At 62.4% G+C, this 47,855-nt stretch carries 38 protein-coding genes, 3 pseudogenes and 1 riboswitch; of the genes and pseudogenes, 24 read left to right on the top strand and 17 right to left on the bottom strand.

Annotated elements, in window-relative coordinates; genetic code table 11:
* From IEY49_RS18505 to IEY49_RS21965, 6 genes are all read right to left on the bottom strand, one after another.
* Window positions 1-851, bottom strand: an 851-nt coding sequence (locus IEY49_RS18505; RefSeq protein WP_189011494.1) for a carboxypeptidase-like regulatory domain-containing protein, incomplete at its 3' end; no start/stop codon positions are given.
* 687 nt (window positions 852-1,538) lie between these two features.
* Window positions 1,539-3,584 (bottom strand): ATP-binding protein, encoded by a 2,046-nt coding sequence (locus tag IEY49_RS18500; protein ID WP_189011492.1) that lies wholly within the window; start codon window positions 3,582-3,584, stop codon window positions 1,539-1,541.
* Between the two features lie 18 nt (window positions 3,585-3,602).
* On the bottom strand, window positions 3,603-6,935 hold the full coding sequence (locus tag IEY49_RS18495) for an ATP-binding protein (RefSeq protein ID WP_189011490.1): 3,333 nt from the start codon (window positions 6,933-6,935) through the stop codon (window positions 3,603-3,605).
* Window positions 6,936-7,071: 136 nt separating this feature from the next.
* Window positions 7,072-7,542, bottom strand: coding sequence for a hypothetical protein (locus tag IEY49_RS18490; protein WP_189011488.1), 471 nt, complete (start codon window positions 7,540-7,542; stop codon window positions 7,072-7,074).
* Between the two features lie 396 nt (window positions 7,543-7,938).
* The gene (locus IEY49_RS18485) at window positions 7,939-8,442 is read right to left on the bottom strand and encodes a PsbP-related protein (RefSeq protein ID WP_189011486.1); all 504 of its coding nucleotides are present in this window, start codon (window positions 8,440-8,442) and stop codon (window positions 7,939-7,941) included.
* A gap of 696 nt (window positions 8,443-9,138) precedes the next feature.
* On the bottom strand, window positions 9,139-9,450 hold the full coding sequence (locus IEY49_RS21965) for a DUF3592 domain-containing protein (protein WP_373291949.1): 312 nt from the start codon (window positions 9,448-9,450) through the stop codon (window positions 9,139-9,141).
* 276 nt (window positions 9,451-9,726) lie between these two features.
* Between IEY49_RS21965 and IEY49_RS18475 the strand changes: the two genes are divergently transcribed.
* The 3 genes from IEY49_RS18475 to IEY49_RS18465 are packed head-to-tail and all read left to right on the top strand — an operon-like array spanning window position 9,727 to window position 11,692.
* Complete coding sequence (locus IEY49_RS18475) at window positions 9,727-10,038, top strand: hypothetical protein (RefSeq protein ID WP_189011483.1); 312 nt, start codon at window positions 9,727-9,729, stop codon at window positions 10,036-10,038.
* A complete protein-coding gene (locus IEY49_RS18470; protein WP_189011481.1) occupies window positions 10,035-11,243 on the top strand; it encodes a TolB-like translocation protein in 1,209 nt (402 codons plus the stop codon). The genes IEY49_RS18475 and IEY49_RS18470 overlap by 4 nt, the downstream gene beginning before the upstream one ends.
* On the top strand, window positions 11,240-11,692 hold the full coding sequence (locus IEY49_RS18465; protein ID WP_189011479.1) for a hypothetical protein: 453 nt from the start codon (window positions 11,240-11,242) through the stop codon (window positions 11,690-11,692). The genes IEY49_RS18470 and IEY49_RS18465 overlap by 4 nt, the downstream gene beginning before the upstream one ends.
* A gap of 219 nt (window positions 11,693-11,911) precedes the next feature.
* On the opposite strand, the gene IEY49_RS18460 is transcribed toward IEY49_RS18465, so the two are convergent.
* Complete coding sequence (locus IEY49_RS18460) at window positions 11,912-12,979, bottom strand: hypothetical protein (RefSeq protein ID WP_189011477.1); 1,068 nt, start codon at window positions 12,977-12,979, stop codon at window positions 11,912-11,914.
* Window positions 12,980-13,086: 107 nt separating this feature from the next.
* Between IEY49_RS18460 and IEY49_RS18455 the strand changes: the two genes are divergently transcribed.
* The 3 genes and pseudogenes from IEY49_RS18455 (at window position 13,087) to IEY49_RS18450 (ending at window position 15,501) form a co-directional block, all read left to right on the top strand.
* The gene (locus IEY49_RS18455; RefSeq protein ID WP_189011475.1) at window positions 13,087-13,590 is read left to right on the top strand and encodes a hypothetical protein; all 504 of its coding nucleotides are present in this window, start codon (window positions 13,087-13,089) and stop codon (window positions 13,588-13,590) included.
* A 605-nt stretch (window positions 13,591-14,195) separates the two neighbouring features.
* Window positions 14,196-14,354 (top strand): annotated as a pseudogene (locus tag IEY49_RS21960) (winged helix-turn-helix domain-containing protein); the annotation flags it as partial.
* A 94-nt stretch (window positions 14,355-14,448) separates the two neighbouring features.
* Window positions 14,449-15,501: an aldo/keto reductase gene (locus IEY49_RS18450; protein WP_189011473.1), complete on the top strand. Its 1,053-nt coding sequence runs from the start codon at window positions 14,449-14,451 to the stop codon at window positions 15,499-15,501.
* Here IEY49_RS18450 and IEY49_RS18445 read toward each other — a convergent pair.
* Entirely contained in the window at window positions 15,460-15,834 is a 375-nt protein-coding gene (locus tag IEY49_RS18445) for a GNAT family N-acetyltransferase (RefSeq protein WP_189011471.1), read from the bottom strand. The genes IEY49_RS18450 and IEY49_RS18445 overlap by 42 nt on opposite strands.
* 272 nt (window positions 15,835-16,106) lie before the next feature.
* On the opposite strand from IEY49_RS18445, the gene IEY49_RS18440 reads away from it, so the two are divergent.
* On the top strand, window positions 16,107-16,355 hold the full coding sequence (locus tag IEY49_RS18440) for an OB-fold nucleic acid binding domain-containing protein (RefSeq protein WP_189011469.1): 249 nt from the start codon (window positions 16,107-16,109) through the stop codon (window positions 16,353-16,355).
* 42 nt (window positions 16,356-16,397) lie between these two features.
* Here the strand turns inward: IEY49_RS18440 and IEY49_RS18435 are convergent, their stop codons facing one another.
* Window positions 16,398-17,024 carry an SGNH/GDSL hydrolase family protein gene (locus IEY49_RS18435; protein ID WP_229780904.1) on the bottom strand — a complete coding sequence of 209 codons (627 nt, stop codon included), beginning with the start codon at window positions 17,022-17,024 and terminating at the stop codon, window positions 16,398-16,400.
* Window positions 17,025-17,469: 445 nt separating this feature from the next.
* Entirely contained in the window at window positions 17,470-18,537 is a 1,068-nt protein-coding gene (locus tag IEY49_RS18430; RefSeq protein WP_189011465.1) for an HD domain-containing phosphohydrolase, read from the bottom strand.
* Window positions 18,538-18,692: 155 nt separating this feature from the next.
* Here IEY49_RS18430 and IEY49_RS18425 point away from each other — a divergent pair, with 155 nt between their 5' ends.
* Entirely contained in the window at window positions 18,693-18,857 is a 165-nt protein-coding gene (locus IEY49_RS18425) for a hypothetical protein (RefSeq protein WP_189011463.1), read from the top strand.
* A gap of 256 nt (window positions 18,858-19,113) precedes the next feature.
* Here IEY49_RS18425 and IEY49_RS18420 read toward each other — a convergent pair.
* Both IEY49_RS18420 and IEY49_RS18415 read right to left on the bottom strand, forming a co-directional pair.
* Window positions 19,114-19,479, bottom strand: a pseudogene (locus IEY49_RS18420) (nucleotidyltransferase family protein); the annotation flags it as partial.
* A 72-nt stretch (window positions 19,480-19,551) separates the two neighbouring features.
* On the bottom strand, window positions 19,552-20,973 hold the full coding sequence (locus IEY49_RS18415) for a phosphoglucomutase/phosphomannomutase family protein (protein WP_189011459.1): 1,422 nt from the start codon (window positions 20,971-20,973) through the stop codon (window positions 19,552-19,554).
* A 620-nt stretch (window positions 20,974-21,593) separates the two neighbouring features.
* Here IEY49_RS18415 and IEY49_RS18410 point away from each other — a divergent pair.
* The 10 genes from IEY49_RS18410 to IEY49_RS18365 all read left to right on the top strand — a co-directional run bounded on the left by IEY49_RS18410 (window position 21,594) and on the right by IEY49_RS18365 (window position 31,019).
* The gene (locus IEY49_RS18410) at window positions 21,594-22,355 is read left to right on the top strand and encodes a dolichyl-phosphate beta-glucosyltransferase (RefSeq protein WP_189011457.1); all 762 of its coding nucleotides are present in this window, start codon (window positions 21,594-21,596) and stop codon (window positions 22,353-22,355) included.
* Window positions 22,356-23,516 (top strand): glycosyltransferase, encoded by a 1,161-nt coding sequence (locus IEY49_RS18405; protein ID WP_189011455.1) that lies wholly within the window; start codon window positions 22,356-22,358, stop codon window positions 23,514-23,516.
* A gap of 42 nt (window positions 23,517-23,558) precedes the next feature.
* A complete protein-coding gene (locus IEY49_RS18400; protein ID WP_189011453.1) occupies window positions 23,559-23,858 on the top strand; it encodes an STAS domain-containing protein in 300 nt (99 codons plus the stop codon).
* A 31-nt stretch (window positions 23,859-23,889) separates the two neighbouring features.
* On the top strand, window positions 23,890-25,002 hold the full coding sequence (locus IEY49_RS18395) for a PP2C family protein-serine/threonine phosphatase (RefSeq protein WP_189011451.1): 1,113 nt from the start codon (window positions 23,890-23,892) through the stop codon (window positions 25,000-25,002).
* Window positions 24,999-25,379: an ATP-binding protein gene (locus IEY49_RS18390; RefSeq protein WP_189011449.1), complete on the top strand. Its 381-nt coding sequence runs from the start codon at window positions 24,999-25,001 to the stop codon at window positions 25,377-25,379. The genes IEY49_RS18395 and IEY49_RS18390 overlap by 4 nt, the downstream gene beginning before the upstream one ends.
* On the top strand, window positions 25,376-25,711 hold the full coding sequence (locus IEY49_RS18385; RefSeq protein WP_189011447.1) for an STAS domain-containing protein: 336 nt from the start codon (window positions 25,376-25,378) through the stop codon (window positions 25,709-25,711). Before IEY49_RS18390 ends, IEY49_RS18385 begins: the two co-directional genes overlap by 4 nt.
* A 22-nt stretch (window positions 25,712-25,733) precedes the next feature.
* On the top strand, window positions 25,734-26,075 hold the full coding sequence (locus tag IEY49_RS18380) for a response regulator (protein WP_189011445.1): 342 nt from the start codon (window positions 25,734-25,736) through the stop codon (window positions 26,073-26,075).
* Between the two features lie 59 nt (window positions 26,076-26,134).
* Window positions 26,135-29,179: a putative glycosyltransferase family protein gene (locus IEY49_RS18375; protein WP_189011443.1), complete on the top strand. Its 3,045-nt coding sequence runs from the start codon at window positions 26,135-26,137 to the stop codon at window positions 29,177-29,179.
* Between the two features lie 461 nt (window positions 29,180-29,640).
* Complete coding sequence (locus IEY49_RS18370; protein WP_189011441.1) at window positions 29,641-30,384, top strand: hypothetical protein; 744 nt, start codon at window positions 29,641-29,643, stop codon at window positions 30,382-30,384.
* Window positions 30,381-31,019, top strand: coding sequence for a hypothetical protein (locus tag IEY49_RS18365; RefSeq protein ID WP_189011439.1), 639 nt, complete (start codon window positions 30,381-30,383; stop codon window positions 31,017-31,019). The genes IEY49_RS18370 and IEY49_RS18365 overlap by 4 nt, the downstream gene beginning before the upstream one ends.
* 7 nt (window positions 31,020-31,026) lie before the next feature.
* Here the strand turns inward: IEY49_RS18365 and IEY49_RS18360 are convergent, their stop codons facing one another.
* Window positions 31,027-32,085 carry a mannose-1-phosphate guanylyltransferase gene (locus IEY49_RS18360; protein WP_189011437.1) on the bottom strand — a complete coding sequence of 353 codons (1,059 nt, stop codon included), beginning with the start codon at window positions 32,083-32,085 and terminating at the stop codon, window positions 31,027-31,029.
* A 238-nt stretch (window positions 32,086-32,323) separates the two neighbouring features.
* Here IEY49_RS18360 and IEY49_RS18355 point away from each other — a divergent pair, with 238 nt between their 5' ends.
* The 3 genes from IEY49_RS18355 (at window position 32,324) to IEY49_RS18345 (ending at window position 37,255) form a co-directional block, all read left to right on the top strand.
* Complete coding sequence (locus IEY49_RS18355; protein WP_189011435.1) at window positions 32,324-35,059, top strand: response regulator; 2,736 nt, start codon at window positions 32,324-32,326, stop codon at window positions 35,057-35,059.
* The gene (locus IEY49_RS18350) at window positions 35,052-35,789 is read left to right on the top strand and encodes a response regulator (RefSeq protein ID WP_189011433.1); all 738 of its coding nucleotides are present in this window, start codon (window positions 35,052-35,054) and stop codon (window positions 35,787-35,789) included. The genes IEY49_RS18355 and IEY49_RS18350 overlap by 8 nt, the downstream gene beginning before the upstream one ends.
* Before the next feature lie 266 nt (window positions 35,790-36,055).
* Window positions 36,056-37,255 carry a lipopolysaccharide biosynthesis protein gene (locus IEY49_RS18345; RefSeq protein ID WP_189011431.1) on the top strand — a complete coding sequence of 400 codons (1,200 nt, stop codon included), beginning with the start codon at window positions 36,056-36,058 and terminating at the stop codon, window positions 37,253-37,255.
* A 180-nt stretch (window positions 37,256-37,435) separates the two neighbouring features.
* Here the strand turns inward: IEY49_RS18345 and IEY49_RS18340 are convergent, their stop codons facing one another.
* From IEY49_RS18340 to IEY49_RS18330, 3 genes are all read right to left on the bottom strand, one after another.
* Window positions 37,436-39,910, bottom strand: a complete 2,475-nt coding sequence (locus IEY49_RS18340) for an acyltransferase family protein (protein WP_189011429.1) — start codon at window positions 39,908-39,910, stop codon at window positions 37,436-37,438.
* Window positions 39,907-40,284, bottom strand: a complete 378-nt coding sequence (locus IEY49_RS18335; protein ID WP_189011427.1) for a hypothetical protein — start codon at window positions 40,282-40,284, stop codon at window positions 39,907-39,909. Before IEY49_RS18335 ends, IEY49_RS18340 begins: the two co-directional genes overlap by 4 nt.
* A 151-nt stretch (window positions 40,285-40,435) precedes the next feature.
* The gene (locus tag IEY49_RS18330; RefSeq protein ID WP_189011425.1) at window positions 40,436-41,941 is read right to left on the bottom strand and encodes a hypothetical protein; all 1,506 of its coding nucleotides are present in this window, start codon (window positions 41,939-41,941) and stop codon (window positions 40,436-40,438) included.
* A 392-nt stretch (window positions 41,942-42,333) separates the two neighbouring features.
* Window positions 42,334-42,409: riboswitch (cyclic di-GMP riboswitch) on the bottom strand.
* A gap of 305 nt (window positions 42,410-42,714) precedes the next feature.
* Here IEY49_RS18330 and IEY49_RS18325 point away from each other — a divergent pair.
* Window positions 42,715-44,262: a sensor domain-containing diguanylate cyclase gene (locus IEY49_RS18325; protein ID WP_189011423.1), complete on the top strand. Its 1,548-nt coding sequence runs from the start codon at window positions 42,715-42,717 to the stop codon at window positions 44,260-44,262.
* A 284-nt stretch (window positions 44,263-44,546) separates the two neighbouring features.
* Here the strand turns inward: IEY49_RS18325 and IEY49_RS18320 are convergent, their stop codons facing one another.
* Window positions 44,547-46,877, bottom strand: a complete 2,331-nt coding sequence (locus IEY49_RS18320) for an ATP-binding protein (RefSeq protein WP_189011421.1) — start codon at window positions 46,875-46,877, stop codon at window positions 44,547-44,549.
* A gap of 204 nt (window positions 46,878-47,081) precedes the next feature.
* Between IEY49_RS18320 and IEY49_RS21570 the strand changes: the two are divergent.
* Window positions 47,082-47,237, top strand: a pseudogene (locus IEY49_RS21570) (IS3 family transposase); the annotation flags it as partial.
* Between the two features lie 43 nt (window positions 47,238-47,280).
* Complete coding sequence (locus tag IEY49_RS18310) at window positions 47,281-47,757, top strand: alpha/beta fold hydrolase (RefSeq protein ID WP_189011419.1); 477 nt, start codon at window positions 47,281-47,283, stop codon at window positions 47,755-47,757.
* Window positions 47,758-47,855 lie beyond the last annotated feature (98 nt).

Below are 47,855 nucleotides of genomic sequence, written 5' to 3'. Positions count from 1 at the left end.
TCGACGCTGAAGTTGCCCGGTTCACGCTCGACAAACACACACGCGAGGTTGCCGTAGGGGTCCGCCTGCGAGAGGGGTTTGGGCTTGAAGGTGAAGTTGCGCACGCCTCCCACACCGCCTGGGACTGTCTCGGTGTTGTCAGGCACCAGGTTGACGCCGATCGAGTGGCCCTCGTACCTGATCGTCATGGTGGCGCTCATGTTGAAGGTGACCGGCGCGTTGCGGACGTCGATCTTGTAGCGTCCCTGGGCATCGGTCCGGGCGATGAGGTTGCTGTTGTACGCGGCGGTATTGTCTGCCACGACCTCCACCCCAGGCAGCGGCACCCCCTGCTCGTTTACCACCGTCCCGGTAATAAAGCCCCGCTGTGCGGTGGCGCCTGGCCCGGCTTTGGCGGTGGTGTTCGGCGCTGCCTGGGGAGTGGTGGCTTTCGGTGCAGCGGCCGCCTTCTTCACTTCGACAAGTTCAAGCTTTACGTTGGCGGTGCCCGGCTTGACCAACGCGGCGGGCTTTTCCGCCGCCAGATTGCGGTCCACCCAGTCCCCGACGCTGACATCCTCGTCGCCGTCATTGTCCTGCACGGCGTAGATGGCATAGGACACGTTGCCCAGGCCGCTGATGGTAAAGTCCGCCTTGGATTTTGAGCTCTCGATTACGACACCTTTTACGTCGTCAGAGTCGCAGTCTCCTTTCGGACAGGCAATAACGACCGTGTCCTTGAGGGCGTGCCCACCGCCTGCCGTGACGGTTCCTTTAATGGTGCGCGAAGTGGTGGCGGCGGGGAGCGCCTGGGCCACCAGCGAGAGGGTGAGGCCGAGCATGACTGTCAGGGTAGGGATGTTGTGGTTCATGGGTTCCTCCGATGCCTTCCGGCTTGATCGGAGCGTACGGGGGGCCGGATGGCTGGAGAATGTTTTGAAGCCCATGCGAGTGCCGACAGAACGGGTCGACGTCGGCATACGTCGAAAATGCCAGAGGTGCAAACGCTGTGGAGGCTGCCCTCAAGGAACGCCTCGCCCCCGCCACCCAATGTGAAGCGTCATTGTTTTTCAATTTTGACCGCTGGCGGAATATAACCTTCAAGGTCTCTCGCCCTCGTGGGGTCGGGGAGTCATCACGTGGTCCAACACCATACGACCCGAAAGATTCTTATGAAGGCTAGACCGAAACGCGGGTTTCTGGAACTGTTCGGTGGCGGATACAGGCACTGCTTCACCTGCCCTCAGTCATTAAGCTGTCCGTCGGCCTTCGTCCGCGTTGCGGCCACGCAGGCTTTGACAGCCGCTGATGCCTTCGATGGTGACCTCACCACCTGGGGGCAGGAGGTGTGGCTATGCGAATATTCACGGCTTTGACAGACATTCTTAGTCCAAGGAAGGTTACTTGTGGTTTAGTGCAGCCGTTGCGGCCGGCAGCGAGCTCAAAACGGCTGGCAATCGGGGCCAGATGGTGCAGACTCTCACCCCGGACCTGGGTGCCCTGAAGTCATGGCCATCCCACGATGGTGGGTCGTGGGATGACCATGGCATGGTTGCGCGTCAGGAAGCCGCCTTGGCGGCGCGGTCCGCCAGAACCTCCAGCGACTGGCGCACGCCTGCGGCTCCACTCAAGTCACCCGCGTGCGTGAGGGCAAATTCGGCACGGGAGTAGAACTCGCGCGCTTCCGAAAAACGGAGATTGTTCGACGCCGCCTCACCTGCCTTGACCAGCCATGGCGCCGCCTGACGCAGGTCGTCGCCGTCCTCCCAATGGGCCGCCACACGGGCAGGGTGTCCGCCCGCCGCTGCGAGGACGCGCGCCGCGCTCCGGTGAAGTACGCGGCGTACCGTGGGCGGCGTCTGCACAAGAACGGTTTCGAGCACGAGGTCATGGCTAAACGCCTCGCCTGAGACGATCTGGGCCTCCTCTAGCTCTTCCCAGGCAGTAACTGTATCGAGCAGGCTGGTGCCTAGCGTTTGCGTCACGAGTTCCAGCGTGAAGTCCCGCCTCAGGACCGCGGCTGCTCGCGCTGCCTGCAGCGCATTCGGCGAGAGTCGCGCGAGGCGCTCCTCAATCAACGAGGCTATGCCCGAGTCCGCCTCGACCGGAGGCTTGACTTCGCTGCTGCCACGCTCGTACATGTTCTTGACCGTCTCAAGCACGAACTGTACGTTTCCCCGGGTCATGCGCGCAACCTGGTCAGCCACTGGGGCACCTCCCGGCACATCAAGGTCTGCCAGGAGGCGGGTGACGGCGCTGGGGCCGAGAGGCGGAAGATGAATGGGCACGACCACGCCCGCTGCGTACATGGAATCAAGCAGAGCTGCCGAGTAGGGCGGGAGCGCCCCGGTGCGGTGACAGTACAGGCAGCGCAGCATGGTGTTGGTGTCACCCCAGAAGCGCGATCCGACGTACGCGCCCGCCTCGATGCTGGATTCGTCCATGAACTGCACGTCGTCGGTGCAGATAATGACCGGACCGCGCTCGGCGACAAGCCGCACCACTTCATACTTCGCTTCGTAAAAGCGGCGTTTGTCTGCCTCTGTCGTCATTGGCGGCGGCGCCTCCCCAAGCTCGGGCAACATCCGGGCGAGTTCGCGTACCACCCACTGAGGCAGATCGAGGTCCGGGTTGGCCGCGAGCGTCTGCCGGTAGTTCCGGGTATGCGTAGCGTACGGGATGCCCGCGTCACCGGGACGGCCCTGGAAAAACAGGATCTGATGGTCCTGGCGCGACCGCAGGAAGTCCTGCGCGAGCCGCGATTTGCCTGACCCCGGGTCGCCCTCGATCATGATGCCCAGGCGCTGCTCCCAGGCCTCTTCCATCTGGGCCCACACGTCCTCACGGCCTACCAGGGTCGGGGGCCGCAGGACACTCAAAGGAATTCGCGCAGGCTGCGAGGGTGCACTCCTCTTCACCGTACCCTGATCGATTTCCCGGGCAAGACGCTGCGTTTCTGGCGAGGGGTCGGCTCCGATTTCGTGGCGCAGCCCCTGTTTGTAGCGGTGATAGGCCCGCAGCGCTGCGGGCCGGTCGCCCTGCTCGTAACAGGCGCGCATCAGGACCTGACAGGCCTCCTCAGACATGGGATCAAGTTCAGTCCAGCGCTCAGCAAGCGCCGCCGCCTCGGTCGCGTCACCCTCCTGCAGCATGCGTGCGATGTTCTCGCGGTACCAGCCTGCCTTCGCCGCTGCGAGTCGCTCGCTCTGCGCGAGGATCCATTCACTGACGTCGGGCAGGTCGTCGAAGTCCGTTCCGTCCAGCAGGTCTCTGCCCGCCTCCGGTTTTCCAGTGGTGAGGACCTCCAGTGCGTCCACCGCAAGTTCAGGTCGCAGGGTGAGCGACTCGCCGGCGTCCACAAGGTCCGCGCCGCTCGCTTCCCGAAGGCGTCTCAGCAGATGCACGAGATTATTTCTGGCTGAGCTGGTGGGAGTCTCGGGCCACAGCAGGTCGGCGATCTGCCCGCGCGGCATGGTCCCTTCCAGCGCGAGGTAGGCCAGGAGCGCCGCTGTTTTGCGCTCAAGGCTCACTGCTCGACCCGCAGGCGAAACCAGACGGGGCGGCCCCATGACCTCCAGGCGCCAGGATGTCTGAGAATCAGGCATTCCCCAGTGTAATAATTTTTACCCTCCAGAGCCCGGCATTCCCCTTGCCGTGAGTATTCGGCGCGCGACCGAGCTCCGGGTCAGAAAGGTGTCTTTCAGTTCGGCTGGAACCTGCTCTCCAGCCGTCCGCATCAACCACGCTTTCGCCTGGTCCAGGGTCAGTTCCGCCGCCGGGTCGGCGGCCGCGCTTTGGGCCTCGAACAGGGTGAGCAGCACTTCGCCCCGGGACAGGTCGGCGGGTTCGCGCGTTTCCAGGAGATGGCCGGCGCGTGTGGCGCTGGCGAGCGCCTCCTGCAGCTCGCCGCCGTGGAGCAGGGTCCTGGCAAGGCGTGTGTGTGCGCTGAGTTCGAGGCCGCCGAGGTCGTGACGGCAGGCGATATCCAGAGCTTCCCGCGCCGCGGCGCAGGCGGCTGTGGGGTCCCCCATCAGGGCCTGCACGAGCCGCACCCGCCCGAGCGCCAGGGGGCGCGGCGACTCGCCAAGCAGCGCCTCAGCGCACTTCAGTGCAGCCTGAGCATCCTTCCCTCGCTCGAAGGCGAGCCGGGCGAGGGCGAGGTGGGTGCGCACCGCGAATGTGCCTGGGATGGAAGACGCGTTCGCCTGCAGCAGCAGGTCCTGCGCCCGCTCGAAGTCTCCCAGAAACACCAGAACCTCTCCGAGGCAGCTGCGGGCATAGTCATGCAGCCAGCCGCTGGGGTCAAGTTCGGACGTCAGAACATGCTCGAAGTGCCGCACGGCGGCCGCGTACTCCCCCAGGTCCGTGTGGGCGACCCCGAGCAGGAGGTGGCTTGTGGCCGAGGCATCGTGCGTGCCGGGGTCATGAAGAGCGACGGAGCGCTTCAGGGCGTCCAGGCCTCCGCGCACGTCGCCGAGTTCGCTCAGGCAGACCGAGAGGTTGCGCAGAATGACCGCGAGGTGACCCCGGTCGCCCAGTCCCTCCAGCATCTGTGCGGCGCGCAGGTGCAGGTCCCGTGCCTCGCGATGGCGGTCCTGATGATCCAGAACGACAGCGAGGTTGCTCAGCCCGGTGGCCAGGCTGCTGGAGGGCCCAAGCCGGTCAAGGACCATGACCGCCTCCTTGAGGGCCGATTCCGCGTCCGCCAGCCTGCCCTGGGCCCACAGGGCCGTGCCGAGGTCAGCCAGCAGCCTGGACCGCAGATCCGGCTCGTCCTGGTCCGCCAGTGCCAGGGCGGCCAGGCCGCGCCGCACGGCACCTTCCGCGCGCACACCCTCGTTCCTCGCGGAAAAAAGACCGGCCTGAAGCAGCCAGGCCTGCGCGGTCTGCGAGGGAGTCACTGCGCGCTCCAGCACATCGTTGACCGAATTCTGCCGGGCTTCCAGGTCATCCCCCAGGCTCAGGACCTCTGCCCGGCTCCGCCACGCGCCGAAGGTGCGCTCATCCTCCTGTGCCTCAAAGATGCGGGCCGCTTCCTCGAAATAATTTCCCGCCTCCCGCAGACGCAGGGATGCACGCGCCATTTCGCCGGCCTGCAGGAGCCATGGAGCTGCCTCCAGGTCCTGCTCGCCCTGCCGCCAGTGCCACGCCACACGGGCAGGCTCGGCGCTCTCACCCGACAAGGCGCGGGCCGCGGCGCGGTGCAGCAGCCGGCGCACCGACGCAGGAATCCCCTCCAGCACCGCTTCCGCCACCAGATCGTGATGGAAGCGTTCCCCTGAAAGAATTTCTGCCGATTCCAGTTCGTCCCATGCCGCGATCACGTCGAACAGCGGCGCCGAGAGCATGGTCGCCACGAGCTCGGGCGTGAAGTCACGGCCCAGCACGGCGCTCGCCCGGGCTGCGTGCAAGCCCATCTTCGTGAGCCGGGCGAGGCGGTCACCGATCAGCTGGCTGAGCTTCGGGGGTACGCCTCCGGCGTGGCCGAAAGCCACGCCGCTTGCCAGTGCCTTCACGCCTTCGAGCACGAAAAGAGGATGCCCGCCAGAGGCGCGGGCGAGCCCTTCGATGTCCCCGGGAGGGACGTTCAGGCTGGAGAGCAGTTGTCGCGTGGCCGGCCCGGTCAGCGGCGGCAAGGTGAACCAATCTGCCTGACCAGCGTTCACCAGGCGCTCGAAGATCCCGTGGGTGTAGGGGGGCAGCTCGTTCTCCCGGTGCACCGCGATGAAGTGGGGCAGGCCGCCCGGCTGACCCATCGGAAAGGCCGAGTCGATGAAGTCGAAGCCAGTCTCGATGCTCGCCTGATCTGCAAACTGCATGTCATCAAAAACACAGACTTCGATTCCGGTTAGGCACATCCCGAACACAGCCTGAAGCGCGCTATGGAGTTTCGAATCGGTGGTTGTCGCTGGCGCCTCTCCTGGAGGAGCGAGTTCAGGCAGGAGAAAACTCGCCGCCCGGCGCAGGTCGAGCGGCACTTCGGCGCCAGAGAGACTCAGCGCCCGGCGCAGGCTTCGAATCGTCGTGGTGTAGGGCACCAGGTTGTCCCCCGGGCGGGCCTCAATCCAGAGCACCTGTCCCTTACTCGACGCAAAATCCGCAACGACTCGCGACTTTCCCATGCCGGGCGCACCGGCCACAATGATGAACTGCCCTTTGGCCCATGCATCTTCCATCCGCGCGAACTCGCGCTCACGGCCGGTGAGGGCGGGTGCCGGCAGGGGGGCGGGCAGGAGGGGGGTCACGGGTCTGACCGCAGCAGGTGCGCCGCCCCGCTCGATCAGGGCGGCGAGCTCACGGGTTTCGGGCATGGGCTCAGTCCGCAATTCGTCACGGAGACGTTCCTGCAGCCCCACATACACGTCCAGCGCTTTGGAGGCCTCACCAGCGAGATACAACAGGCGCATCAGCCGCCGGTGGCTCTCCTCGGACTGTGGGTCAAGATCAAGTGCCCGCCGGGCGAGCCGGGTGGCGCCCGGCAGGTCACCGGCTTCCTCGGCCAGGGTCGCCGCACGAGCGGTCACCCTCGATCGCCGTGCGTCAACCCGGTCACGTTGCACGACCAACCAGTCCGCCAGGTCGAGGTGGCCGTCAAAGACGACTCCCTCCAGAAAAGGAGCTCCCGGCAGCTCTGCAGCCGAACCGCCGTTCAGTACGTCCCACACATCAACCTGAACCTGAGGCGCGAGCGCAAGCGTCTCCTGACCCACAACGAGGTCCTCGCCGTACGCGCCGCGCATCCGGCGCAGAAGCTGAACGAGATTGTTGCGCGCTGCGGTCTCGGCGCGCTCCGGCCAAAGCAACCCGGCGAGGCGAGGGCGCGGTATGGACCCCTCCAGCGCGAGGTATGCCAGTAAGGCGAGCGACTTACCCTCCGGACGAAACTCCCGGCCGTCGGGCGCTGCGAGCTTAGGTCCGCCGAGCAGAAACAGGCGCCATACCGACGTGATGTCCATCGTACGTTTATGTTATCAGGCATCTCCCGCCGCCTGGACTCTCCTGGACGGCACTGCCGGGCATTGGCAGGGAATGATCTGAGGGTCAGTCTATAACGATGGGCCCGCCTCCTGTCGGGCCCATCGACCGCAGCGTTCACCCACGCAGGAAAATTCCGAACGCGGTGCCAGTGAGCACAAGACCGAGTGCGGCGGTGAGCAACCCCAACAGCCACGCGGGCTCCTCGTGCGATCCGCGTAGGTTCTGCAAGCCAGCTCCGAATGAAGTCACGATAGCTACGACAAACAGCACAGGATTGAAGACAACGTTGATCAGGAACACTCCCGTTTCATCGGCAAAGTGGCCGCGCCAAAGCGGCAACTCCGGCAGCAGCAACACCACTGAAAGCGTGCCCGCGACGATCGGAGCCCACTTCCAGCCGCTGGCGACGACCAGGGCAAGCACAGCGAAGATTGGAATGGTCAGCATGACGGGCGTGAACCCGTTCCCAAAAACGAGAAAGAGCACATTGTACGACAGGCTGAGCCCCAGTAGGGCGAGCGCGGCAACGCGCGACAGGAGAGGAAGCGTCTGACGGGCAGAAGGTGAGCCATAGATACTTTGCATAGCTTCTCCAAAGTGAAACGAGGACGGGTTCGGGTAGCGAATCGGACGACCGAGCGGACCATCTGAAAATGACGGTCAATACTTCTCGCAGTCACCTCCTTTCAGTGGAGGCAAAGGTATCGAAGGTGGGATGGCTGGCCGGTGACACCCCCGGGGAAAGCTCAGCTTCAACATCCGGCATGCCATGGAGTTGCCCTCAGGAACAGGACGCAGAAAGCGGCCCCAAGTCTGGCGAGTTCAGGGGTGGACAGCAATGTGAGATCGATCATGCGTTGATTCGGGCGCGGGCGGAAGCCGGGCGGGGCTTAGCGCGTTGGGTCAGCGGACGCATCGGGGGATGGTCCGCCCATGACGCCGAATCGTAAGGCCGGGCCAGCCGGGCTCTACCGCCTAAGCTCACTTGGTCAGCTTGAAGCTCGTCAGCACCCGGTCAATGGTTTCCTTGGCCGCAGCGTTGGCAGGCAGCTCTCCCAGGTAGCTCAGGGTGTACCCGACGTCGCCCCGAACGAGCAGCACGATATTGCCGTACATGGTGTTGCCACCCCGCGTACCGGTAAACACCAGTTTCCGCCCCGCGACGCCTCCCACCTTCACGGTCTTGTTCGTGTCGAGCTTGTAGTTTCCCAGCATCTGCGGCAACGACTCGGTCGTCGCCTGCGTGTAGGCCGCAAGGTTCATGCCCTGAGGCAGCTTCTGCGTCACGACCGTGATCATGCTGGTCGCCCCGGGTGTGCCCGGCACCGAGATGGCGACGTCGGTGCCTGCAAGGTTTGCCTTCGCAGTCCAGGCGTCGGGGTAGGTGAGGCTGTAGCCGTTGGTGGCATGCCTGAAGGTTTTGGCCTGCGCGCCGCCCACGATCACGAGGAGGGCCAGGACTGCCATCTGGGTTTTCTTGAACATGGATTACCGCCTTTCGGCGAACACCGCGTTCGCCTGGCAGGAAGGCTACGTGCAAGAGGATGATTCAAAGATGACACCCTTGGCCCCCGCATCATCCCCGCGCCGTGCCCGGCCCTCTAGCGTGGGCGCACCGCATGAAAGGGAGGAGATCATGAAATAGAAGACGACAGCACAACAGATCCGGATGGACGGGCGCATGTACGTGCTGCGGGTGCCTCGCGGCCCTGGCCGCGCACCAAAGGTGTTGCTGGCTGTCCTCGGACTGGTGGCGATCGAAGCCAGCCTCACGCGAGACGATGGGTAGGGCTGTGGCTGGCGCAGGCGAGCTCACAACGAGATGCAAGGGGTTGACCCGGCGAGGGCAAGACGTCAAGCTGCAGTTTCCTTCACCGCTCCATGACAGCCTGCCGGAGCGGAGAGAGGAAATGTCGGTGAGCCGCGTCCCCTCCTGCCACAATGGCCGTTTTGAACATGGCATTGGGGAACTGTCGCCCCAAATCGCCGGAGCCGCGGAACTGCAGGAACCCGGGCGGACTCAGGGTAGACCGGCTGCCGGAGACGGCGGACCTGGCCCCCGAGGTCAAACGCGGTGAGCTCAAGTCGTCCACCCCTTGCAGCAGTCGGTGCTGCGCTTTTTTCATTGGATGAGGCAGCCGAAAATTCCCCGGTCGGCGCCCCCGGACCAGGTCCGCTGCCTTAAGAAAAACTGACCCTTACCGTGTTCCGGTCTTTAGGCCCCCGCGTGAGCAGTAGGGCCGCGCCCACAAGCATGGCTGCGCCTGGCAGCAGGAGCCAGGCCCACAGGCTCGACTCCACGCCGGGCACGAGCACAGCGTTTTCCCCGTCTGGCGAGTGGTACACCTTCACGGCACTTCCCACCGGGTAACGTCTGCTCTCCCGTCGCGCCCATCCCTCATTTGAGGAAGACCCCTCGAAGAGCGAGAGTTGGTGCCCCACCCGGTGAGCGCCGTCCACCTCATAGCGGTAGGTGACGCGCGGCGTGAACAGCCAGCCCTCGAACCTTCGCCTGGAAGTTTACCCTGATCTGCACCGCTGGTGCCCCTCATTCGTCCTGCGGGGGGCTCACCGCCCCCCGGTACCACTGTGGCGCGCGGACCGGTTACACTCTCTTTTCAGGCTGCTTTTTACGGTCCGCTGTCCCCCGCGCCCCCGCAGAAGTCCAGGGACAGAATGGCGGGCACCCATACGCCACGGCTGACCTCGTTGCGGCCACTACCCCAGGGCGTCATGCTGCAATCATCCTGCCCCGACTACCCTGACGCCATGACACGGACTCTCCCGCGGAACGACCATCTGACGCCGATCGAACCCGGGCCCGTGACGCCAAGCGCGGCGCCCATGGATATTTACGAGGAGCTGTGCCACCGCGCCCGGGCGCTTGAGCACGACGCCGCCTTCCTGGCTCTGCTGCGCCGCCCGGGACTGGATTCCAGGGGCGCCGTGCGGCTGGCGCTCGACGCCGTGCCCGACCTGGAACTGCTGCCCTTGCCCGTGCTGGTTCAGGAGCTCGGGGCCGTCCTGGGCCGGGCCCGCCCCTGGGTCCGCGCCCCGGAGACGCGCGTGTGGCTGGCATGACGGGCCGCCTGTGCTCCCTGATCATCGCCGCGCTCACGGCAACATCGGCGGCAGCGGCGCCCACCGGTCGGCTCGCCTACCTGAAGGGCGGGGCGGCGTGGGTGGAGAGCACCCCCGGCCAGGCCGCCCGGCAGGTGCCGGAATCACGCGGCGCGGTGCTGCTGGCCCTTTCCCCCACGGATGGCGCACTCGCCTTCCTGACCGGTCCCCAGGGAACGAATATCCATGCCGAGAAGGTTCCGCCCCTGCGGCCCTGGCTGAGCAGGCCGCCGTACACGAAGAGCGTACTCTTGAATTCCCTGGTGCCCGGCCCAACCTTCACCACCGTGCGGGCCCGCTGGATGACCTGGGACGGCCACGCCCTGATCGTGGGCACGGATGGGGAGAATGCGGGCTGGAACCTCGTCAAGCGCAAGACGTTTCTTCCCAGCCAGTCGGCCCTGTACCAGAGCACCTCGCGCAATGGCGAGGTGACGGCGACGCTAGGCTCGGTCCAGTCCCCGGACGACGTGGGCGTACTCCTGTACGGTCCCGGGGGCCGGCCCGGCACCGAGGTCTTCACCCGCCGCCTGCCGGAGAACCTGCTGGGGACATTGAAGACGGCGCCGCAGCCCGCCATCCGCAGGTTCCTGGCGGACATCGACCCCCGCGCGCAGGCAGATGACGTGAGCTGGACCGTCACATCCCCGCGGGTCACCCGCGACGGGCGCCAGGTGTACTTCGCCTCCAACGCCGGGTACGGGGTGGGCAGTGCAGGCACCACGACTTCCGCCATCTTTGCGGTGGACGTGCGCGAGGTGCGGCTGCGGGTGCTGGGATGGATGGGAACGTTCGAGGGCAGCGTGCTTGATGTCGTGCCCTCACCCGACGGTGGGAAACTTCTTATCCTGCTGGCGCGTCATGACAGCAACGCGCACGTCAATACCTACGCCTACGTGGCCGATCTGGGCCGGAAGACCATGCGCGAGCTGATCGTGGGAAGCGCCCCGAAGGGCACTCTCACGGTGCTGAACAGCTCCTGCTGGCTGGCCGACTCGCGGCACGTCGCCCTGAGCGTGGCCTATCCCCGACCGGAGGCCCTGACCCGCGTGAATGACTTCACTCCTCCACCCGGGGCCCATGCCCTGGTCGTCAAGGAATCCGCGAGCGGCAGAGCGGTGTCCCGGGTGGCAGGCGCCACCGGCGTGGCGTGTGGACCGCAATGACCCGTGGCCCCGGACCGACGGCCATCATGCGCGCCCTGACAACTGCGCTGACGACTTCCCTTCGCCGCTTGGGGCTGGCCCTGCTGGCTGCCGTGCTGGTGTCGTTCGTCACAGCCACGGTTCTGGTCGTGGCGTCACTGGTGATTGATGGGGCTGATGCCTGGCGGAACGCGCCGTATGCCTGGACTGGCGTCTTCGCTCTGGCTCTAGCCTTCGGACTGCCTGCCGCCTTGATGTTCGGGGTGCTGGTCGCTCCTGTGGCGGCCCTGGCCGGGCGACTTCACCGTGGCTGGTCGGTGCTGACCAGTGCGCTGGGCGGAGGTGCGCTGGTGCTGATCACCACAAGCCTTTCCTTTGCAGTTCTGGGTGTTCTGGGTGGCCTGACTTATGCCAAGTTGGAGGAGCAGGTACTGCATCGGCGCAGGACGCAATTGGTAGCCGACCTGTAGGGCGCCCCGCCAATTGTTTAAGGTTCCATGCAGGTAAGCCAGGGGCGTGCTCTGGGATGATTCTTCGCCGTGCGTGTTCATACCGTGCAGACCTGTAAGCCCCTTCATTCGTGTCCCAAAAACGCTTAGTCATCCTGTGCTTCACAACTCCACGAGTCTTTTCGGCCTCGGTCGGGGCCAGAAAGCCACAGGCTTCAGGGGAAAAACTGGAGAAATCCCTCAGACGGCGGGCGGGGGAGGGAGCTCGCCCTGAAGCGCTCCCGGCATGTTCAGGTTGGCCTGAAGAATCTGAACGCGCTGCGCGCCCTCCTGGTCTCCCGTAGCTATCAGGGCCGAGACCGCGAGGCTGTACAGGTCGTCCGCCTCGCGGAGCCGGCCGGTTGCCGCAGCATCGGCAGCCGCTTCCAGAAGCAGCGGCGCCGCGCGGCCCGGATCACCACCGCTGAGCCAGTGGCGGGCCACACGCCCAGGAGGTGCCCGGTGGCCCGAGAGCACCCGCGCGGCGCGGCGGTGAAGGAGGCGCTGCACGGCTGCGGGCATGCCGGCCTCAACTGCCTCATACACGAGGTCGTGGCTGCAGCGCTCCTCGTGCATGATATGGGCGGCTTCAAGCTCGGCCCAGGCATTCGCAGCGGCCAGCAACGGCGCGCCCAGCACTTCGGCCACCAGATCAAACGAGTAGTCGCTCTGCAGGACTGCCGCCGCCCGCGCCGCTTGCAGGGCGCTCGGCGACAGGCCCTGCAGGCGGCGCGTCAGCACCTCCCCGACCCTGGGTGGCAGCGGCAGCCGACCAGTAGCAGTGTGCAGCCCGTCTTTTTCTATAAGGTGCCGGATGGTCTCCAGCAAAAACTGCGGGTTGCCGCCTGTGAACTGAGCCAGGCGAGGCGAGAGTGCAGCCAGCTCCGGCACGTCGAGATCCCCCACCAGGCGCCGCACGAAGCTTTCGTCTAAGGCCTCGAGCTCGATCAGGACCGCCTTGCCCTCCGCCACCTGCTGGCGGATGAACGCCTCGCCGCCGGGCGTCATCTCGCCGCTGCGGTGGGCGCAGATCACGTGCGGAATGCCGCTGCTTCCTCCCAGGGGGAAGGCAGACCCGAAAAGCAGAAAGCCGGCCTCGATGGTGGCGAGGTCGCAGTACCGCATGTCGTCCACCGTCAGCACATCCACGTCACGCAGGCCCAGCCCGAAGACATGGCCGACCGCTTCGAGCAGCCGCCCGTCAAGCTGGGTGCGTGGGGCGTGGGCCTCGCCCAGTTCGGGCACCAGAGGACTCAGGACCTCGCACACAGTACGGTCGAGCTCCAGCCCCGGGCTCGCCTTGAGAATCCGGCGGATGTTGCGGGCCGTGGCCGAGAACGTTCCTGAGTACCCTCGAACCGGTATCAGACATCGCCGTGCATAAGTACCCCGCGAATGCGCGGCGACACTACGAGCGGCTCAAGCGCTTTCCGGAGGGCCTGCTGGTTATGGGTGACGCCCTGTGTAGTTTCAACCCCACCTATGCCCAGGGCATGACGGTCGCGTCGCTTGAAGGCCTCGCTCTGCGCGACGCCCTGAGAGCTCCGGCCACCTCAACGCCTTTGTGGCGGCGATACTTCCGCGCGGCGGCCCGTGCGGTGGACCTGCCGTGGAGTCTGGTGACGGGTGGCGACAGCAGTTACCCGGAGTCCAACTGGTCTCAGCCGCTGGCTGCGCGGCTGACGGGGCGGTACTTCACGATGGTGCAGCGTACGGCGGTGCACGACGGCGCCGTCTTCGCAATGTTCATCAAAGTTCAGAACCTGGTTGAGCCGCCCGCCGCATTCTTCAAGCCGGCATTCGTCCTGCGGGTGCTGCGTGTTGCTCGCCAGCAGCTGCCGCAGCCTCCCCCCGCTGGGGCCGTGGCGCGCGCGACCTGAGGGCGCTCCCAAGCTACTCCGGCCAGGGTCCCAATGTGGGGACCCTGGCCGGACCTTTTATTGGTAGTCCGTTGGCTTGCCAACCCTGTGCTTCGAAGTGCTGTCTTCATGGGCAGAGGCAGTACTGGTGAGTCCAAATCGAGATAGGTAAAATGTCGTGTTCAGCGCACAACCTTTCTACGCAACTGACTACCAATAAGCCGCGACGGCTGCAACCTCATAAACCGGCTGGACCAGGGCTGCCCAATGGGACTGGGTCAAGGCTCGTGCTCGCCTGTCCTCATGGCGTTCGCTTCTTGGTGTGCAGCGCCGAGCAGCAGCACGGCCGCGAGAAGCGGCGCTACGCGGCGCTTGGGGTTGGTATGGGTCATCTCGTCCTCCGTCCGGGCTGACGTGGGCCGGACAGTTCAGGGAAGGTGGTGGCCCGTGACGGGTCCGGTCTCAGTGCAGCGGAGTCAGCGTCACGATGGACGACAGATTCATGGGCTTGCCAGCCGGTAGGTCCAGACGGCACCGAACACGTTCGCGCTCAGTTCCCTTACGAGTACCACTGATTCTTCTTCAAGGCAGATTCACGTGGCTCGTAGCGTGCGCAGACGCCAGGCCTGTCATTCCTGAACGCAGCCGTGAGGGTCCTCGAAAAGTTCGCAAACCCGCAACCAATGCATTACCGCGCGGTCACGGAGGTGGCCGTGCGGGAAGGCTGGGTGCAGTCCAGAGGACAGACCCCGGAAGCGACGCTGTACGCGCAGGTCCTGCAGGACATCAGCCGGCACGAGCGGCGCAACACGCCGGATAGGTCGAAGGGTGAACTGAAGAATAGGCCCCGTTGCTTCTGGAAGGTGTACAACCATGTGCATGACTTCCCCTGCTTCTCACCCCCGGTTGCGCCGCGCCGGGCTGTCGCTGCCCCGGCTCGGATTCGGTACGGCCCCTGTAGGCGGTCTTTATACACCCGTGCCGGACGAACAAGCACACACGGTCCTGACCACCGCCTGGGACGTGGGCCTCCGGTACTTCGATACTGCACCGTGGTACGGCTTCGGGTCTGCTGAGGAACACCTCGGTCAGGCACTGGCCGGCCGGCCCGGCCTGATTCTGTCGAGCAAGGTGGGACGGGTCCTGCGGGCCGATATCCCGCCGCATCCCACGCAACTCACGGCTGACGGCACCCCCGGGTTTCACACGTCCTCTGGGCTGAATGTGGAGTACGACTACTCGTATGACGGCGTGATGCGGTCCTTCGAGGACAGCCTGCGGCGTCTCCGGGTCGACCGTCTGGACATGCTGTTGATTCACGATCCGGACGTCGTTGGAGTCACGGTGAGTGACATCATGATGCGGGGCGGCTACCGCGCTCTGGATGAACTCCGCGCTCAAGGCGTCGTTGGGGCCATTGGAGCTGGGATGAATCAGTGGGAGATGCCGGCGGAGTTCATCCGAGAAGGGGACTTCGATGTGTTCCTGCTGGCAGGGCGCTATACGTTGCTGGAACAGACCTCTTTGGAAGAATTCCTGCCCCTCTGTGAAGCGCGGGGCGTGAGCATCGTGATCGGCGGGGTGTACAACAGCGGCGTGCTCGCCGAACCCCGGGCCGGGGCCAGGTACAACTACTCGCCGGCGTCATCGGAGGTGCTGAGCCGGGCCCAGGCGATCGCGGCGGTGTGCACGCGGCACGGTATTCCGCTCAAGGCGGCTGCCCTGCAGTTCCCGCTGGCGCATCCGGCGGTGGCGTCGGTGCTGGTGGCGGGCCGGGAACCTGCTCATATCTCGGAGAACCTGCAACTCATGGACGTCGAGATTCCTCCGGCGTTCTGGGCTGAGCTGAAGGCAGAGGGGCTCCTGCATGCGGATGCGCCCGTGCCCGCGTCATGTGGCGAAACGTTCGAACTGTGGAAACCGACCATTTGACCACGTCGTGACCGAAGTGCCACCGACTTCCCTTGCCTGATCGATCAGTCGACTTGCTATCGCCGCCCCGTGGCCCCGCTGCCGGACACCGGACGAGACGAACACTTCACACTGAAACCAACCGGGCGGGTGCCACGCCGAGCGTACCAGATAGCCGTATCCCAGCACCTCACCGCCATCCTCGAGAATGATGCGCCGCAGATAGTCCATACCGGCAGCGTCATGAATTTGCGTCATGGCGCGATCTACGACTGGTTCGGTTGCACCGTCCCGGTGCACTGCGGCGATACTATCCAGGTCGCCCGGCTGAAAATCACGAACCAACGCGTTCATTTCACTCCTCCTTGGTGAATCCCGGTCATCATTTCCCGGGCCCCAAACGCGCGTAAGGCTGGAACGCGGGCGTTGCTTGGACTCGACACCCCGTCGCCGGACCTGCCGGAACTGTCTGAACCGGAGATCCTGTCATTCGACTTGCAGACCAAGGGCGTGAGTGAAACCGGTCTGCACCCCCTGGACGCGCACCAGGCAAGATTGCGGGATCTGGGGTGCCAGGCGTTGGGGGCCTGAAGCACGGGGAGATGGTGTGGGCCGCGGGGGTCATCGTGGCAAAACAGCGGCTGCCGACGGCCAAGGGCTTCGCGTTTTACGTGATGGAGGACCGCACCGCTCGTGTGCAGGCGATCATCAGCCCAGACTTGTGGGAGGCGCACCGGGTGCTGCTGCGGGATGCCAGAGCGTTGATCGTGCAGGGGCAGGTGACACGGTTGGGGCGGGCCGTGACGGTGAAGGTACAGCGACTGAGCGAACTCCCCTTGCGATGGTCTGAGCCGGGAGTAGAAGCCGCCGATTAACTCATCAGCCAGGCAACGCGTATCGTAGGCGTAGGGGTTGCTTCACGGCGGCATGGCAAGAATGGTTTCCAAGAAAGCACGCCGAACCTCAGAGGCACCAGTCAGGCTCGGTTCAATCACGCTGGTGAACCACGAAGGGTCCCCCCGCAGGAAATGGGCATGCAAGTCCACTACAGCGCCGTATTGCTGTCCAAGTCTCGTAATCACGGCGTTGACGCGCTGGTGGTTCTGACGAGCAATCTCGGGTGGGGTGGCGAGGAAGTTCCGGCGGTCATCACCGAACGTCGGGTCGTACACAGTGCCGAGGAGCACGGGCCTCACCGGGAGGTTCTGGAGAAACTCATCGAGTTGCCTCTCAAAGGCAGCGACGCCTGCCCCAGTATCTCCCGAGAGACCCTGGATGAGGTCATTTCCGCCGATGGTGAGGAGCGCCGCAGCGGGTTCCGAGACAGTAAGCCCACGAATTTGCCGGGGAAGGTCGTCGACAGTGGCACCGTCGACGGCACAGTGGATGTACGTTGCGGGTCCGCGGCTGCTCAGGTCTCGGCCTTTGAATTTCGGGAAACGAAGGTCGTCGTTGCGGACGATGAGTTGGGCGGGATGAATCCCATACGGGTTGTAGCGTCCGCAATCGAGGATGGAGTCGCCAAAAGTGTAGATGGTGAACATGCCCGCCCTTCCTTTCCGGCTTGCCAGGTAACCGCTGACCGCGGCCGCGGAAAGTCCACCAGCCAGGAGCTTCAAGAACTTTCGGCGCGTGTCAGCCATGAGCCACTTTCAGCCTATCAGCGCCGTGAAGTGAAGTTCAGTTACACCTGCTGGAGTGGTTCGCCGACCACATCCAGTTCTAGCGGGCAGAGCCGCCTGAGGAAGAATGGCCCACTCGGTGCTCACGGCCCACCCGTACACCCAGAAATACCATCGCGCATGATGAGGCATGACCGATACAGAGCTCGTGGGCCTACTCAAGCGGGATGTCATTGATGAAAACCTGAAGTACTACGTCAGCATCATGCAAGCCCGTGATTCCCAGACCGGGGCCAGGGACGACCTCAAAGGGGGCACTACTTGTGTGCGAACCAGGGTGCGGGAAGCGCTCCTGACTGAGCGCAACTCAGAACCCGGCAGCGAGTGGTCTGTCAGTCCTATCCTTGGTGGCCTTCGTACCGGTCGCTATCCGGGTGAACGCGACAACCACCAGGGGGTCAAACTGTCTTCCGCGCTGCGCGAGCAATTCCGCCATCGCGTCCTGATGCGTCCAGGCGCGCTTGTACGACCGTTCCCCCGTCAGGGCGTCATATACGTCACACACCGCAAAAATCCGCGCCAGCAGTGGAATCTCTGCGCCGGCCAGCCGGTCGGGGTACCCGCTCCCGTCCCAGCGTTCGTGATGATGCCGGATCACCTGCAAGGCCCCTGGGGACAGCGTGGGAATACGCGAGGCGATTTCATGCCCCGCCACCGCGTGGGTCTGCATCAGTGCCCACTCCTGGGCATCGAGCTTGCCGGGTTTCATCAGCACCGAGTCGAGAATCGTCAGTTTACCGATGTCATGCAGGTACGCGCCGTGCCTCAGCTCGGCCAGCTGGCTTTCCGGCAGACCCAGGGCCTGGCCCAGCCCTATGCTCAGTTCCACCACACGCTGGGTATGTCCGGCCGTTTCCAGGTCCCGTGCTTCAAGCGCCAGGCCCAAACCGAGGAGTCCACCTTCAAGCGTGGCTTGCAGGTGGGTGTAGGCTTCCTGCAACCTGAGCTGGGTTTCCTTCAATTCGGTAATGTCCGCGACCACGGCGACACACGAGTGCGCGTGGCCATGCTCGTCGCGGAACAGGGACACGCGGGAGCGTGACCACACAATGCTGCCGTCCGCGCGAAGGTACCGTTTCTCCACCACACCGACCTCGGTCTGGCCCTGCACCACGCCTCCGAGCGTTTCGACGGTCCGTGGGATGTCTTCCGGGTGGGTGATGCTCAGGACATTGCGCCCGATCAGTTGTTCAGTGGTATAGCCAAGCAGCGCGGCTCCACTGGGGTTGATCATGATGATGTCGCCCTGGAAGGTGATTTCCAGGAGGCCTACTGCTGCCTGGTCCACCAGACGGGCGTGGTTGGGCGAACGGTCCGGCACTCGGCTCCCGTTTGCCTCGGGACGCTCTGATGTTGGTGCAACTCCGGACTTCATGTGCTTACCGTACAGAAGCCGTCATCACAGGACTCTGAAGGTGTTCAGGCGGGATGATGGTCGAACATTAAGGAGTTAATAAATCAATCCAACGAGTCTTCGAAAGCGTTTCGTCCGGCACAGGTTGGACGTTGACAGCCGCCACACTCACGCCCTTGCGCGAGATCCATCAGCCCATCACCCGACCGCAGTTCCTGCACATCGATGAGCGCCACTTCACCGGACGACGTCATCAGCAGGTGGTCCGGACGCCCGTCGAACAGAATCAGTTTCCCTCCCCGGTCCAGGAGAAGCGGGTCAAGGGCCCTGATGGCGCATGAGAGCGAGCCTGCGCGTGGCGTCATCCTATCGTTCTGGAGCGCGTTTTGGACGGGACTGAAACAGCAGAAGACGCTCGACCACGCGCGAAACCACGGGGAGGAAGGGGTGTGGCCCCCAGAGACCTGGCGTCTGGTGCGCTGGCACATCGAGCTGGTGCTTTCATCACAAGCGTTTTTCAGTCTCGGGTGGATGAAAGAAGTCTCGTGATGAGCTGAAAAGTTGCCCGAGGGCGCACGCCGCTGCGCCGGCGTGCGCCTATTCCTGGTCTGGCGCCACATCAACGACCTGCAACCACGGCCACCTCGCCTGATAGCTCCGCGCCTTGGCCAGAAACAACGTCTGGTCACGGTGCACCGGATTGGGCCGTAAGAGCCCCCCAGTCAGATCCGAGAACCCGTGCGGGGCATACACCTCGAACCCACCTGATCCGACCGGCGTGATGCCCACACAGGTCGCCAGGATCAGGAAGCGGTCGATCCCACTACGAGTAGACGTCAGCTCAAGACACAGGAGACCGAACCGCCGTTCAGACCACAGGTGCACCCGTGCCTGGTTCCTCACTTCGACCGTGACGTCCAGGTCTCCGAAAAGCTGTGATGCCAGCTGGATCACCCGGTCTTCCGCGTCATACGAGACAGGCCTTCACGGACCGGACGTTGTCGGGTTCCTCAGGGGCGAGACAGGGTCAGATTGCTACGCTTCTGGCCCTGATGTTTGAACTCGCTCTACAGCTTCCTGCAGAATGGCCTGCTGCGCTTTGGCTGTCGGCGCTTCAACGTACACCCGCAACACCGGTTCCGTGCCACTGGCACGCAACAGCAGCCAGGCGTCTCCTTCCAGCAGAAGTTTCACACCGTCGCGGGCATTCACTCCCTTCACTGTGTGGCCCGCAACTGTCGTCCAGTGCCCGGCTCGCTCCAACGCGCCCACTTTGTCGAAGTGTCGATCAACGAGCAGATCTACGCGGTCGTAGTGATGCTGGTAATCCACCCGACGCTCGATCTCAGCGAAAAGCTCTCTGGGACCCTGGCCACTCTTCGCCACCGCCTCCAGCAGTAGCAGGCTGATGAGGAGGCCATCGCGTTCCGGGATGTGGCCTGCCACCCCCAAACCGCCAGACTCTTCCCCCCCGATCAGCACCCGCTTGTCCCGATCGTCTTCACCTTCCAAGAAGGCGTCGGCGATGTACTTAAAGCCAATCGGAGTCTCAAGCACTTCAAGGCCAAGAATTGACGCCAGCCGTTCAACCACCTGGCTGGTGCTGACCGTCTTCACCACGCGTCCCCGCCCGCCTTGGGCATGCAGGTGCTGGAGGAGCACCGCAAAAATCTGGTGACTATTAAAGAAGTGACCGCCACTGGTGACGGCACCCAGCCGGTCAGCATCGCCGTCTGTGGCCACGCCGAAAGTGAGGCCCTGTTCGCCTTGCAGGAGGTCCATCAGTGCCGCGAGGTTCTGCGGGATGGGTTCCGGGTTGACCCCGTAAAACAAAGGACTCGGATTACCATGAACGGACCGGACCTCAACCGGCAGACCAGCGTGGCGGACATAACCTTCGAGCCAGCCTGCGCCGGCCCCTCCCATGGCATCGTGATACAGGACGCCTGGATACGACCGCAGGGTATCCAGGTCAAGGAGGGTATCGAGGTGAGTGTAATACGCCTGCCGGACGTCAAGGGGAGAGATCTGTCCGCTCTGCGTGTCGCTTGCCGCTTCCGACTCCAGTACTTCCTCTACCGCACGGACAATAGCGGGGGTGGCACTGCCGCCGTAAGGGCCTTTGAGCTTGTAGCCATTGTATTCAGGAGGGTTGTGTGAGGCGGTAATCATGGCGCCGCCCGCTGCCCCACGATTCCAGACGGCAAAGGACAGGGCCGGCGTCGGAATAAACGTGTCACTGAGCTGCACATTTAGGCCGCATGAGGCGAACGCGTGAGCGGCTACACGGGCAAAGTTCTGGCTTTGGAAGCGGGTGTCGTACCCAATGATGACCTCCTGGCCACCCTGAGACCGCAGGTACTGCGCATGAGCACGGGCGACCTTACGTACGTTCTCGTAAGTGAATCCGTCTGCAATGATGTCGCGCCACCCGTCTGTGCCGAACTTGATTGGCATGCGTTCTCTCCTTCCACGCGAAATAATCTGTATGGGAACTGTAGTACAGCAGGGCGGGAAAGTGAATATTGATATGGTCTTTTGGATCAGCATTTTGTGGCCTGGCCCAGCGTCAATTCTTCGGGTACGGCCGTTATGAACAGGACCGCGAAATGCGGATGCCTTGGAACCCTCTTGCCCTGACAGATATGCGGGCAGTCCTGGGAACAGGGGCGCATGACCGGGGATTGGTCAGACCTGTCGTTGGAGGCATCACCTGTTCCAGATGACACCTCCGCGTTTGACAGCCGGCCTTATCCGGTGCGGGGACCTGTCTGGCGGTACGACCAGTGGCTTTTTGGAAGTTTTTCCTGCCGGGGGATCACTGGGCTTGCCCACGTGGGGAACAGGAACCATGAAGTCTTGCCCAAATGGGGCTTCAAAGCTGTTGGTTAGCATCAGGTATGGCCCAGGACACACGCCCGGCCGCAAGGCGAAGGAGGGCGCACGTTGCACCCGGTTTGCAGACTGACTTCAGGAGGCAGTCATGTCTGACTGCACATTTCATCTTGTCAATAATCACAAGTGGGCTGATGGCGTGCCGTGATGTACGGTCAGTTGTGAGAACCCGGAGGCGCTAAATGTCATACCAGGATTTCCAAGCATGGCGGGAATCGCCCGTAGAGACGGTGGAGCTGTCGGTGGTCATACCTACGTACAACGAAGCGGAACGGATTCTGCCGACCCTGGGGGCCATGGCTGTAATCGTTTCCGGACTGGGTTACCGTTGGGAACTTATCGTCTCCGATGATGGCAGCAAAGATGGCACTGCCGATCTGGTTGAGGGGTTAGGCTGGAAAAACCTGCGGGTCGTCCGTCATGCCAACACCGGGAAAGGCGGAGCCGTGCAGCGCGGCGTTCTGGCGTCAAAGGGGCAGCGCGTCCTGTTTGCCGATGCCGACAACAGCACACCGATTGAGGAGTTGCCCCGGTTGATGGGGAAGTTGGATGAAGGCTACGACCTTGCTGTGGGTTCACGCGTTGGCGAAGGAGCCAGTGAGGAGAACAAGAGTGCTCTGCGGAAACTGGTTTCATGGGGCCTGCGCTTCGTGGCCCGGGCGCTGAGTGGCGTGGCCGTCAGAGATACCCAGTGCGGCTTCAAATTGTTCGGACCCCGTGCCAGTCGGCTGTTCCAGTTGCAGAAAATGCAGGGCTTCTCATTTGACCTGGAACTGCTCTACCTGGCCCACAAATTCGGTTACCAGGTGGCGGAGATTCCGGTGCGCTGGTTTGACGCACCAGGAAGTAAGGTCAACTCGGTGCAGGACAGTGTCAAGTTCCTCAAGGACATTTTCGCGTTGCGACAACTCGACCGTCAAGGCGCCTATCAGAGAGGAAGCTGAATGCACATCGCCCTCATCTCCGCCTATCCACCCAGCCGCGGCAGCCTCAACGAGTATGGATACCATCTCACCCAGACCTTCCGGCGCAAACCGGAGGTTACCCGCCTGACGGTCCTGGCGGACAGGATTGACAGTCCAGCGGAGCCTGACCCGTTCTACGTCCGCAGGGTCTGGCACTTCAATGACCCGCGAAACGCGGCCCTTATCCTAAAAGAACTGCGCCGGCTCAAACCGGACGTGGTGCTGTTCAACCTGCAGTTTGCATCGTTCGGGGACGGCCGCGTTCCAGCCGCACTCGGCCTGATTACACCGATGCTGGCGCGCCGTTCAGGGTTCCCGACCATTACCCTGCTGCATAACCTGTTCGAAACCGTCGACCTTGAGAAGGCAGGCTTTGGGGGAAACAAGCTGCTCGACGCAGCCACGAGGGCCGCCGGCCAGGTATTTACGCGTGCGCTGCTGCAGAGTGATCTCCTGGCGGTGACGCTTCCGCGCTACGTGGAGATTCTGCGCACGCAATACGGAGCAACGAATGTGTTCCTCGCGCCTCATGGAAGTTTTGAGGTGCCTGAAGAACCCGTGGAGCTTCCCGAAATCCCCACCGTGATGGCTTTTGGCAAATTCGGAACGTACAAGCGTGTCGAGGAACTGATCGAGGCGCACCGGGTGCTGCTGCAGCGCGAGCCACGCCTGAGGCTGGTCATTGCCGGGAGCGACTCCCCTAACGCCAAGGGTTACCTCCAGAGCATGAGCGAGCACTACCGCGATATCCCCAACATCACCTACACGGGTTACGTTGCCGAGGAGGACGTCCCGGTCATCTTCCGGGACAGCACGGTGGTGGCCTTTCCCTACAACAGCACCACCGGCTCGAGTGGCGTGCTTCACCAGGCAGGTCAGTATGCCCGGGCATCGGTGATGCCCAACATTGGTGACCTGCGTGACCTGATTGAGGAGGAGGGCTACTGCGCTGAATACTTCGAGGTAGGGAACGCCACCAGCCTCGCAGAGGCACTCTGGCGCGTCCTGGGAAACCCGCAGTACGCATGGGAGCTTGGCCTCGCCAATCACCGGGCGGCGGCTGGCCTTACCCTGGATGAAGTCACCAATTCGTACATGCGGCACTTTGAGTCATTGCTGGCCACGCAGAAAAAGCCATGATGCCAAGAGCGCAGCCGTGCTGGCCACCGGAAGGAATGAAGTATGGATATTGAACGACGGCAGGAAACAGAACGCGCGGTCCTGGCCCTCAAAGGGCGGTTTGACGCACATCAGGTGCCGCGCTTCAAGGCGCAGGTCGAACCGGTCGAGCATCCGCTGCAGCTGGACCTCACCCATGTGAATTTCATTGACTCGACCGCGCTCGCGGCGTTGATCAACCTGTACAAGAAAGCCCGTGAGGCAGGACACTCGTTCAGCATCCGGGGCTTGCAGGACCCAGTGCGGGTGATTCTGGAGATCACCGGGCTGTACCACATCCTGCCTATCGAGGAAACGGTGTAAGCGGGTGTCTGATGACCTGATGCAGTCCACAATGACTGCCCTTGGAGATTGCTACGACCAGGTGGTCTTCCTGCAGCAGGCTGTGCAGCGGGCCGTACGGGCCAACGACGCGATGGGCTTGTGGGACCTGGTGCGCGATGCACAGGGGGTGATGGGAGCCCGGGGCAGCGCCCTGAATCTCGACGGGTCGTGGGTGACCCCCGTACCGGACTGGCTGCACCGGCAGGACCGTCCGTCCGGACGGGTGTTTGGCTTTGAAAGTAGAGAGCTCCAGCCGCCCGAACACGTGCTTGGTGTTCCATTTACCAACGGTTGGGTCGCCTTCTGGGATAAGCCCGCCATGTTCACGGCGGGTGACGCTCGTCTCGCGGAGACGCTGGGTGACCTCATCAGCGCAACGGAAGAGGCCATGCGGGCACGGGCCGAACGGATCTTGGCCGAAGTGGCGGAAAATGAGCGTGCTACCGCCGCACGAATCTGGAGGCGGGTGGTGCCGGAGACCCTCCAGCTCCCCCGCCACTATGCCGTGACGTCCCTCCTGCGCCCCGCCCGTGAGGTTGGGGGAGACTTCCTGGCCAGCTACGGCGACTGGATCGTGATTGGTGATGTCAGCGGGAAGGGCGTCCCGGCGGCGCTGTTTACCGGCATGTTCGTGTCCAACATGGTCCTGGCCGTAGAGCATGACGATGTGGGTGAAGCGCTTGCCCGCAGCCTGCACGGATATCTGGAGGATGCAGAGATGTTTGCGAGTGTTGCCGCGCTGAAATTCCACCCGGACGGACGTTTCCAGTACCTGAATATGGGTCATCCACCCATCTACATCCGCCGGGCCTCGGGGGCCGTCGAAACGCTCAAAGCGACCGCCCCGCCACTCGGCACGTTCCGGCTGCCGGGGTATCCCCTGCGGGAAGGGCGCCTGCAGGCGGGTGACCTGCTGTGCCTGTACACCGACGGGCTCAGTGAAGCTGAACGTGAGACTCCAGGCGGCACGGAACTGTTTGGCCTTGCACGCCTTGAAGCGGTGCTGCATGGTCAGGTCACCCGCGAAGGAACGTTCCGGGAGATCATGCGTCAGCTGCGCGGCTGGACCATCACGGACGATTTTACCCTCGCTCTGGTTCAATACAACCCGGAGGCCGCATGAGCGCCATCACCGTTCCTGCCGATACGTCACAGCTCGCACAACTTGGCGCCTTCGTGCAACAGCAGTGTGCCCGTGCCGCTCAGGTGGTGCTGGTTGATCTGGTGGTCACAGAGCTTGCTGGAAACGCCATCCGCCACGGCGGAGCGCGGACACTCCACCTTGAAGTTCGTGACCTTGTAGGCGAATACGAGGTCATCCTCGAAGATGACGGCGCCCCCTTTAACCCGACCGCGACCGAGGTGCGGCCAATGGGGGAACTGCGGGAGGGGGGGTATGGTCTCCCGCTCGTGCAGCGGTGCAGCAAATCCGTATCTTACGAGCGTGTAGGGGAGAGGAATCAGGTTCGTCTTGTCTTCGACGCAGGAGGTTCAGCATGATTGAATGGACGCAATACGCGCAGGGTACGGCGCACATCACTGTTACTGGACGTCTTGATGCTCACGAAGCTCCCCGTCTGAGGGAGTGCTTCGAGGAGACGCGGGAGGCCGGCCTGGCCCGCTGCCTGGTGACGATGCAGGGCGTTGACTTCATGGATTCCGCGGGGCTGGCTTCTGTAGTGTCCGGGCTCAAGTCCGCCCGGCAGCACGGGGGCGACCTGGTGATCGTCTCGCCGAGTCCTATGGTGCAGAAAGTGCTGGAATTAACGTTACTCAATCAGGTGATTCCCATCCAGGACACCCTGGAAAGCAGCCCGGCGGGGCCGCACTGACATGAGCTGCACGGTCCTCGTAGTGGACGACGAACCCTACATCCGGCACCTCATCGAACATGTCGTCACGCGTCTGGGATGCAGAGTCGTCATGGCCGGTGATGGCGAGCAGGCACTCAGCCAGCTGGATGAACATCCAGAAACGAACCTGATTATCTCGGACCTGAGCATGCCAGTGTTGGACGGATTCGGGCTGCTCGAACGGCTCAGAGGCCGTCCGGGCCCTGCAGTGGTGATTCTCACGTCCCGGGGGCAGGAGAGCGACGAACGCCAGGCACGAGAACTGGGCGCCGTTGGCGTTCTGACCAAACCCTTCTCCCGTCAGGACCTCCTGGGAATCATTGAAAGGCACGTCTCCGCTTGAGCGGCACCAGGTCCGTAGAATGACCCCTTCCAGACGGGCCTGACCCGCGACCCCACACTATGGCCCCCGACCCCAGCACTTCCATAGCCCGTGACGGCCTGCGTCTGCTTGCCGTCGCGCTCTGTATGGTGCTGCTGCTGCACGGGACCCTGCTCTTCAACCAGTCGTTTGTCAGGACCTATGACGCGCTGATTCATATTTTCTTCGGTGCGCATTACGCAGCGAACTGGTTCGATCCCTGGGAACCTCGCTGGTATACTGGGTTCTGGCTGGTGTCGTATCCTCCGCTCGCCCATTACCTCATCGCACTGGCCAGCAAGTTCGTGGGGCTCAAGCTTGGGTTCGCGGTGGTGCAGTTAGGTGCCCTGCTGCTACTCACGGTCGGGGTCTACCGTTTTTCCAGCTTGATCGTGCCTGCCCGGGCGGCCGGGTACGCCTGCGTGGCCCTGGCACTTTCAAGTTCCATCACCGAGACCGTTCATGTCTTCGGTCAGCTGCCCACCACGCTTTCACTGGCCTTCTTGCTCAATGCCATTCCCTTCGGCTGGGTCTGGGTTCGTGACAGTAACAAACGGGCGTTGATCATCGCGGTGCTGTGGATGGCCGCCACCACGGCGGCCCACCATGTCACGACCCTGTTTGGGAGTGTCTTCTTTACCGCCCCGGCCCTGCTGGTGGTAGTTCTGGCCACAGTGCGGTGGCGCGAGCTGCCGCCTGGACGGGGGCGTCTGGCAGCGCTCCCCATAATCCTGCCGCGTGCCGGGCGGGCTGTTCTCTTCGCCGTGCTCACCATCATGATGCTGGTGATCGTGGTGCTGCCGTACTGGCTGTGGAGCCGCGCAGATCCGATTGAACAGGTGCCCATTCCCCATGCCAGCCGGGACAACTTTCTTCAGAACCAGGCGGCAGGACTGGTGTTCTGGCTGATCCCCTGGGCCAGCACGGTCCTGTTTCTGCCTTTTGCCTGGGCGCAGATGCGCTCATGGCGCTGGCCGATCGTGGCCAGCCTGAGTTTGCTGTTCGTGCTGGGCACTGGAGGCACCACCCCCGTGCCGAGGGCACTCCTGCGCGGCGCTTTTGACATCCTGACCCTGGACCGCTTCACGTTCTGGGCGACTATCCTGATCCTGCCGTTCGTGGGCTTGGCTGTGGAGAGCGTCAGGGTTGGGGTGCTCGGCGCCTGGCTTCGCGCTGTCCTGACACGTCACGGTCTCAACGTCTCCCTGGCTCTGCTTCTGGTGTTCAGCACCGTCGGCGCGATCTCCGTCAGTACCCTCACGCGCTACCGCAAATTCCAGCCTGAGCCGATTGATATCGCGCCGATCGTGAATTTCCTGGAAAAAGACCTGCATTGGCGCTACCGCTATCTGACCCTGGGGTTCGGAGATCAGATGGCGTGGCTGTCGGCAAACACGCGCGCCAGCACGCCGGACGGCAACTACCATTCTGCGCGTCGGCTACCGGAACTGACCGCCACACCCATCGAGCGCCTGGAAGGGGCCAAGTTCAGCGGCACCGCCGGACTGGAGAGTCTGCGCCGGTTCCTGACCGTACCCGAGAAGTACAACCTCAAATACGTGTTCAGCAACGACGCTTTCTACGACCCGTTGCTGTATTTCAGTGGCTGGCACCGGCTGGGAACACTGGAAAACGGGATCGCACTGTGGGAGCGCGAAGATATTCCCCCCTTGCCGGAACGGCTTCCCCGGCCCGAACTCCCGCCCTACCAGGTCGCCATGTGGGGGGTGCTGCCCGTTGCTGCCCCTGTCCTCGCCCTGCTCTCGCTTCTGCTGCTGTGGAAGCGGCCAGTTCGACTGCCGGAGAGCGACGTGAATCTCACGGTGCTGCCGCCCCCTGCCGGATGGACTCTACCCCCTGGGCGGGTAAAAACCATCCGGCTCGCGGGCGGCGCGTTTCTGGTTGTCCTTGCGGTGGGAGTGGGCATGTCTACATGGAGGACCCTGCACGCGGCACAGACGCCCGACCGCGTCGTGATGAGCTACTGGGACAATATTGATTTCCGCCGGTTCGCCGCGGCCTACACCCTGATTGATCCACTGGAAAAGCTCTCTGAGGAGCGCTGGTTGCTTGACTTGTCGGTCCAGGGTGGGCTGCGTACGGGCTATGCCAAGCTCAGCGACATTGAGATAGATCGCGTGCGCTACCAGGGGAAATCCGGCGTCGTGGGGGCGCGGGCAACGGTGCAAGTGCGCCTGCGGTGGTTCACAGCGCTAGGAGAGTTCACGGATGTTCTGCGTCACGATCTGCGCCGCACGCCCAGAGGCTGGCGCATCCAGGCGCGACCCCTCCTTCAGGCCCGTCCACCAGGCCGGTTCATGGTCCAGCCTCAGGTCGCGTACGCTATCCCCGCCCGGCGCCTTCAGGGCGTCGGGGTCAAGGCGGGAAGCGTTCTTGACCGTCCACGGCTTTCCTTGGGCCCGGTACGTCTGGTGAGCTACCTGCGTCCCTCGCCAGACGGTGGAGCAGAGCGCGAGCTTGCGATGGTAGGCACCCTCACCAACGTGGACGCGCGACCGGCGGATACCACCATCACAGGTTTACTCCGGGACGCAGGGGGCCGTGAGATCGCGCGCAACAACGCGGAAACAGCCGTGATACACAAGCTTCTTCCCGGTGAAACCACCCCTTTTGTGATTCGGTTCGACGCTGTGGAAAGCGTGGTGACTGAGCGCCTGGTGGCCAGTGCGGCGGTGGATGCCAAGGGAGTGGTGTCCAGTCGAGACCTCTCCCGTACCCTGGGCGTGTGGACCGAACCTGGGCTCCGTATGGTGGCCTCAACGGTCGTCAACCTTGGGACCAGTGAGTCGACCATTGGTCACCTGCTTCTTGGCCTCTACCAAGGTCAGGATCTGGCCTGGGTCAACCATACATTTCTGCCGCGTTCTCTTGCCCCAGGCGACCAGCAGCGCATGCCTCTGCGCGCAGACTTGCCGCCCGGTTACCGCGTCCTGATGGCCGTGAAGCGCAGCGTGGAGGGTCTGCAGGTTCAGACCCGCGCTTTACAGCCCACCGAAACCTTTGCGTTAGCGGGAGACCGTCGTTACGCAGTCTGGGTGCATGATTTCAAAAGAGGCGAAGAGTGAGGACGGTTTCCGTCCTGGCCCTGAGCGCCATCCTGGTGCTTTCAGCCTGCCGCACGCAGCCGGTGGAGGCACCAACTCCACTGGTGGGGCCTTTCCAGGTGCAGGCGCGGGAGGTCTCAGGCAAGGTATTGGTGAAGGTCTTGGACTCCACCCGCGGGTCATTGCCGGAGGGAACCGTCGTCACCCTGGAACTTGCTACCCCTGCTGGCCCTATTACAGCCCGCACCGTCGTGAAAAATGGCGGAGCCTCACTTTCTCTCACCTACCATCGCGCGGGTCAACTGCACTATCGTGTGACCGCTGGACAACGTTCTCAGCGTGGCATGTTGCGGTTGGAAGCAGGAAGTGCCGTCCGTATCCACGCGGAGTCGCAACCGCGTGCGGTACGCGTCGTCGGGGGGCCACGACCACTGTTGGTGGCCCAGCCGGTTGACCGATTTGGAAATGTCCCGGTGAGGCCCGTGCGCATTCTCACTTTTCTGCCGGACGGAACGAGCACCCGGCGGGAGGCCACGCCCCGTCACCTTCTGATGTGGACTCCACTTCGCGCTGGTACCGGAGTAGGGGAACTGAAAGTCAGCGTGACCGCGGATGCGACCCGGCGCGAACTTGTGGTCACAGACCTGTTGCCTGGAGCCGCCAGCAGCGGAGTCCTTGAGGCACCAGCTCAGATTGCTTGGGCTGATGCCCAGGGGGGCTGGCGCCTGGATGCCGAGAACCTTCGTGATCGGCGCGGCAATGAGATCGTGACAGGTTCGGCCGTGACATACATCGGGCTGGGGCCACAGGACCTCCGCTTCATGGCCACGGTTCCTGCCATAGACGGAGAGGCCTCGCTGAACGTGGCACCGCTCCGTGCAGGTCGGTATCGTTTCTTTCTACAGGCTGGTTCCCTGCAGTCCGCTCGCGTGGGTCTGACGGCCCGGCCCGGGCTCAGGCGAGGATCGTTCCGCGTGAAGCGTCAGGGCCGGGTGATCATCCTGGGGCCCCTCGTGACAGTGCACGGCGCCCTGGTCGACACGGGCACCGGGGTGACCGCGACCGTTCTGTCGGCCGAAGGGCGATCTTTGCGCGAAGATGTGATTCCCGTGGTCGATGGACGGGCACGTTACGAGATCCCCGTGTTGCCTCCCAAGGCCCGGTTCATCCGATTCGCGCTGTTTGGTGAAGGAGTGACGACGCCCCTCTTCAAGGATTCACGGTGAAAAGTAGGATCCTGGTCGCTCTGATGCTCACCGGTCTGTTGACTGTTCTCGGCGGAATGCTGCTGACCGGCCCCTGGGTACATCTTCAGGAGCGGCTGCAGGAAGCCGCCCTGCGGACCGAGGCCCAGGCGGTCATCCAGGCGCGGTCCCTGGACCTCTCAAACCTTAACTGGACGCCCGACCGGACACAGTATGTTCCTCCTGCCGAGTCCCGACGCGACGAACTGGCCGACGCATACAAGAAAGCTCTGCTGGAACTGTCCTATGCCCTATTTACCGGAGACACGAGCGGTCTGACTACATATTTTGCTCAGGCGGCATTGGACGACGCCATACGTGCTGCCGCCTCCGGGAACCAGCAGCGGTTCGTGACCTGGAATCACAGGCTGGCGCTGCACTTTTATGCTCCCCAGGGCAACATTGCCGCATTCGCGGACTCTTACTGCTACGCCCAGTGGGCCGCGGCAACACTCCGGCCGATGTCGGGCCGGCGTAGCGTCGACGTGGTGATGCGCCTGGGAGAAGACGGCCAGTGGCGCGTGCATCAGTGGCGTGTCACCTTGGATGTGGCACTCGCCCTACGGCGCGGCCTCGACAATCCCGAGTCGGCGCGGCTGTGGCCCTGCCGGAGCTGACACGCACTCAGACGAACTGACTCAGGTCGGGCGACTCCCGCAATCGGACCAGGATGGTCTTCAGTTCCTGTACGCGGTCCTTGCGGGCAATCAACGTGGTGTGGCCCGTTCGCACGATGACCAGGTCTTCCAGGCCGAGCGTAACAATCAGGTCGCGTTCATCGGTGCTGTAGATGATCGCGCCGTGTGTGTCGACACCCAGGTGCCGGCCGACGACGGCATTCCCTCCGTCCTGGGAGCCCAGGACCCGTTCGAGCGCGTTCCAGTCGCCCAGGTCGTCCCAGGTGAAGGCAGCGCGAATAACGAGCGCTTTGCGGGTCTTTTCCATCAGGGCGTAGTCGAAGCTGAGTTTGGGAAGCTGAGCATACGCAGCGGCACCCTGTTCAAGTAAGGGCCCAACGATGTCCGGTGAGTGCTCCTGAAGCTCCCGCAGGGCCACCCCGGCCCGCATCACAAAGACCCCACTGTTCCAGAGGTATTGCCCACTATTCACAAACTGCTGCGCCGTTTCGAGGTCAGGCTTCTCGGTAAAGCGGGCCACCCGCGCGCCCTCCCAGTCATCCCAACCTGGCACTGGATCTCCCGCCTGGATATACCCGTATCCGGTCGCGGGGTACTGCGGCGGAATCCCGAGGGTAACGATGCCGTCGTGTTCGGTCGCGAGCTGTATGGCGGCCCGGATTGTCCGCTCGAAGTTCTCGATATCCCCGATCCAATGGTCAGCTGGGAAGAACCCCAGCACCACATCCTCACCTGCCTGCCGAACTGCTTCCGTGACGGCATACGCGATGGCCGGTCCAGTATCACGTCCTTCAGGCTCGATGATCAGGTGGTGGGCGGGAAGAGTTGGCAGATGGGTTAGAACGTCTTCCAGCCACGGCCGCGCGGTCACCACCCACAATCCGTCCCAGCCACCCGCAACGTTGGTCAGACGTTCAGCCGTCGCCTGTAGCAGGCTCTGCCCGTTCAGCAGTTGAAGGAACTGCTTCGGCGAGCTGCTGCTGCTCGCGGGCCAGAGCCGCTCACCCTTGCCACCAGCAAGGATGATGGGAAAAAACTGCGTCACGTCACGTCCCTCCCGAACATCCCGTTTTTCATGTTGTGTATCGTACCGGGAACAGCAGGTGAACAGTGCGGGGAGCCGTCCCTGGCGGGTAGTTTTCTCTTTTATTCTGGAATTGCTTAAGGCGACCGGTGGGGCGTGAACGGCGTAAACTGCCTTTCATCGTTCCCTCCATGAACGTTCCGCGTCCCCTTCACGGTGATGTGATCCCGACTCAACAGCCAGAGGACCTCATTCCAGCATGCCGCAACGCACATTCCATGCAGGCCGCTTTTCCAAGACCCTCAGGGCGTCAGAAGCCTTCCTGATCCGCCGAGGCGTTCCTCTCCGGGCCTTCCTGCTGCGGCCCCTGTGGCTCCCCCTGCTGCTGCTGCTGCTCGTGACCCTGACGGTCGCCTGGTCCGTGGTCCGGAACGCACACTATGAGGATCTGGTCCGGCGATCACAGGGGCACCAGACCCTGGTGAGTAACATCCAGAACAACATTGTCGACCTCGAGACCGGCCAGCGGGGCTTTATCATCACGCTTGACCCCGATTTTCTCCAACCTTACACCGCAGCACGGCAGGACCTTCCCAGGCATCTGGCCACCCTGCGCGCCTCGCTCCGGGATGATCCGGCCGAGGGAGCCATGAGGCAACTCCAGCGGATCGAGGAGGTGGAACGGCTGATTAACGAATGGGACCGCCGTGGAGGAGGCGTGGCCCTGCGCCTGGTGCGCACGGATTACGCAGCCGCTGTCGCGCAGGTGAGAAGTGGGGAGGGCAAGCGGCTGGTCGACAGGATTCGGGAGACCATCTTGGAGTTCAGGAGGAACGAATTCGCCCAACAGCAACGCTGGGCGCAGGAGAGCACACGAGCACTTCGGCTGGCCCTGCTGGTCACTGTTCTGGGCGTGCTGCTGGCCGCACTGATGTTCTTCGTGGTCCTGCAACGCACGGCCTCAAGTGTGTCACGCGTGCTGCAAAGCCTTGCTGCAAGCACCGCCGGGATCGCCAAGGGTGAGATGGATTCGCCTCTTCCCCCACATGCCATCACGGAGGTGGCTGCCCTGGCATCCAATCTGTCCCAGATGGGGCAGAAACTGTTTCAACGGGAGCGGGAGCGGGACGCCAACCTTACGGAACTGAGGGACAGCGAGAGGCGCCAGAAAGCGCTTATTGACGCCATTCCAGACATCCTGATGAGGGTTGGCAAAGATGGAGTAATCCACTCGTTCAAACCGCCTGGGGACCTAGAGAATCCAGAGTGGGTGAACGCGATGGTCGGTCATCATGTTCCTGATGTTCTGCCCCCCAGCGTGGCTGAGGTTCTGATGGCTGGAGTGACTCAGAGCCTCCGTACAGGACAGCCAGAGCGCGCCGAGTTCTCCATGGACATGGTCAGTGTGACTCCGAATGAGCCGGGCATCCTGGACTTCGAGGCCCGGTTCGTGCCCGTATTCGAGCAGGAGGCATTGATTATCGCGCGGGACATTACTGACCTGAAACGGGTAGAGCGTCTTAAGAATGAATTTGTGTCTACGGTCAGTCACGAACTCCGGACTCCGTTGACGTCCATCCGCGGGGCTCTCAGCCTCATCGCCAGTGGCACTCTGGGAGACCTTCAGCCGCGCGGTAAGAAACTGGTGGAAATCGGGCTGAACAACAGCGAACGGCTGGTACGCCTGATCAACGACCTGCTCGACATGGAGAAAATCGAGTCCGGCAAGCTGGAATTTGACATGCGCGAGCTGGACATCACGTCTGTTGTCCAGAGGGCCGCTGAGGATAACCGGACCTACGCACAGCAATTTGGCGTGACTCTCGACGTCGTCCCATCCACCCAAACGGCGCGGGTCAAGGGAGATGAGGACCGGCTGTTACAGGTCCTCACCAACCTGATCTCCAATGCAGTCAAATTCTCCCCCCACGGAAGCTCGGTCGGTATTTCTACCGCACTGCACGGCGCGCGTGTGCGGGTCTCAGTCCGCGACCGTGGTCCTGGCATCCCTCAGGAGTTCCGCGCACGGATTTTTGGAAGGTTCGCGCAGGCGGATTCATCTGTTACCCGGGAAAAGGGAGGGACAGGCCTGGGACTCAGTATCAGTAAAGCCATCGTGGACCGGCATGAAGGTCACATGTATTTTGAGGACCATCCGGAGGGCGGAACGGTGTTCGCCTTTGAGCTGCCGGTTGTGACACCAGTCATCCAGCGGGTCCCAACTGCTGATGATGCAGGTGAGGGTCCACTGCGGATACTCGTGTGTGAGGACGATCAGGACATCGCCCACCTGCTGCAACTCATCCTCCGGCAAGCAGGCTTCGACTCCGATGTCGCGTACAACGCACAAGAGGCAGAAGAGAAACTCGCCCAGCGGCACTACAACGCACTGGTACTGGACCTGATGCTGCCTGACCGGGATGGGGTCAGCTTCATCCAGGAGCTGAGACAACGCCCTCAGACAGCGACACTCTCCATTGTCGTCGTATCGGCCGTGGCCGACGAGCGGCGAGAGCTCATCCACGGGGATGCGGTCTCGGTGGTGGACTGGATTAACAAGCCCGTCGATACGACCAGACTCGTCTCTGCTGTACGGCTCGCGTCCAGCCGTGGTACCGACCGCCCAGTTCGTATCCTCCATGTGGAAGATGATGCGGACCTGCGCGACGTCGTGAAGGAAGTCCTCCACGACGTCGCGACCCTGGATCAGGCAGAAAGCCTTGCTGAAGCGCGTCGGATGCTGCGTGGCCAGTCATTCGACCTGGTCCTGCTCGACCCTGGCTTGCCCGACGGGAACGGCCTTGATCTGTTGCCGGAAATGCGTCTGATGTCACCACCGATGCCCGTCCTGGTTTTTTCTGCGGGTGAACTGGAGCGGGTCAATGCCGAAAGGGTGGCTGCGTCTCTGGTGAAGTCACGCACGTCCAACGAGGAACTGCTCGAAAAAATCCGTGCCCTCATTCCCCCTGCCGTGTCTGGAGACCCTCATGAATAAAGAACTGCACCGGGTGTTGCTGGTCGAGGACGACGCCGACATTCAAGCTGTGGCATTGATCGCTCTGGAAGATATCGGTGGCCTGCAGGTGCAGACCTGCGATACGGGGTTTGAGGCCCTCGAACGTTTCGAGCAGTTCGGGCCCGATCTCGTGCTGATGGATGTGATGATGCCCGGGTTGTCAGGTCCAGAAACCCTCACAGCGCTGCGTGCCCTTCCAGGCGGACAGCATGTTCCAGTCGCCTTTATGACGGCCAAGGTGCAACGGGGCGAGGTGCAGGAGTACCTTTCCCTGGGTGCGGTCGGCGTTATTCCCAAACCCTTCGAACCGATGACGCTGGCGGACGACCTGCGTGCCCTGCTTCAGACGCATTACGCCGGGACCCTTCACGTCTCACGGGAAGAGGAAGAGGAGCGCGCATTTCAAGCGCAGCTGCAGGAACTCAACTTACGCTTCACCGAAGACCTGCCGGTCCGCGTTGCGGGTCTGCGGGAAACCTGGGAAGCCGTGAGGCGGCACGATGTTCCGCCTCACGAGCTTTCCCGGCAAGCCCATTCACTGGTCGGCACAGGCGCCACCCTTGGTTTCGGGCAACTTGCCCAGGTTGCCGCGCGTATCGAGGACGACCCGGCGCTGACCGGGAAACGCACGCTTGATGCGCAGGCAGCTGAGCACATCGAAAGCCTGCTGGTCGAGTTGGAAGCCGTCGCGCGCGCCAAGCGGGAATAGGGAATGACACCATTCTAGTTCGGTGCGGGCAGTGAGCATCGAAACCCCGCCATCCTGCCGTTACAAGAGTGGTTGACGTCATATTGAGACTATGGGCGCCTAACCGTCTGATGCCGGGTCGAGGCACTCTCAGCTCTGGAAATCGTTGCCAAAGGTCGCAGATAACGCTGTATGGAAGACAACCGCTGCGGTTGCCGGCAGGTCATTGATGAAAACTTCCTCTGGCTGCGGGAATTTTGACGTTGTTACTATCAGGTGTGTCCGGCATGATCAGGAAGGTGATTCAGGGTGGAGGAGTCCTGTTCCTCTCGATGCTGGTGGTCAATGTCCTGAATTATGGGTATGCGGTGGTGCTGGGACGGGTATTCGGGCCGTCGGAATATGGGGCCTACGCGTCGTTTATTTCCCTGTTCCTCCTCGTAGCCCTGCTGCCGCTCACGTTGCAGCAGGCAGGAGCGCGGTACGCTGCCATAAATGAAAGCGTGGCGGCCTACACAACCCGCCTCGCCTGGATCGCTGGAGGCGGGTTCGGCCTGGTGCTGGTAGCCGGGTCGTTCTGGCTCTCCCCGCTGCTGAATCTTCCCGCAGGCTGGCTCGTCTGGCTGGGAGTGCTGGTTCCTTTCTACGCATGGCTGGGGGTTCTGCGCGGGGAAGCTCAGGGACTACAGAACTTCCGCGGCTTCGGCCTGAACATGGTGCTCGAGCATGCCATAAAGATTCTGCTGACCCCTCTGGCACTCCTGGTCCTGCCGGGAGCCACAGGGGCGGTGGCGGCCACCCTGGCTGCGCTGCCCGCCACCATTTGGCATCTGAAGCGCTATCAGAGCACCCTTCAGGTCACACTCGCCCGTCAGCAGGAGGTACTGCAGTATTCAGCTCCGGTGTTCACCAACCTGGGCGCTCAGGCCGTCATCATCAACAGTGACATCCTCATGGTGAACGCCCTCCTGCCACGCCAGGAGGCAGGCATCTATGCGGCCGTCGCGATGATTGGCCGTGTGGTGTTTTACAGTTCCTGGGCCATCGGGACCGCGCTGTTTCCTATGGTCTCCGCGCGGCAGAACGCCGGAGCCTCCCCCCGCCTGCTGTTGTGGGTCGCGCTGGGAACCGTGGGCCTGATCAGTGGGGGAATCACACTGGTGTGCGCGGTGGCTCCTGAGTGGGTCCTTGGACTGCTGTATGGAGACGCTTACCTCCCTGGAGCACCACTGGTCGGCCCGTATGCGCTGCTGACGACGCTTTATGCTTTGGCCAGTGCGATCAGCAACCATTATCTGGCGCTAGGCGAGCATGCCGCAGGTTACCTCCCGCTTCTTGGGGCCGCCGCGCAACTGGTTTTGATCGGTCTCTTCCATGACACCCTCAGCGAGGTTGTCTGGAGCCAGATGGCCGCCAAGGGGGGACTGCTGGTGCTGAGCCTTCTCTCTGTGGTGTGGTTTGAGAGGAGAAGACAACGTTCTGGTTAACTGCTGGTTCTGTCCTGAGGAGCAACTGGGCGGCATCTGCACTTGGCGGTGGCTATCCCGATAGTTGATATGACGCCTTGGACGCACTTTTTTGGCCAGGAGTCTTGCAGTGGCTACGGGGGAAAGTATCAATGGCACCTGTGGTGCCGGGGGGCGTCCGATCAGGTGCCGGAAACTGACTCAAGGGCCTGTTGCAGCGGAATCCACCTCGAAGGCTTCGAACGCGACCGTGCCTGCCGAACTCTGCATGCCCACGCGGCCTGACTTCGTCTGGAGGGGCACATCCTGCGCAACCCGTTTGCCGTCAAGCAGCACGGCATACGTGCTGGACCCGACCTCCACCCTCAGGGTGTGAAGCTCCGTGCCCGGTGGTGTCGTAGGAGCTGATCCTTGACCCTCATAATCTCCCTGCTCGTTAAAGTATCCCCAGGTCAGCGTGGTACCGTCGTCGCTGTAGCGCACCAGCTGACGCCCGGTTCTGCTCTCGCCTTCCGGTGAGCCAAATATCACGCCCCCCCCGTTGCCGGTCAGATTCCTGAATCGGGCGGTCAGAACAAACGGGGCCTGGAATACCCGGGGAGACAGCAACACCTGATCGTAGCCCTCCTCGGTGGTCTCAGCGAAAGTGCGTGCCTGCAGTTGCCAGCTACCACCAACAGGCGCCCACCCGGTAGCCTCAGGCGACCCGGTAAATGGTTCACGGAAAGCACCTGTGCTCTCAGCCGTAGGGGCAGGTGCCGGATCTGGCATTTCGGGCGCTGTCGTAGCACTAGGGGCGCCCTCTACCGTGACCTCTGCGCTGTCAAACGCGGCCGATCCGACGGATGTGGTCAGCCCAATATGACCAGCACGCGAGCGAAGAGGAATAGTCTTGGCAAGCTGCCGACCGTCCAGGACGATGCTGTAGCTGTCCGTGCCCACCTGGATTTCCAGCACGTGCCGTCCAGCCTTTTGAGGCGGCAGGGTCTGTGCGAAGCCCGCTCCAATGAAGTCACCCTTCTGGTCAAAGTGCCCCCAGAACAGACCGCTGCCATCGTCGGTGTAACGAACCAGTTGCGCGCCGTTTTTGGAATCAGCAAGGGGAGCATTGAACATGATCCCGTCCCCGTTCCCCTGCAAGTTCCGGAGGGCCACGCGGAAGGTGTATGGCGGCTGGTAGATGCCGGTGGAGAGGAGGGCCAGGTCATAGCCCTCTGTCTGCTCCTGCACCACCGCACCATCCTGAGCCGTCCACCGCCCTCCCGCAGGCCTCCATCCAGCTGCCTCGACGCCCCGAGCCAACGCCGCCGGGTCAAGCAGGTTACCCGTCCGGCCCGGCGCATCCTGAGCGGTCGCGACGGCGGGCAGGGTGCTTCGCGGAGATTCGGCGCGGGCCAGTAATGGATGCAGCAGCAAACCTGCGGCGGCGACAAGACCCACTGTGACGCCGGTGATGAATTCCGGGCGTCGGGGATTGAAGCGCCAAGTAGGCACGGAAGCGTCCCGTGGCACGGCTGGACTGCGCGCCGGCTTTCCGCTGAGGACGTTACGCAGGACGTCACGCGCAGGAATCTCAATCTTTTTGAACGTCAGGATCGAGACGCCGACGATCAGCGCCAGGTAGACGAGCAGGAAGGATAGACTTGTCCCCCCGTTAGTCGCGATCCCAGCGGTGTTAGAGAATTTGTACAGCCAGTCCCAGAGGGGGGCGTGGAAGATGTACATCGAGTAACTCGCCTCGCCAAGCAGCACCAGAAATGGAACGGAGAGAACGGCAGTGAGGACGCCCTTCCCCGTCGCCAACGCGTAGATCAGCGCAGCGAACAGGGGAGCCAGCAGGCCATTGTGAAGAAACACGTACGGAAAGCTGCCGCTGAAGGCCAGTATAAGCAATAGGGCCAACGCCACCACGGGTCCGAGGATTGTGCCTGCCTGGACGTCCATACGCCCCTGTGCCCGGCGTGTAAGATAAAACTTCCCCAGGGCAAGGCCCATCAGGAACTCAGGCAGGCGGGTGAGTGGGTTGAATTTCACGGCGTTGAGCCAGGGTTCATAGGTGCCCAGCGCGCTGCCTGAACGCTCTGTTATCAGATGCGCCGTTGGGGGCAGAAGGGACAGCAACCATAATCCCAGGAAGGTCAGGGCGAACGCGCCCGACGTGGCGACCCGGAATTTTGGGTACAGCAGGGCGGCCAGCAGAGGAAACAGAAGGTAGAAAAAGGCCTCCACAGACACTGACCACGATGGGCAGTTCCAGACGCAGGCCGTGTTGGGGATCCAGGCCTGTAGTGCAAGAGGCGCCGTTAGACCTGTGAGCCATGCCGTCAAGGGTGAGATGTAGTCCCCAGAAGCCTTACCAATGAAAAAAGGCAGCCACAGCAACAACCCCAGCAGGTAGACGGGGTAGATTCGAGCGACACGAGCAATCCAGAACTTGCGGGCGTCCACCGTCCGGCGGGCATCGGCGTCAAGGTAGACATAGGTCAGGATGAAGCCCGACAGCACGAAAAACAGCGTGACGCCAACATAGCCGGAATGGAGGATGTTGGAAACCCAGAATGGTGCCCCTTCGAAGGTCCGCAGGCCATAGTGATACAGCACGACGTGCATCGCCGCCAGGAAACGCAGGCCGGTCAATGCATGCAGCGTTGGTGCAGGGAGCGGCGATGTGGTCACACGGTCACTTTAAAAAAACGAGCGTGTATGTGACGCTCACGGAAACTTGAGATCGCACGGGCATCTTCACGTTTTGTGGGCCGTGCCGGGTCCAGGTCTCCAGTCAGGTGCAGCAGCGGGCCATGCACGTAGATAGGATATGTAACCTGTTCAACTTCAGGGATGCGCCCGACGACGGGGCAACTTGCGTATTCTGCAACCCGCTCTTTCATCCAACGAACGAAGATCCATCGTCGGATGAAACACTTGGGGAGGCCATGATCATGGTTTCTCCCGCTCCCTGGTTTAACCGAATGCCAGGCTTTGTAGGCCGCGTCGATCATCGTCAATCCGGTGTTCAGCGCCGTGACGCCAGCAGTGCGGTCAAGGTGCACTTTTCCTCCGGTAGTGGCAGGGGAGATGGGAGAAATCCGGTATGCGCTCCCGGCAGAACCGGAATTGGAGGACAAACATTCCAGATGCTGAAGTTCAGTGGTTCACTACTTCCCAAGGGCTGCTTGGGCGCCGCGAAGACGAGCACAGGGGTCAGGGAGAGTAGCGAGTGCCTGCCGTCCCGTGTGCCCTCGCTTCCAGTAGCTCCACAGCGGCCGTACTGGCCGCCGCAGTCAGACGCCACTGCGCCGTGACTTCACCTGCTGTCAGAGTCAGACTGTAGCGCCCTCCATTTTTGACGGAGTACAGGGTCAGGGCGCTGCCATTGACCTGGAACGTGACCGCACGGTTTGCCAGTTCAATTCGTACGTGTACAGGCGCGGTCCCCAGACCTGCGTCAGGACGAGAGCGTGCGGTTTCGCTGTTGTTGATAAAGAGGCGCCAGACTTTGGTGTGCTCCTCCCGGCGCAACTGAATCACCTTGGGAGTGGTCGCGGCCGAGGTAATGCCTACTGCAACTCCGTCATGGGTAGGAGTTCTGGGCTGACGGAACTTGACTGCGAGCGAGACTGGGTTGGCGTACCGTAGAGGCTGACTGGCGTACGACCCTCCTGCGTCAAGGTTCACGCCAGCCGGCAGGGGAGTGGTGCCATTCAGGCCATTGATCTTCCCGTCGGTCACTTGACCATCGACCAGCGACACCGGAGCTTCTCCCTGGCTGGAATATTGGTTCGTAAACGCCTGGGCAAAGACTGCGGCTGCCGCAGAGGCCCGGCCTGATCCGTCGATCAGCCCGAAAGGGTTCCGGTATGCTCCCGGAACGTGGTCATAGGCCGCCCACGCAATCAGGCCGGAAAACCCGTACTTTTCCGCCCAGTAGACGCTTTCTTCTACAGCACGCTTCTGCATTTCGGGCGTACTCGGCGTGGTGGGCCGTAACCCGAGCGGCAGATCCCACTGCATGCCAGGTACGATCATGCCACTGTCGTCATTGTAGGAAGGCCAGCCCAGTTCCGAGAGAACCATCGGCTTGCGAGCAATGTTATGGTCGCTGATATACCGGTAGATGGTAGCGGGGACAGCATAAGGCCAGAAGCCGTTGTCTGCCCACAGGTAGCTGTTGAAAAACAGCGCGTCAGACAGGTCGTAGATCGACTGGTGGCCCACAGGCGCACCTTCGAACTTCTTGAAGGTATTGTCGAACGCGGCACTGTTGACATACACGCCCAGATGCGGCGCCTCGTCTTTGATCACCTGCTTTAAGCGGCCCATCCAGGTCAGGATTCGGCCCGCGACCTCGGGATCTGCCCACGCGCCGAACCCGTCCGGCTCGTTCTTCAGATTGACGCCGTGTACATTGGCTTTGGCTGCCAGCATCCGGGTCACCCAGCGGGCGTAAGCTTCATGGTAACCGTAGTTTGTCTCCAGTGTGGTCCAGTCAAATCCGCCATGTTCCAAGGTCTCCATCTCCATAAACAGGGTGGGGACGACGTCCAGACCTTCGGCGCCTGCGAGGTCGATAAAGCGGCTGACTGTCTGTAAGCGCGCATCATTGAATGTGCCCTTTCCATCTGTAAATCCGAGTTGTCCCCAGGCGCGGTATTCATGGTCGTAGAAAAGGAAGACGCGCACCGTATTGATGTTCAGTTCCCTCTTCATCTGCTGAAGATCAGCTCGAACCTGTTCGTCCGTCAGCTCTCCGCGTTCGTATTCCCCCCACCAGGAGGGATTCCTTGCCAGCCGTGGCCAGTACATTGCCCCTTTCATTGGCGCTCCCGTACTGGTGAGCTCAGAGGCGGTCATCTGAGACCACTGAGCACCAACAGCACTGGTCACTTCGGTTGGGCGGGTGGGCGCACTTGTACACGCTGTCAGCATCAGGCCCATAAGTAACAGGGCTTCCGACAGAAACACCTTGCCCGGGCGTTGTTCCCAATTATACTTCGGTGTGGCCCGGCTGCTAAGGCGATACCGCTGGCACAGGCCACGAAGGGCATCGACAGGCAACATAGAGTTGAATACGTAACGGATGCCCACAAGGCCTCCCTTCTTTCGGTAGCTCAGCCGACCACTGGGGTCCCGGAAGCTTTGCGTCACCACCTCACAGTGGTTTTGCCGTTGTCGGTTAAGAGAGACAGGCCAGGAGGCTTGTCACCTTGCACAGATTAGAGAAGTGTTGATGACGCTCCCCTTACACCTGGATAACGTGAAGTTCGCTGGTTCACGGGCCGCTTCTCACGTAAGGTCGATACGGACGTCTGGTTTGAAGGCAGCTTTGAGTGCCTTCTGAGGATATGGCGTTCAGGCGGTCATTTCGGTGGTAAGGGAGCGATGGGTTCGAATTCAGTCGCGCTCAACCACCGAAGTGTTGGTCTGTCTTTTCCGCCGCTGACGCAAGAATCATGTCAGGTAGGCTGCTCTACATTGCCAGCATGTCGAGCGCTCCTCAGCCTGAACAGGAATACGCCCGGCTCCTGGACCTTGCCCGGTACGACATTCTCGATACAGCCCCTGAGAAGGCTTTTGACCGCATCACCCGACTGGCAGCCCGGACTCTGCGAGCGCCTTCAGCCGTTCTGAATTTTGTGGATCAGGATCGGCAATGGGGAAAGTCGTGTTTCGGGACGACCGACAGCACAGCTCCGCGCGAGCACTCGTTTTGTGCCTGGACCATCCTGAGCGACGAGGTCCTCACGGTGGCGGATGCCCGCCAGGATCAGCGTTTTCTGGATAATCCGCTGGTCCTTGGGAGCCCGAGTATCCGGATGTACGCGGGCGCACCACTCACCACGCCCAGTGGACACCGTATCGGCTCCCTGTGCGTGTTCGGTGATGCGCCCCTTGACCTTGAGCCGGCGGACCTGGAGGCCCTCCAGGATCTCGCAGCGTTAGTCATGGATGAACTCGAGTTGCGGCTGCACAACCGCGCACTTCAGTCCCAGGTGAGCATGCAGGGCCAGCAGCTGCAGGAATTGCGCCAGTTGGTGACGCACGCCCAGGTTCTGGAAGACATCAACAGGCTGCTGGACGCCACATTGAGTCCTCAGGAGGCCACCCTGGAAGTCTCGCGCCTGATCGGAACAGCCATTCACGCGGACTGGACCGGACTGATGGCTTTTGAAGCGGACACCATGACCGTTCAGGTCGCCCACCACCAGCCTGACCTGAACCCAGCCCTGCTGGCATTCGCGGCGCGCCTGCCCGACCTCGCGGGCGGCGTGACGCGTTCCCTACGAAACACGAAGCACACCACTTATCTCGAGGACTACCCGCAGCATCCCCTGGCACTGCCGGAAGGGGTTGAGGCTGGGCTCAAGTCAGCCGCGTGGGTGCCACTCGGTCAGCATGCGAACATCGACTACCTGCTGATTGCCGTTCGCGCTGACCGAGGTCGCCGCGCCGCGTGGCGCGCCAGTGACCGGGCATTGCTGGACGCTGCCGGGCGGAGCGTGCGCGCCGCGCTTGTCCGGCACTCGGTGCTGGAAGCCAGCGTTCTGCAGGCGCGCCGGGACCCATTGACCGGTGTAGCCAACCGCCGCGCGTTTGACCAGGATCTTGAGAGGCGGGCACATTCACGGCAGTCATTTACCCTGGCCTTGATTGATCTGGACGGCTTTAAGCTTGTAAATGATGTCGAAGGGCATGCGCAAGGTGACCGTGTCCTTCAGGTGTTCGCTACGGCACTTCACCATGAAGTCCGGGACTTTGGTCAAGCCTACCGGTACGGAGGCGACGAGTTCGCACTGCTGTTGGACCCGACAAGTGAGGACGACACCATGGAGCACGTCGATATTGCGACCCTGGCTGCCCGTCAGGTGACGGCATTGCCCCTGGGCGCGAGTACTGGCGTGGTCAAGGCAGAAGCGGGGTACTTTTCTGGCACCGAACTGCCGGACCTGGAACGACAGGCCGATCAGCGCATGTATGAAGCCAAACGACGCCGCCAGCGCCTGCGTGCGCAACTGCCGACGAAAGTGTGACAGTCCTGGTGGACCTGGGACGATATTGGCAGGGAGTTCTTTTCCTCCAAATTGGCAGTCTTTAACAGGAAATCTTTCGGCACTGGACATTCTTGAAAGGCGATTTCGAAGCGTAAACGCGAAATCCTCGTTGAGCGGGGCTATTCGACTTACGGGGCAGAATGCAGGTCCTGGCTCACCTCCCTTTTTTGCCTGAAGCACAATGGGATGAGGTTATGAGCACATGGTTTTGCCACCATGCTTCGGCGCGGAGATAACAGTCACTGGGAACCACAGGCACATGGCTATTTGATTAGGGCCTGTATGGTTTGTACGAGGGTCTCGTTGGACGTCTGTGACTTCATGAGGGCAGCAGCAACCCGTTCCACGCTGGGGCGGTCGAGTTCGCTTGCAGAAAACACCAGCACCGGCACGGGAGGGAACTGAGCACGCAGGTGAGGCAGCAGTTCCAGTCCATTTCCATCGGGCAGGCCGAGATCCAGAAGTACCAGATCAAACTGAGAGAGTTGAAGCTCGGTCAGGGCGCCTGCCACGCTCCCGACCTGGGTGATCCTCGTCAGCTCGCCCAGAACCTGGCCCACCACTTCTCGCAGGTCCGCGTCGTCTTCGACATGCAGGACATGTGGCTTTGAATGGTCATCCCGCCTCAAGGCCAGACGCACGGCGGAAAGCAGCCTTGGCGTGTCCAGGGGTTTGTTGAGCCAATCCACCACATACAGAGCGTCACCCAAGAGAGTACTTTTCGTTTCATCAGCAACGGCACTCAAGACCACGATCGGCAGGTCAGCCGTCTGTGGCCGGCTGCGCAGCTCTCGTATAAATGAGATGCCGTCCTTACCGGGAAGTAGCAAGTCCACCAGGAGCGCGTCATACGTGTGTTCGAGGAGCCGCTGCTCGGCCTCCTCGGCGCTATAGGTCAGGTCAGCCGTAATGTTTGCCTTTTGTAAGGTCAGCTGCAGCACATGGGCAATGTTCGGGTCATCCTCGCACACCAGTACCCTGCGACTCACGGCACCCGGCCCAGCGGTGGGCGTAGCAGGGCTAAGCACAGGAAGCTCGAACCAGAACACCGTCCCCCCCTCTGGATGATCGTTGAAGGCGATGGTTCCACCGTGCCGCTCGACAATGGCCCTGCTGATGCTGAGTCCGAGCCCGGTGCCGCCTCGCTCACGGGTGTCTGCCGCGTTCGCCTGAGCGAAACGTTGGAAGATCCGGCTGCGGAACTCCTGCGGTATGCCTTCACCCCGGTCGCGTACACTCACCCGTACCCGGTCTGCATGACGGCCAAGGGCAATGGTGACGGTTTCTCCACGGGGGGAGAACTTCACGGCGTTTGAGATCAGGTTCGCCAGGACCTGAGTCAGCCGGTCTGGATCACCCTGAATACGCACGTCACCCGAGTCATTCAGGTACTCAAGGTTGACGTCGTATTGTTGAGCGTATCCTCGATTCGCATCCACGGATTGCTCGGTGAGGCTTCCAAGGTCCACGGCCTTGATGTGAAAATCCAGCTTGCCGGACTCAAGTTTTTCGACGTCCAACAGGTCATTGATCAGTCGCACGAGGCGTTCGGTGCTGCTGAGCGCAATACCGACCAGGTTCTGTCCGCGCGGCTGGAGTTCGCCGAATATTCCACTTGCGATCAGGCTCAGCGACCCCCGGATGGAAGTGAGCGGCGTACGGAGTTCGTGGCTCACGGTGGACACGAACTCACTTTTCATGCGCTCCACGCGTTTGCGATCACTGACGTCGCGCAGCATCACCAGAACCTCGTCATCCTGTATGCGCACACATCGCACCTCGCACTCGGTAGCCACACTGTCTCCCGAAAGGAGCATTTCCAGGCAGAGGACATCATTTTCGTGCAGAGATGAATGGATGGCACGTTGTAGCGCTTCCGTCTCCTGGGGCGGCAGGACGTCTTGAATGTGCTGCGCGCCGCGAAACACAGTGGGGGAAAGGGCGCCGGCCTGAAGACTCAGCACCCGGCCCTGGTTGTTCAGGTGAATCAGGGTGTCAGGAATTGCGGACAGCAACGCCGTGTTCTGCGCTTCACTGGCTTGAAGTCTGGCATTGGTCGCCTGCGCATATGCCAGGGTCTGCTCCACTGCACGCTGGCTGACGCGCAGTTCGAGTTCGCTGGCGACAAGCGCAGCGAATCGTTCTAGGACCTCGCGCTCCTGCTGGGAAAACGGTAGCCGGGGTTTGCGGTCAATCGCGCAGAGGCTGCCGATCACATGACCGGCACCAGTAATGATAGGCGCACCTGCGTAGAACTGAATGGTGGGCTCGCCAGTCACGAAGGGGTTGTGCTGAAAGCGCGGGTCCTGTCGGGTGTTGGGAACGACCATGGTCTCACGGGTATGCACGACATGCGCGCAAAACGAGTGCCGTCGGTCCCCTGCGAGGGTGAGGGTCCCAATACATGCTTTGCTCCACTGGCGCTGGTCATCGACGAAGTTTATAGCTGCGATTGGCACATTTAAGGTGTGGGCTGCGAGCCAGACGATATTGTCGTATGCAGCTTCCGGCAGGGTATCGAGAATATCGAACCGGGCAAGTTCCAGCAGTCGTTCATTCTCCCGCTCGTGTTCGCTGGTCTGGTCGTGGTTCACTTCAGCCCTCCCCGTCGGCATCTGAGGTTCACATGCAGTTTATGCCTTCGCGTTGACCGTGAGGGTGACCCGATATGGCGTCGATGGAGATAAGCCCCCACGATAGGAGGCACCATCATGACTGATCGCAGAATCCACACCGCCGAGTTCAAACGGGATGCCGTGCGACTGGCCCGAACCAGCGGCAACCTGGCCGGGACCGCCCGGGAGCTGTTGGACGACACCGTTTTTGAGAACCGGGAAGTGGCTCGACACGCGGTCTTCGAATTCATCGAGGTTTTCTATAACCGCCAGCGTCGTCACTCAACTCTTGGGTACTTGACGCCACTGGAGTTCGAACGCCAAGCTACAGCCGCTTAACTTCAGCTACGCAATATCGGGCCAAGCCCAGTTCGACGCGCTGGTGTTCATCGGGGCGAGTCCACGCTACCTGAACGACCAGACGTACTGGGGTGGCTTCGAACGGGCCGACGTCGACGGGTTCTACGGCCTGGTGGATGGGCGGCAGGGCTGGCAGGACGCCCTGACCGGCATGCTGCTCAACCAGCCGGTGTCCCTGGCGCTCCAGGAGGTTGCACAGCGGGTTCGGGGCGTGCGGCCGGAAGTGGCGGGTGTGGTGGCGCGGGCCATCTTCGAGTCCGATTACCGTGACCTGCTGGAGCAAGCCCGGCACCCGGTGCTGGTGACGCAGACCCGGGCCGACAGCGCGGTCCCGACCAGCGTCGCGCACTACCTGGCACAGCACCTTCCAGATGCAGAAACCGCCTTCCTGCCGAGGGTGGGGCACTTGCCCAATTTCACAGAGCCCGAGGCCTACAAGACCGTCCTGAACACCTTCCTGGACCGGACAGGGAAGCACGTTCTGGCGCCAACTTATTGATCACGGCGTAGGTTTGCACCCATCAGGTGTTGTGGGAGGTCTACATACCGGACACGTTGCCACGCGCCAGTCAGCTTCTCCTTCAAAGCCATCAAGGT

This window comes from Deinococcus malanensis (genome assembly GCF_014647655.1).
In the GTDB taxonomy this organism is placed as follows: domain Bacteria; phylum Deinococcota; class Deinococci; order Deinococcales; family Deinococcaceae; genus Deinococcus; species Deinococcus malanensis.
The sequence above is the reverse complement of the archived record's forward strand: the minus strand, read 5'-3'. Positions and strand labels throughout refer to the sequence as shown.

Excerpts from the sequence above, each read along its gene's own strand:
- IEY49_RS18495 (WP_189011490.1), bottom strand. The coding sequence starts at position 6,935 with ATGGACATCACGTCGGTATGGCGCCTGTTTCTGCTCGGCGGACCTAAG.
- IEY49_RS18345 (WP_189011431.1), top strand. The coding sequence starts at position 36,056 with ATGATCAGGAAGGTGATTCAGGGTGGAGGAGTCCTGTTCCTCTCGATG.
- IEY49_RS18450 (WP_189011473.1), top strand. The coding sequence starts at position 14,449 with ATGACTTCCCCTGCTTCTCACCCCCGGTTGCGCCGCGCCGGGCTGTCG.
- IEY49_RS18375 (WP_189011443.1), top strand. The coding sequence starts at position 26,135 with ATGGCCCCCGACCCCAGCACTTCCATAGCCCGTGACGGCCTGCGTCTG.
- IEY49_RS18410 (WP_189011457.1), top strand. The coding sequence starts at position 21,594 with ATGTCATACCAGGATTTCCAAGCATGGCGGGAATCGCCCGTAGAGACG.
- IEY49_RS18390 (WP_189011449.1), top strand. The coding sequence starts at position 24,999 with ATGAGCGCCATCACCGTTCCTGCCGATACGTCACAGCTCGCACAACTT.
- IEY49_RS18490 (WP_189011488.1), bottom strand. The coding sequence starts at position 7,542 with ATGCAAAGTATCTATGGCTCACCTTCTGCCCGTCAGACGCTTCCTCTC.
- IEY49_RS18355 (WP_189011435.1), top strand. The coding sequence starts at position 32,324 with ATGCCGCAACGCACATTCCATGCAGGCCGCTTTTCCAAGACCCTCAGG.
- IEY49_RS18385 (WP_189011447.1), top strand. The coding sequence starts at position 25,376 with ATGATTGAATGGACGCAATACGCGCAGGGTACGGCGCACATCACTGTT.
- IEY49_RS18405 (WP_189011455.1), top strand. The coding sequence starts at position 22,356 with ATGCACATCGCCCTCATCTCCGCCTATCCACCCAGCCGCGGCAGCCTC.
- IEY49_RS18485 (WP_189011486.1), bottom strand. The coding sequence starts at position 8,442 with ATGTTCAAGAAAACCCAGATGGCAGTCCTGGCCCTCCTCGTGATCGTG.
- IEY49_RS18330 (WP_189011425.1), bottom strand. The coding sequence starts at position 41,941 with ATGAAGAGGGAACTGAACATCAATACGGTGCGCGTCTTCCTTTTCTAC.
- IEY49_RS18400 (WP_189011453.1), top strand. The coding sequence starts at position 23,559 with ATGGATATTGAACGACGGCAGGAAACAGAACGCGCGGTCCTGGCCCTC.
- IEY49_RS18465 (WP_189011479.1), top strand. The coding sequence starts at position 11,240 with ATGACCCGTGGCCCCGGACCGACGGCCATCATGCGCGCCCTGACAACT.
- IEY49_RS18415 (WP_189011459.1), bottom strand. The coding sequence starts at position 20,973 with ATGCCAATCAAGTTCGGCACAGACGGGTGGCGCGACATCATTGCAGAC.
- IEY49_RS18475 (WP_189011483.1), top strand. The coding sequence starts at position 9,727 with ATGACACGGACTCTCCCGCGGAACGACCATCTGACGCCGATCGAACCC.
- IEY49_RS18435 (WP_229780904.1), bottom strand. The coding sequence starts at position 17,024 with ATGTTCACCATCTACACTTTTGGCGACTCCATCCTCGATTGCGGACGC.
- IEY49_RS18445 (WP_189011471.1), bottom strand. The coding sequence starts at position 15,834 with ATGAACGCGTTGGTTCGTGATTTTCAGCCGGGCGACCTGGATAGTATC.
- IEY49_RS18430 (WP_189011465.1), bottom strand. The coding sequence starts at position 18,537 with ATGAAGTCCGGAGTTGCACCAACATCAGAGCGTCCCGAGGCAAACGGG.
- IEY49_RS18470 (WP_189011481.1), top strand. The coding sequence starts at position 10,035 with ATGACGGGCCGCCTGTGCTCCCTGATCATCGCCGCGCTCACGGCAACA.
- IEY49_RS18500 (WP_189011492.1), bottom strand. The coding sequence starts at position 3,584 with ATGCCTGATTCTCAGACATCCTGGCGCCTGGAGGTCATGGGGCCGCCC.
- IEY49_RS18325 (WP_189011423.1), top strand. The coding sequence starts at position 42,715 with ATGTCGAGCGCTCCTCAGCCTGAACAGGAATACGCCCGGCTCCTGGAC.
- IEY49_RS18350 (WP_189011433.1), top strand. The coding sequence starts at position 35,052 with ATGAATAAAGAACTGCACCGGGTGTTGCTGGTCGAGGACGACGCCGAC.
- IEY49_RS18395 (WP_189011451.1), top strand. The coding sequence starts at position 23,890 with ATGACTGCCCTTGGAGATTGCTACGACCAGGTGGTCTTCCTGCAGCAG.